We start from the raw sequence: 57,671 nt of genomic DNA, 5'->3' as shown, positions 1-57,671 counted from the left end.
AGCGGGTTCACCCGCGAATGCGTCGGTACAGCCAACATCGCATTCGCGGGTAAACCCGCTCCCACAGGGTTGAGCGTGAGCTGCCATGGTTATTGGGTAACCTTGCCGTGCTGCAGTGCCTGCCCGTCATGCCACCAGGCCGCCAGGCTGAACACATCCGGCATTTTCAAGATGCTGAAGTGGTCCCCCGGCCCCTGCCACAGCGCCAGTTGCGGCATCAACTGCTGCCAGCCCTCCTGCATCGCCGCGTGTTCGCGGGCATTGCCCAGCGCATCCAGGCCCGGGTCATCCACCAGCACCAGGCCCACCGGCCCGGTATAGGTCAGCTGCGGCTGATACACCGTGCGCAGTGCGCTGGCAAAGGTGCGTACCGTGCCATCGAGCACCCGTGGGGTGGAGCGCGCAGGCAACAGCCCGTTGCGCACCATGCCGGCATGCAACTGCTGCAACTGCGCGTCATCGGTAGCCAAGGCGAAAGCAGCGGTGTCGATACCCAAGGCCTTGCCAGTAGACAGCTGCAGGGCATCGATCAACCGCTGCAAGGCCTCGCCGAAGGTGTACGGCTGGCCACACGTCCCGCCTGTACCCGGCGCCTCGCTGTCCACCAGGGTCAACGAGCGCACCGGCCGACCCTTGGCCTCGAACCTGGCGGCGATGGCATGCGCCACCCAGCCGCCAAACGAGTGCCCGACAAGGTTCAACGGGCCATGCGGGTACAGCGCTTCGATGGCTTGCACATGGCAGTCGGCTGCAGCTTCCACCGAGCTGTGCGGCACGGCGCTGCCGTCCAGGCCGCGGGCCTGCAAGCCGTACAAGGGCCACTCCGGCCCCAGGGCTTCGGCCAGGCCAATGAAGCTGGTCACGCTGTCACCGGCCCCCGGCACGCAGAACAGCGGCGCATGGCCTGCCTGCCCGGTCTGGATGGCAACGTGCGCGGTATAGCTCGGCACTGCCGGAACCGGGCAACGGGCAAGCGCCTGGGTCAACGCCTGCGCCACCGTCGTTACGTGAGGCGCCTGCATCAGGCTACGGTGGTCCCCTGGTACGCCCACGATCAACAGCGGTTGGGTCGGCAGCGCCTCACGCCAGCCCAGCGTGGGCAAGCTGTCGCTGCCCTGCTCGGCGCGGAACAGGTGCACCGGCATGTTCAGGGGGGCCAGGTGGTAATGCGCCAGGGCATGGCCGTGGGCCAGCTCGCGGCTGAAGTAATGCAGCAGCTGCGCATCACTCATGCTCGCCCATAAGCCGTACAGAAGGCCGTGCTCGCGACAGCTGGCCAGCAAACCGGCGAAGTCCGCCTGCACGGCTTCCAGGCGCTGCAAGTGCGCAAGTTTCTCGGCAGCCGCCGCGCCCTGCGTGTGCCAGAACGTGGTGCAGTTGAGCAACAACTGCCGCTCCAGCGCATGCGGCCCTGACCAGCGCGCTTTACCCTGGTCAGCCAGGCGCGGGACATAACTGTCGATCAGCCCGAGGAACTCGACCGTTTCATCTGCCCCCAGCAACTGGTTGGCCATTTCGAACGCCACTATGCCGCCAAACGACCAGCCTGCCAGGCGGTATGGCCCCTGCGGCTGTACCTTGCGCATCTGCCCGATCTGGTAGCGCGCCAGGCATTCCAGGGTGCGCGGCTGTGGCTGGCCGGCAGGCACGCCTGGCAAGCCGTAGAGGGCGAACTCGCCGCCCAGTTGCTGGCCCAGTACCGGGAAGTAGAAATCCAGCCCGGTGAACTCGTGCACCAGAAACAGTGGTGTCTGTGCCGCGCCCGGGCGTACGGTGATCACCCCATCGCCCCGGTTTACGTTGTCACCTAGCCGGGCCGCCAGCAACGCCACGCTGGGCTGCTGGAACACATCATTGATGGCCGCGCGCAATCCAGCCTTGTTGAGCCTGTCGACCAGGCGAATGGCTGCCAGGGAATGGCCGCCGAGCTCGAAGAAGTTGTCGTGGCGGCCCACCTGCTGCACATTCAGTAACTCGGCCCAGATAGCGGCCAATACGCGTTCGATTTCGCCTTCCGGGGCCTGGTACACGCGGCCCTGAGTGGCATCAGGCTGCGGCAGGGCCTTGCGGTCGAGTTTGCCGTTGGGGCTTAGCGGCAGCGCCTGCAGGTGCATGAACTGCGTCGGCACCATGAACGCCGGCAAGCGGCTGAGCAGCGCAGCCCGCAGTACCTCTGGTGTTTGCTGTTGGCCGGTGTAGTAAGCGAGCAATTGTTGCTCGCGTGCGATCACCACCGCTTCCTTGACGCCTTCGATGCCAGTCAGGCAGGCCTGGATTTCGCCCAGCTCAATGCGCAGGCCATGGAGCTTGACCTGGTCGTCGTTGCGGCCGAGGTATTCGATGTTGCCGTCGGCCAGGTGGCGGGCCAGGTCGCCGGTGCGGTACAGCCTTGCGCCGGGTGTGAACGGGTCGTCGAGGAAGCGCTCGGCGGTGAGTTCGGCGCGGTTGAGGTAGCCGCGGGCGACCTGGACGCCGCCAATGTAGAGCTCGCCGGCGACGCCTTGCGGGACGGGTTGGCGTTGCTCGTCGAGGATGTACAGGGTGGTGTTGGCGATGGGTTTGCCGATCGGGGTGTTGTCCGGGGCGGTGATGCAGTGCCAGGCGCTGACATCGACGGCGGCTTCGGTGGGGCCGTAGAGGTTGTGCAGTTCGACTGCCGGAAGCTGCTGGTGGAAACGCCGCACCAGATTCCCCGGCAAAGCCTCACCCGAACAGATCACACGGACCAGTTGTAGGAGCGGCCTTGCGTCGCGATCGGCCTGCGCAGCAGGCCCGGCGATGTCAGCGTTAACTTCGAGATCCTGGGGCCGCTGCGCAGCCCTTTCGCGACACAAGGCCGCTCCTACAGGGGGCGCGTCTGCTGCGAATGACAGGAACACATCCAGCATCGAAGGGACGAAATGCAGGGTGGTTACGTTTTCCTGCGCGATCACTTCGCGCAGGTATTCCGGGTCGCGGTGCCCGCCAGGGCGGGCCATGACCAGCCGTGCGCCAGTCTGCAACGGCCAGAGGAATTCCCATACCGACACGTCAAAGCTGAACGGGGTTTTCTGCAGCACTACGTCGTCGGCATTCAGCCCATAAGCGTCCTGCATCCACAACAGCCGGTTGACCACCCCGGCATGCTCGTTCATCACGCCTTTCGGCAAACCGGTCGAGCCCGAGGTGTAGATCACGTATGCCAGGTGACGCGGGGTCAACGCGCCAATGACCGGATTGCTGACAGGCAAATCACCCCAGACCGACTGGTCTAGATCAATGATATGGCCGGCTTCCGGGATATGCCGGGTCGCCCCGTGCACCAGCACCGCCACCGGCGCGCTGTCACTCAACATGTGCCGCACACGCTCTGCCGGGTAATCCGGGTCGACCGGCACATAGGCGCCACCTGCCTTGAGAATGGCCAGCAAGCCCACCACCATCGACAAGCCACGTTCGACGCAGATCGCGACCCGATCATCCGGCTTCACGCCAAGCCCGATCAAATGATGCGCCAGGCGGTTGGCCTGTTCATTGAGTTGCCGATAAGTCAACTCGCCCTCTTCGGCCCGCACCGCAACGGCATCCGGCGTGCGCACAACCTGCGCCTCGATCATGCCGTGCAGGGTCTGCCCAAGGTCGTACTCAACCGCCGTGTCGTTGAATTCCAGCAGCAAGCGCTTGCGCTCATCCGCATCCGGCAGCCCGGTATGCGCCGGAATGGCCCGGTCACCGGCGGCGAAGGCCCACAGCACTTGCTCGAAGTAACCGGCAAAGCGCTCGATGGTCGCCCGCTCGAACAGGGCTGTAGCGTAGACGATGCCGCCGGCAAAACTGTCACCGCGCTCGCCCAGGCTCAGGCTCAGGTCGAACTTGGCGACGTCGGCCGCGCCACCCAGTGCCGTCACTGCCAGGTCCGCCAGCTGCAGCGCCTGGCGCCCAGGGTTGGCATCCCAGTCCAGCGACACCTGGTACAGCGGGGTATGCGCCAGGCTGCGCCGTGGGCGCAACAGCTCGACCACGTGCTCGAACGGCAGCTCCTGGTGCGCCTGGCCCGCCAGCACCACCGCCTTGACCCGAGCCAGCAACGTGGCGACATCCGGCGCGCCGGATACATCCACACGCAGAGCCAGCGAGTTGACGAACATGCCGATCAGCCCATCCACCTCGGCCTGCTGGCGGTTGGCGACCGGCGAGCCGATCACCACTTCATCCTGGCCGGCCAGGCGGGCCAGCAATACGGCCCAGGCGGCCATGAACAGCATGTACGGGGTAACGCCATGCTGGCGGCACAGCGCTTTCAGTTCAACGCCAAGGCGCGGGTCCAGGCACAGCTCGACACTGTCGCCGGCGTACTGCTGGCGCTCGGGCCGTGGCCAGTCCCAGGGCAGGCTGACCAGCGCCGGCGCACCGTCAAGTTGCGCGACCCAGTAATCCGCCTGCTGTTGCAAGGCTGCACCGCTCAACCAGCGGCGTTGCCACAGGGCATAGTCAAGGTACTGCACCGGCAAGGCGGGCAGCGGGTCGGCCTGGCCAGTGCTGAAGGCCTGGTAGAGTTCACCCAGCTCGCTGACCAGCACGCCCAGCGACCAGCCATCGGCAACCAGATGGTGCAAGGTCAGCATCAGCACGTGGTGGTCCTGGGCCAGGCGCAGCACCCGCCCACGTATCGGCAGGTCGTGGGACAGTGCAAAGGCCTGGCCGGCTTCTTCACGCAGCAACGCTTCAAGGGCCGGTTGATCAAGCCCCGGGCAGTCCCGCCAAGCCAGGCGCAGGCCGCTGCTGTCGCTTGCCAGGCGCACATGCGCTTCGCCATCCAACTCGGCAAAGTGGCTGCGCAGGCTTTCGTGCCGTTCGATCAACCGGCGCAGCGCCTGTTCCAGCGCCGCCGGTTGCAGCGGGCCTTGCAGGCGCAGGGCGATGGGGATGTGGTAGGCCGCGCTGGCTTCCTGTAGCTGCGCCAGGAACCACAGGCGTTGCTGGGCGAACGACAGCGGCAGCAGGCCTTCGCGCGGCATCGGCGTGATGGCTGGCAGCGCCTGGCCCTCACGCGCCAGGCACGCGGCCACGGCGGCCAGCGAGTCGTCGGCGAACAGGTCGGCCAGGGCCAGCTCATGGCCCAGGCGTTGCCGTACCTGGGCGAGCATGCGCATGGCCAGCAACGAATGGCCGCCCAGCTCGAAGAAGCGGTCGTTACGGCCGATCGGCTGCACGTCCAGCAACTCGGCCCACAGCGCCGCCAGGGCCTGTTCGCGCTCGCCTTCGGGGGCCTCGAACGCCGCTACCGCAAAGTCCTGCGGGCCCGGCGCAGGCAAGGCTTGGCGATCGACCTTGCCGTTATTGTTCAGCGGCATGCGCGCAACCGCGACGAACGCCGAGGGCACCATGTACTCCGGCAAGCGGCCGCGCAGGTAGCCACGCAACGCCAGTGCATCCAACGTTGCGACCTGGCGGGTGTACCAGGCCACCAGACGCAGTGGCCCTTGTTCATCGGCCACCGCCATCACTAGCACTTCACCGATACCCGGCGCCTGGGCCAGTTGCTGCTCGACCTCGCCCAGTTCAATGCGGAAGCCGCGGATCTTCACCTGGTCGTCATTGCGCCCCAGGCATTCCAGCTGGCCATCAGCACGCCAGCGCACCAGGTCGCCGGTGCGGTACAGGCGCGCGCCGGGCTGTGGGTTGAAGGGGTCGTCGATGAAACGCTGGGCAGTCAGCTCCGGGCGGTTCAGGTAGCCCAACGCGACGCCGTCGCCACCAATGTACAGCTCACCAATCACACCCTGCGGCACCAACTGCTGCCAGGCATCCAGCACATACACCTGGGTATTGCCGATGGGTCGGCCGATTGGCACCTGGGCTGCGTCTTCTGGCAGCTCGCGCACCTCACAGGTCACGGCGAAGGTGGTGGTTTCGGTCGGCCCGTAGCCGTTCAGCAAGCGCAAGCCCGGCGCCTGTTGCAGCAAGGCCCGGAACGCTGCGGGCTCGGCACGCTCGCCACCGCTGATCAGCACGCGCAGCCCGGCCAGTGCGCCGGGGATCAGTTGCACGTACTGGTTGAACAGCGCAGTGGTCAGGAACACTACGCTGACCCCCTGCTCCACCAGCGCCGCAGCAAAACGGGGTGGATCAATCAACGTGGCGTGGTCGATGACCCGCACCTGGCCACCGTTGAGCAGTGCGCCCCAGGTTTCCAGGGTACTGGCATCGAATGCCGGGTTGGCGACAAAGCCGACCCGGTCGCTGTCCAGCAGTTCCGCATAGCCGTTGTTCAATACCAGGCGCGCGATCCCCCGGTGGGGCACGCAAACGCCCTTGGGCTGGCCGGTGGTGCCGGAGGTATACATTACATAAGCGGCGTTGGCGGCATCCTGCTGCAATGCGGGGTTGTGCCCGGGTTGCTGGTCGAGGGCCAGGCCATCGAGGTCGATGCGCTTTACTTGCAGGTCGGCTGCAATGTCGGCAAACGTCAGCAGCAAGGCCGCCTGGCAGTCCTCGACCATGAACGCCTGGCGCTCGGCCGGGGCGTGAATGTCCAGCGGCACGTAGACGGCAGCGCATTTCAGCACGGCCAGTTGCGCCACTAGCAGCGACAGCGAGCGCGGCAGCAGAATGGCCACGCAGGCCCCCGGCCCTACGCCACTGGCGATCAGGTAGTGGGCCAGGCGGTTGGCGCGCTCGTTCAGCTCGCCATAGCACAGCGCCTGCTCGCCATGCACCGCGGCCAGGGCCAGCGGGTGGCGCGCGACGCGCTGTTCAAACAGGCGGTGCACGGCCACGTCTCGCGGATACGGGTACTGGGTGGCGTTGCAGCTGTGCAGCAAGGCCTGGCGTTCCGCTGCATCGACCAGCGCCACCTGCGCCAGCACCTGCTGGTCGTCATCAGCCATGGCCCACAACAGGCGTTCGAAATAACCCAGGTAACGTTGCACCGTGGCTTGGTCGAACAGCGCCGTGGCGTAGTCGAGGCTGCCGACCAAGGTTTCGCCACGCTCGCCCAGGTTCAGCGTGAGGTCGAACTTAGCCACGGTCGCGGCCTGGGCCACGGCCTCCAGTTGCAGGCCTTGCAAGTGCAACGCCGCCCCTTCGGTGGCCTGCCAGTTCAGGGTGGTCTGGAACAGCGGTGTATGCCCAAGGCTGCGTGTCGGGCGGAGCATTTCCACCACTTGCTCGAACGGCAGGTCCTGGTGGGCCTGGGCTTCCAGCACGCGGCTGCGCACCTGCTGCAGCAGGGCTTGGGCGGTCGGCGCCGCGCTGCTGTCGATGCGCATGGCCAGGGTGTTGACGAATAGCCCGGCCAGCGGCTCCAGTTCGGCGCGGCCGCGCCCCGCCACCGGGCAACCGACCACCACCTCAGGCTGGCCTGCAAGGCGGCCGAGCAAGGCCGCCCAGGCACCGAGCACGGTCATGTACAGGGTTACGCCGTGGCGCTGGGCCAAGGTCCGCAGTGCAGCCGTCAGGCGCGGTTCAAGCTGCAGCGCCAGGCTGGCACCGGCAAAGTCCTGGCGCTCCGGGCGTGGCCGGTCAGCAGGCAATTTGAGCAGTTCCGGCGCCCCCTCCAGCACCTGCTGCCAGTAAGCAGCCTGGCGTTGCAGCTGGTCACCGGCCAGCCAGCGGCGCTGCCAGACGGCGTAGTCGCCGTACTGGATGGCCAGGGCTGGCAGCGGGTCCTCGCTGCCGTTGCACAAGGCGGCGTATTGGGCACTCAGCTCGTGGGTAAGCACACCCAGCGACCAGCCGTCGGCGACGATATGGTGAACGGTCAGGGCCAGCACATGCTGTTGCGCGCCCAGGCGCAACAGGTGGGCCCGCAGCAGCGGCCCGTGGGCCAGGTCGAACGGTGCCGCAGCCACTTCGCGCAGGCGCCCCGGTACAGCCTCTGCGGCAAGGTCTTCACAGTGGAACCAGCCTGGGCCCGGGGTGGCAGCAATGACCACTTCGGCGCTGTCATCACGCGGGATGAAGCGGCTGCGCAAGGTCTGGTGGCGCTCGATGATGCGCAACAGCGCGCCTTCCAGCGCATCGGCATCCAGCGGCCCGCGCAGGCCCAGGGCCAATGGCACATTGTAGGCCTGGTTACCGCCTTCCATCTGCGCCAGGAACCACAGCCGCTGCTGAGCGAACGACATTGGCAAAGCCTGCTGGTGCGTTACCGGCAGGATCTCAGGCAGCGTGCTGCGCCCGGCAGTGGCCAGCACCTCGGCAACGGCAGCGAGCTGCGGGTTGGCGAACAGTTCCGCCAGGCTCAGCTCCACGCCCAGGCGCAGGCGCACCTGCGAGACCATGCGCATAGCCAGCAGGGAATGGCCACCCAGGCTGAAGAAGTGGTCATTGCGCCCTACTCGCTCGACCTGCAGTAATTCCGCCCATAGCTGCGCAAGGGCGTGCTCCAACTCGCCCTCGGGTGCCGCGTAGGCCTGTTCGAACAGCGCCGCACGCCCAGGCCGCGGCAGCGCCCGGCGGTCGAGCTTGCCATTGGCGGTCAGCGGCAGCGCTGGCAGCTCGACGAAGGCTACCGGCACCATGTATTCCGGCAAATGCGCCTGCAACTGCGCGCGCAAGCCTTCGGGGGTGAGCGGCTGCACCTCGGCCCTGGCCGTGAAGTAGGCCACCAGCTGCGGCTGGCCGGGCTGGTCCTCACGGGCGATCACCACGGCTTCGTCGATACCGGCCAAGCTCGCCAGGCGGCTCTCGATTTCGCCCAGTTCGATACGCACGCCACGGATCTTCACCTGGTCGTCGTTACGGCCGAGGTAGTCGAGCGTACCGTCTGCCAGCCAGCGCACCAGGTCGCCGGTACGGTACATGCGCCCGGCCGCCACGAATGGGTCGTCGAGAAAGCGTTCGGCCGTCAGCTGTGGGCGGTTCAGGTAGCCACGTGCAACCCCGGCACCGCCGATGTACAGCTCACCGGGCACGCCCAGTGGCAGCGGCTGCAACTGCGCGTCGAGTACGTACAACCGTGCATTGTCCACTGGCTTGCCGATATGCAGCACGTCACCCGCCTGCACCACGCCGGAGCTGGCCACCACGGTGGTTTCGGTCGGCCCGTAGTTGTTCACCACGGCAAAGCGCTGGGTGCGGTTGAACTGGCGCAGGCGGTCGCCGCCAATCAGCAGGGTGCGCAGGGTCGGGTGTTCCAGTTGGTGATTGAAGGCATATTCAGCCACCGGCGTGGGCAGGAAGCTGACATCCAGCGGCTGTGCCTGCCACCAGGCGAGCATGGCGTCGAGGTCGTCGTGGCCCTCGGCCGAAGGCGCCAGGTGCAGCGTGGCCCCGGCGCACAACGCCGGCCACAGCTCCCAGGCCATGGCGTCGAAGCCAAAGCCGGCCAAGCTGGAGGTATGCCGGCCGGGGCACAGGTCGAAGGCGCGGCAATGCCAGTCCACCAGATTGTTGACGGTAAGGTGCTCGACCATTACGCCCTTGGGCTGGCCGGTCGAGCCGGAGGTATAGATCACATAGGCCAGGTGGTTGGCGGCAAGCCCCGGCACAACCGGGTTGCCTTCTGCCGCCGGCCAGACTGGCTGGTCGAGCAACAGCACGGGCACGCTTGAATGACCCAGGCGGTCGCGCAGCGCCTGTTGCGTCAGTATTACCCGCGGGCTGCTGTCTTCCAGCAGGTAGCGCACACGCTCGTCGGGGTGCGCCGGGTCCACCGGCACATAACCGGCGCCGGCCTTGAGTACGGCCAGCAGGCTCACCAGTGTTTCCAGCCCGCGCCGGGCCACCACGGCCACCCGGTCGTCAGGCCGCACGCCCAGGCTTATCAGGTGGTGGGCCAAGGCGTTGGCTAGGCGGTTAAGGTCGGCATAGCTCAATTGCACGCCGGCACTGGTGGCGGCAATGGCGTCCGGGCAAGTGGCGGCCCGCTGCTCGATGCGTTGGTGCAGGGTAAGGTGCTGTTCGTAGGGAGCGACGCAGTGGTTGAAGCCTTCCAGCAGTTCTTCGCGTTCTGCCGCCGGAAGCATGGACAGTTGATTTACGCCAAACTCAGGCGTTTGCAACAGGCTTTCCAGCGTTTGCTGCAGGTAGGCGCAGACGCGCTGGGCCGGCACTAGCGCACTGGCCAGCAGGGTCAGGCGAAACGCCTCGCCCAGGTCGTCCACGCTCAATGTCAGCGGGTAGTTGGTCGCTTCGGCGGATTCGACGATATCAATACCGGCCAAGGCGGCGCGACGTGGTTCTGCACTGCCCGGCGCGCTGTGGCGGTAGTTGAGCAAGGCATTGAACAGCGGCGCCGGCGCGGCCACACCGCTGCAGCGCTGGGCCAGTGCCAGCGGCGCATGCTCATGGCGCATCAGCGCGCTCAGGCGCTGGTGGGTGGCGCGGATGGCGCTGCCCAGGTCGGCGCCTTCCAGGTCCACGCGCAGCGGCAAGGTGTTGATGAAGATGCCCAGCGCCCGGTCAGTCGCTTCGGCGCCCAGCAGCCGGCCCATCAGCACGGTGCCGAACACCACCTGCTCGCGCCCGGTCAGGCCGCCCAGCACCCGGCCCCAGGCCAGGTGGAACAGGCTGGCGACGCTCACCCCCAGGGCGCGGGCCTGGGCGCGCAACCCCTGGCACAGCGCCAATGGCAGGTCGAGCTGGTACTCGTTGTGCACCTCGCCAGCGCCCTGCACGTCCTGCAGCCCGTAGGCCAAGGTCGCTTCGTCGATGTCGCCGAGCATGTCGCGGAAGAACGCTTCGTGCCCGGCTTCGCTGATCCCCAGCACTGCTTGCGCCACGTAGTTGCGAAACGGCACCGGGGCGCCCAGCTGCGCCTGCTCACCGCTGAGGAAGGCAATCAGCTCGTGGCGCACCACGTCCAGCGCGCTGTGGTCCATGGCGATGTGGTGGAACTGCAAGGTGGCGGTGAGCGTGCCATCGGCCTGGGGTGTTTCACGCAGCAGGCGCATCAGCGGCGCCTGGGTCAGGTCGAGCCAGTCGCGCCCGGGGGCATCGGCGGGCAGCGCCAGCACCGCCAGCTCGGCTTCGCGCCATACCACCTGCACCGGCGCTTCCAGCCCTTGCCAGTGCACCGAGGTGCGCAGGATGTCGTGGCGGGCGATCACCCCGCGCAACGCATCGGCGAACGCCTGCAGGCGCGCCTCGCTGGCAAACACGAAGCGTGCCTGCATCACGTACGGGTCAGCGCCGGTGGCACTGGCGTGGTGGAACAGCATGCCTTGTTGCAGCGGCGCCAGTGGGTAGATGTCCTGCACGTTGGCCGCGCCGCCGGGGATTTCGTCGACGATGCGCTCAAGGCTGGCCTGCTCAAGCGTCACCAGGTTGAGCATCTGCGGGGTGATTTGCGTGCAACCCGCAGGGATCAGGTTGCCCGGCACCTCTACTGCACCCTGTCTGGTCGCCACGTACTCGCCGCGTTCGATCATGCCCACCAGCGCGGGTTTGTGTGCGCGCAGTTGGGCCACCAGGGCGGCGTCGGTCAGTGCCTGGCGGTTGCCCTGGACCACCAGCTGGCCATCCTTGAGGGCCAGTTGCACATTGTGCGCGGTCAGTGTTGCCAGTAATTGGTTGATGCTCACAGGACGATCTCCATTCTGTCTGTGATGGCTGCATAGCCGGCCAGGGTCGGTTGGTCGAAAAGGGCACGCACGTCGGCTTCCAGGCCTTGCTCGCGCAGCCGTGAGGTCAGGGTTACGGCCAGCAATGAATGGCCGCCCAGTTCGAAGAAGTTGTCGTGGCGCCCTACCCGCTCCACGCCCAGCAGTTCGCACCACAAGGCGGCCAGCAGGGTTTCGGTGTCGCCTTCGGGGGCTTCGTAGGGGCGATCCTCGATTGCGCCGGGTGCTGGCAGTGCCTTGCGATCGAGCTTGCCGTTGGGGCTCAGAGGCAGCGCATCGAGGTGCATGAACTGCGCCGGCACCATGAATTCCGGCAGGTGGGCAAGCAGCGCTGCTCGCAGGGTGTCCACGGTTTGAAGTTCGCCGGTGTAATAGGCGATCAGGCGTTGGTCCTTGGCCAGCACCACCGCTTCCTTGATGCCGGCAATGGCGGTGAGGCCAGCCTGGATTTCACCCAGTTCGACGCGCAGGCCGCGCAGCTTGACCTGGTCGTCGTTGCGGCCGAGGTATTCGATGTTGCCGTCGGCCAGATGGCGGGCCAGGTCGCCGGTGCGGTACAGGCGTGCGCCGGTGGCGAACGGGTCGTCGATAAAGCGCTCGGCGGTGAGCTCGGCGCGGTTGAGGTAGCCACGGGCGACCTGGACGCCGCCGATGTACAGCTCGCCGGCGACGCCTTGCGGGACGGGCTGGCGTTGCTCGTCGAGGATGTACAGGGTGGTGTTGGCGATGGGTTTGCCGATGGGGGTGTTGTCGGGGGCGGTGGTGCAGTGCCAGGCGCTGACGTCGACGGCGGCTTCGGTGGGGCCGTAGAGGTTGTGCAACTCGACTGTTGGCAGTTGAGCGTGGAAGCGCCGCACCAAACTACCCGGCAGCGCCTCGCCCGAGCAGATTACGCGCACCAGTTGTAGGAGCGGCCTTGCGTCGCGATCGGCCTGCGCAGCAGGCCCGGCGATTTCAGCGTTAAGGTCTAGATCCTGGGGCCGCTGTGCGGCCCTTTCGCGACACAAGGCCGCTCCTACAGGGGGCGCGTCTGCTGCGGATGACAGAAACACATCCAGCATCGAAGGGACGAAATGCAGGGTGGTTACGTTTTCCTGCGCGATCACTTCGCGCAGGTATTCCGGGTCGCGGTGCCCGCCAGGGCGGGCCATGACCAGCCGTGCGCCAGTCTGCAACGGCCAGAGGAATTCCCATACCGACACGTCAAAGCTGAACGGGGTTTTCTGCAGCACTACGTCGTCGGCATTCAGCCCATAAGCGTCCTGCATCCACAACAGCCGGTTGACCACCCCGGCATGCTCGTTCATCACGCCTTTCGGCAAACCGGTCGAGCCCGAGGTGTAGATCACGTATGCCAGGTGACGCGGGGTCAACGCGCCAATGACCGGATTGCTGACAGGCAAATCACCCCAGACCGACTGGTCTAGATCAATGATATGGCCGGCTTCCGGGATATGCCGGGTCGCCCCGTGCACCAGCACCGCCACCGGCGCGCTGTCACTCAACATGTGCCGCACACGCTCTGCCGGGTAATCCGGGTCGACCGGCACATAGGCGCCACCTGCCTTGAGAATGGCCAGCAGGCTCACCACCATCGACAGGCTACGTTCGACGCAGATCGCGACCCGATCATCCGGTTTAACGCCCAGCCCGATCAAGTGATGCGCCAGGCGGTTGGCCTGCTCGTTGAGCTGCCGATAAGTCAGCTCGCCCTCTTCAGCCCGCACTGCCACGGCATCCGGCGTGCGCACTACTTGCGCCTCGATCATGCCGTGCAGGGTCTGTTCAAGGTTGTATTCAACCGCTGTGTCGTTGAAGCCCACCAGCACACGCTGGCGTTCCTCGGCCTGCAACACCGGCAACTGTTGTACTGCCAGCTCGGGTTCGTGCTCAAGCGCTTCGGCCATGGCCTGCAGCACCTGGTGCATCTGCCCGCAGATGCGCGCCGCGCCCACCTCGGCCAGTGTCATCGCCACCAGCCGGAAGCCCTGGCCGGTGTCGTCCACGTTCAGGCCGAGTGGATAGTTGCTGCGCTCCTGGCTTTCCTGCGTGTCGATACCCGCCGTCGCCTGCTTCTGGCTGGCCGTGGCCTGGCTGCTGTGGCGGTAGTTGAGCATTGCGCTGAACAATGGCTGCGGTGCGGCCACGCCGCTGCAGCGCTGGGCCAGGGCCAGTGAGGCGTGCTCGTGGGCGAGCAACGCGCTGAGGCGTTGATGGGTGGCATGGGCACCGTCGCGCAGGCTGACACCGGCAAGGTCGATGCGCAGTGGCAAAGTGTTGATGAACATGCCCAGCGCCCGTTCGGCGCCTTCGCCACCTTGTAGGCGGCCCAGCAGTACTGTGCCGAACACCACCTGCGGTTGGCCGCTGGCGGCACCCAGCAAGCGTGCCCAGGCCAGGTGGAACAGGCTGGCGACGCTGATGCCCAGTTGGCGGGCCTGCAGGCGCAGGCGGTGTGCCAGGGCTTCATCCAGCCACAACTGCGCTTCTTCGATGTCGCGGCCATCGCCTTGCACATCGCTGAGGCGGAACGGCAAGGTCGGCTCGTCGATATCCGCCAACTGCTCACGGAAGAACGCCTCGTGCTCGGCCTGGCTGATGCCCAGGCGCGCCTGGGCCACGTAGTTGCGGTAGGGCACCGGGGCGTGGGTGGGCTCGGTGTTGCCCTGCAGGTAGCCGATCAGTTCCTCGGCGACCACTTCCATGGCGGTGTGGTCGAGGACGATGTGGTGGAACTGCAGGGTGGCCTCAATCAGGCCGTCGGCATCCGTGTAGAGCAGGCGGAGCAGCGGGGCCTGGTTCAGGTTGAGGGCGGTGGTGGGTTCTTCGCGGGTGCGCCCGCTCCCACAGGTTACCGTGGCAAGCGGGGGGACTTTGCGCAGGACGACCTGGACGGGTTGCGGCAGGCCTTCCCAGAGGATGGCGGTGCGCAGCACGTCGTGGCGGGCGATGACTTTGTCCAGTGCGGCAGCAAAGTTTGCCAGGTGCTCGCGGCTGGCGAAGGCGAAGCGCGATTGCAGCACGTAAGGGTCGTGCCCGACCGCACTCAGGTGGTGATAGAGAATGCCCTCCTGCAACGGCGCCAGCGGGTAGATGTCCTGCACGTTGGCAGCGCCGCCCGGCACCTGGGCGACGATGCGCTCGATGGCGGCCTGCTCCAGCGCCACCAATGGCAGCATGGCCGGGGTGACCTGGCTGCAGCTGGCGGGGATCAGGTTGTCGGGCACCTGCACCTCGCGCACCTGGCCCAGGGTGGCGGCCAGGGCGGCGATGCTCGGTTGGCCGAACAGGGTTCGCACATCCACTTGCAACCCTTGCCGGCGCAAGCGTGCAGTCAGGTTGACCGCCAGCAGGGAATGCCCGCCCAGTTCGAAGAAGTTGTCGTGACGGCCCACGCGTTCAACCTGCAGCATTTCGGCCCAAACCGCCGCCAGCGCGGTTTCGACTGCACCTTGCGGTGCCACGTAAGCCTGCCTGGCGCGCAATGCCGGGTCCGGGTCTGGCAAGGCCTTGCGGTCGAGCTTGCCATGCCGGGTCAGCGGCACTGCATCCAGCCGGGTAAAGGCCAGCGGCACCAGATGCCCCGGCAGGCTTGCTTGCAGGGCCTGGCGCAATGCCTCCGGCGCCACCGGCGCGGTGGCGGTAAACCACGCCAACAGGCGCTCACCTCGTACCAGCACCACGGCATCGGCAATGCCCGGTTGGGCGGCAAGCACGTTTTCGATCTCGCCCAGTTCCACCCGCACGCCGCGGATCTTCACCTGGTCATCGTTGCGGCCCAGGTAATCCAGGGTGCCATCGGCATTCCAGCGCACCAGGTCGCCACTGCGGTACATCCGCGCGTGGCGCTCGGTGCTGAACGGGTCGGCCAGGAAGCGCTCTGCGCTCAGGGCGTCGCGGTTCAGGTAACCGCGGGCAACCCCGGCGCCGCCGATGTACAACTCACCTGTCACGCCCACCGGCACCGGTTGGTGCTGCTCGTCGAGCACATAGACGCGGGTGTTGGCGATCGGTTTGCCGATGTGCAACCGGCCGCCAGGGTTCAGCCGCCCGGCGCTGGCCACCACCGTGGTTTCGGTCGGGCCATAATTGTTGACCACGTTGAAGCCTGGGTCGTGTTCGAACTGGCGCAGGCGGTCGCCGCCGACCAGCAGCGTGCGCAGGGTCGGGTGCTGGCGTTCGCGGCGCAAGGCCTGCTCGGCGACCGGGGTTGGCAGGAAGCTGACCGCCAGCGGTTGCTCCAGCCACCAGTCCAGCAACTCGTCGACGTGTTCACCGGCAACCTGCAGCGGCGGCAAGTGCAGTACCGCCCCTGCGCACAGCGCCGGCCAGACTTCCCAGGCCACCGCGTCGAAGCCGAACCCGGCCACGCTGCTGGTGTGGCTGCCGGCGCCCAGGGCGAAAGCCTCGCAGTGCCAGTGCACCAGGTTGGCCAGGGTCGCATGCTCGACCATCACCCCCTTGGGCTGGCCGGTCGAGCCGGAGGTGTAGATCACGTAGGCCAGTTGCTGGTGATCCAGCCCCACCACCTGCGGGTTGCCCTCGGCCGCGCCTTGCCAGGCATCGCGGTCCAGCGTCACACAGTCTGCATCGCCAACCAGCGCCTGCGTGGCCGACTCGACCAGTACCAGCGTCGGCGCGCTGTCGGCCAACAGGAAGGCGATACGTTCAGCGGGGTAAGCGGGGTCGACGGGGACATAGGCGGCACCGGCCTTGAGCACTGCCAACAGGCCGATCTGGCGCTCGAGGCTGCGCGGCAGGCACAGGGCAACGCGGTCGCCAACCCGTACGCCACGCTCGATCAGGTAGTGTGCCAGGCGATTGGCACTGCGGTTCAGTTCGCCATAGCTCAGCACCCGGCCATCCTGCACCAGGGCTGCGGCCTGCGGTGTGCGGGCGGCCTGGGCTTCGACCAGGGCATGCACGGTGTGCCCGGTCAGGTAGTCGCGGCGGGTAGCATTGAAGCCTTCCAGCAATTGCTGGCGTGCGGCTGGGTCGAGGATCGGAAGCGTGTTCACCGCCACCTCTGGCGCTTGCGCCAGTGCCTGTACCAGTTCCTGGAGCGCCTGGTTCATCCAGTGCGCCACCCGCTCGGCACCCACGCCTTGCTGGGCCAGTACGCTCAAGGCAAAACCTTCGCCCAGGTCGTCGACGCTGAGGGTCAGTGGATAGTTGCTGCGCTCCTCCCCACCCAGCAGGCGCACGCCTTGCGCCCCGCTATCGGTACCTGTGGCGCTGCTGTGGCGGTAGTTGAACAAGGCGCTGAACAGTGGCGACGATGCCGCCACGCCGCTGCAGCGCTGGGCCAGGGCCAGCGACGCATGCTCGTGTGCCAGCAGCGCCGACAGCCGTTGGTGGGTCAGGCGTACCGCCTGCTGCACGGGCGTGGCCAGGTCGATGCGCAGTGGCAAGGTGTTGATGAACACGCCCAGCGCCCGGTCAGCCCCCTCACCGCCTTGCAGGCGGCCCATCAGCACCGTGCCGAACACCACGTCAGTGCGGTTGGCCAGCACGCCCAGTACCCGCGCCCAGGCCAGGTGCGCCAGGCTCGCGGCGCTGACGCCCAATTGCCGGGCCTGCTCGCGCAGGCTGCGGGCCAGCGTGGCGTCTAGGTTCAGGCGGGCTTCCTCGATGGCATGCCCTTCGCCTTGCACGTCGGCCAGGCCGAACGGCAGGGTCGGTTCGTCCAGGTCGCCGAGCATCTCGCGGAAGAACGCTTCATGGCCGGCATCGTCAGCCGCCAGGCGCGCCTGGGCCACGTAGGTGCGGTAGGGCACCGGGGCTGGCAGTTGCTCGCCCTGCCCCGCCATCAGCGCCTGCATTTCAGCGGCAATCACCTCCATGGCGGTATGGTCCAGGGCCAGGTGGTGGAACTGCAGGATCGCCACCACCCGCTGGTTGGCCGGGTCGGCGGCATGCAGCAGGCGCAGCAACGGCGCGCAGGCCAGGTCCAGGCGCTGGTGGCGGGCGTCGTAGCGCGCCTGCAACGCATCGATCACGGCCTGGTCGCCGAGCCCTTCGACCGATGTGACAACCATTTGCGCCTTGCGCCAGACCACTTGCACCGCTTGCTCCAGGCCCTCGCTGACCACGGCGGTGCGCAAGATGTCGTGGCGGTCGATGACCTGCTGCAGGGCACCGGCCCAGCGCTGCAAGTCGGCCAGGCTGTCGAATGCCAGGCGCGATTGCAGCAGGTACGGGTCGCCCTGCTCGGCGCTCAAATGGTGATAGAGGATGCCCTCCTGCAATGGCGCCAGGGGGTAGATTTCCTGCACGTTGGCCGCGCCGCCCGGCACGCTGGCAACGATGTGATCGATGCTGCTCTGGTCCAGTTCGATCAGGCTGAGCATGGCCGGGGTGATGACCTTGGCATCTGCCGGCACCCGGTTGGCCGGCACCTGCACCTCGCGGCCAGTGCCGACTGCCGCGGCCAGCGCAGCCAGGGTTGGCTGGGCGAACAGCACGCGCACGTCGGCACTGAGGCCGGCCTTGCGCATGCGCTCGACCAGGGTCACCGCCAGCAGCGAATGGCCGCCCAGCTCGAAGAAGTGATCGTGGCGGCCGACCTGATCGACCTTGAGCACATCCGCCCAGATCGCAGCCAGGGCGGTCTCCACGTCACCTTGCGGCGCCGCGAAGGCGCGGCTGACCACGGCGTCGCTGCCCGGTTGCGGCAGCGCACGGCGGTCGAGCTTGCCGTTGGCGGTCAATGGCAGTTCGGCCAGGCACACGTAGGCGGCCGGCAGCATGTAGTCCGGCAACTGGCCTTGTAGCTGGGTGTGCAACTCGGCTGGAGTCGGTGCCGCCGTGTGTACGGTGAAATAGGCCACCAGACGCTTGTCACCCGGGCTGTCTTCACGCAATACGACTGCAGTGTCACGAACGCCCGCACACTGCCCCAGGCATACCTCGATTTCCCCCAGTTCGATGCGGAAGCCGCGCAGCTTGACCTGCTGGTCGGCACGCCCCAGGTAGCGCAGCGTGCCGTCGGCCTGCCAGCTGGCCAGGTCGCCGCTGCGGTACATGCGGGCACCCGGTTGGCGGCTGAACGGGTCGTCGATGAAGCGCTCGGCGGTGAGTACCGGCTGGCCAAGGTAACCCAGGGCCACGCCATCGCCGCCGATGTACAACTCACCCACGGCGCCTACTGGCAGCGGCTGCCGGCGGGCATCGAGCACATAGCAACGGCCGTTGCCGATGGGCTTGCCAATCGGGATGCTGCCCTCGCCGGCAGTGGTAATTGCATGGGTGGTGCTGAAGGTGGTGGCTTCGGTCGGGCCGTAGCCATTGAGCAAGTGCTGCGGCGCGCCATCGCGCAGTACCCGGGCGATCACCGCCGGGTCCAGCACGTCGCCGCCCACCATCAGGTAGCGCAGTTTGGCGAAGGCTGGCAGCAAGGTTTGAGCAAACTGGTGGAACAGCCCTGCTGTCAGCCACAGCACGCTGACGTCCTGCGCCAGCAGCACATCGCGCAATGCCTCGCGAGACAGCACCTGTTGCTGGTCGATAACCACCACGCAAGCGCCGTTGAGCAAAGGCGCCCAGACCTCCAGGGTACTGGCGTCGAACGCCGGGTTCGAGGCGAAGGCGAAGCGGTCCTCGCGGCTGAAATTGGCAAAACCGTTGTTGATCACCAGGCGCACGATCGCCCGGTGCGGCACTTGCACGCCTTTCGGGGCGCCGGTGGAGCCCGAGGTGTACATGATGTAGGCCGCGCTTTCGGCGTTTACCGACAGGTCCGGCGCGTGTGTTGGGTAAGCGGCCAGGTCGCAGCCGTCCAGCTCGACCCGCAGGGCCTGACCAGGCTGCGCTTCGCTGGCGAGCGTCAGCAGCACCTGGGCCTGGCTGTCGTTGACCATGAACGCCTGGCGTTCGACAGGCGCATTGCTGTCCAGCGGCACGAACACCGCGGCGCATTTGCTGACGGCCAATTGCGCAGCCAGCAGTTCGAAGCTGCGCGGCAGCAGCAAGGCAACGCGATCACCGGGCTTGACGCCCAGGCCCAGCAGGTGGTGGGCCAGGCGGTTGGCGTGCTGCTCCAGTTGCAGGAAGGTCCACTCACGCGCCCCGTGTACCACGGCGACAGCCTGCGGGGTGAGCGCGGCATGGGCACCGAACAGCCGGTGCAGCGCCTGGTCCCGCGGGTAATCGCGGCGGCTGGCGTTGAAGCCTTGCAGCACCAGTTCGCGCTCGCTCGGCGCCAGTTGGCTAAGGGCATGCAACGGCGTGGACGGCGCACGTTGCAGGGCATCGGCCAGTTGATCCAGGGCTGTAGCAAGCAGGCGGCACACCTGCCCACCGTCGACTTGTGCCAACGCCTGAACGGTCAGGACAAAGCCATCACCCAGGTCGTCGACATTGACTACCAGTGGGTAGTTGCTGCGTTCGTGGGCCGCCACCTGCTCGATGCCCTGCCAGGCCTGGTGCAGTTCGGCCTTGGCCGGTGCGCTGTGGCGGTAGTTGAGCAGGCTGGTGAACAGCGCCTGGGTCGCCGGCACGCCACTGCAACGCTGGGCCAGGGCCAGCGAGGCTTGTTCGTGGGCCAGCAGGCGCGCCAGGCGCTGGTGGGTCAGGCGCACGCCATCGGCGGCCGCCGCCGCGCTGACGCTGACGCGCAATGGCAAGGTATTGATGAACATCCCCAGCGCCCGTTCGGCACCCTCGCCGCCCTGCAGGCGACCGAGCAGCACGGTACCGAACACCACCTCCTCGCGCCCGGACAGCTGGGCCAGCACCTGCGCCCAGGCCTGGTGCACCAGGCTGGCGACACTCACGCCCAGTTGCCGCGCCTGCTCGCGCAGGCGGCCAGACAGCTCGGCATCCAGGACCTGGCGGCTGTCGTAGACCTCGCTGGCATCGCCTTGTGCATCGTGCAGCCCGAACACGACAGTCGGTTCGTCGATGTCTCCCAGCAGCTCGCGGAACAGGGCTTCGTCGGCCTGGGTATCGGCGCCCAAACGGGCCTGGGCCACGTAATTGCGGTAAGGCACGCTGGCCTCGTGTAGCGGTTGGCCTTGCAGCACGGCAGTGATTTCGGCCACCAGCTGCTCGACAGCGGCGTGGTCGAGGATGATGTGGTGGATCAGCAACGTGGCTTGCAGGCCATGGTCGGTTTGCGCAGGAAGCAGGCGGATCAGCGGGGCCTGGTTCAGGTTGATTGCGCCGTGGGGCTGTTCGCCATGCAAGGCGGCGCCAATAGATGGCGTGGTGCGCCAGACCACTTGCACCGGCTCGTCGAGGGTTTGCCAATGGATGCTGGAGCGCAGGATGTCGTGGCGCGCTATGACCTGGTCGAGCGCGGCGGCAAAGGCGTCGAGCTCGGCCTGGCCGGGGAAGGCAAAGCGCGCCTGCAACACGTACGGGTCGGCGCCCTCGCTGGCCAGGTGGTGGTAGAGGATGCCCTGTTGCAGCGGCGCCAGGCCGTAGATGTCCTGGATATTCGCCGTACCACCCGGGACCTGCGCTACCACGGTGTCGATGGCGGCCTGTGAAAGGTCGGCCAGCGGCAGCATGGCCGGGGTGATGTGTGTAGTACCTGGCGCTATGACGTTGGCCGGTACCACGACCCGGGTTTCACCGCCCAGCGCAGCGGCCAGCGCGGCCAGGGTCGGCTGGCCGAACAGCACCCGGATATCGGCATGCAGGCCGTGTTCACGCAGGCGTGCGGTGAGGGTGACCGCCAGCAGCGAGTGGCCACCGAGTTCGAAGAAGTTGTCGTGGCGCCCTACTCGCTCCACGCCCAGCAGGTCGGCCCAGAGGGTGGCGAGCAGGTGTTCGGTTTCGCCTTGCGGGGCCTCGAATGGGCGGTCCTGCAGTACGCCGGGTTCTGGCAGCGCCTTGCGGTCGAGCTTGCCGTTGGGGCTCAGTGGCAGCGCATCGAGGTGCATGAACTGCGCCGGCACCATGAATGCCGGCAGGTGGGCAAGCAATGCTGTGCGCAAGGCTTCCACCGCTTGTGGCTCGCCGGTGTAGTAGGCGATCAGGCGTTGGTCCTTCGCCAGCACCACCGCTTCCTTGATGCCGGCAATGGCGGTGAGGCCAGCCTGGATCTCGCCGAGTTCGACGCGCAGACCGCGCAGCTTGACCTGGTCGTCGTTGCGGCCGAGGTATTCGATGTTGCCGTCGGCCAGGTGGCGGGCCAGGTCGCCGGTGCGGTACAGCCTTGCGCCGGGTACGAACGGGTCGTCGATAAAGCGCTCGGCGGTGAGTTCGGCGCGGTTGAGGTAGCCGCGGGCGACCTGGACGCCGCCGATGTACAGCTCGCCGGCGACGCCTTGCGGGACGGGTTGGCGTTGCTCGTCGAGGATGTACAGGGTGGTGTTGGCGATGGGTTTGCCGATCGGGGTGTTGTCGGGGGCGGTGTTGCAGTGCCAGGCGCTGACATCGACGGCGGCTTCGGTGGGGCCGTAGAGGTTGTGCAACTCGACTGCCGGAAGCTGCTGGTGGAAACGTCGTACCAGATTCCCCGGCAAAGCCTCACCCGAGCAGATCACGCGGACCAGTTGTAGGAGCGGCCTTGCGTCGCGATCGGCCTGCGCAGCAGGCCCGGCGATTTCAGCGTTAACTTCTAGATCCTGGGGCCGCTGCGCGGCCCTTTTGCGACACAAGGCCGCTCCTACAGGGGGCGCGTCTGCTGCGAATGACAGGAACACATCCAGCATCGAGGGGACGAAATGCAGGGTGGTGACGTTTTCTCGCAGGATCACTTCGCGCAGGTATTCGGGGTCGCGGTGCCCGCCAGGGCGGGCCATGACCAACCTTGCGCCAGTCTGTAACGGCCAGAGGAATTCCCACACCGACACGTCAAAGCTGAACGGGGTCTTCTGCAGCACCACGTCGTCAGCATTCAGCCCGTAGGCGTCCTGCATCCATAGCAGCCGGTTGACCACCCCGGCATGCTCGTTCATCACGCCTTTCGGCAGGCCGGTAGAGCCCGAGGTATAGATCACGTAGGCCAAGTGACGCGGGGTCAACGCCCCAATGACCGGATTACCTGAAGGCAAGTCACCCCACACCGGCAAATCCAGATCAATCAGCAGTCCGGCCTCCGGCACATGCCGGGTCGCCCCGTGCACCAGCACCGCCACCGGCGCGCTGTCACTCAACATGTGCCGCACACGCTCGGCCGGGTAATCCGGATCGACCGGCACATAGGCGCCACCTGCCTTGAGAATGGCCAGCAAGCCCACCACCATCGACAGCCCACGTTCCACGCAGATTGCCACTCGATCATCCGGTTTAACCCCAAGCCCGATCAAGTGATGCGCCAAACGGTTGGCCTGTTCGTTGAGCTGGCAGTAAGTCAGCTCACCTTCCTCGGCTCGCACCGCCACAGCATCCGGCGTGCGCACTACTTGCGCCTCGATCATGCCGTGCAGGGTCTGCTCAAGGTTGTAGTCAGCGGCTGTGTCGTTGAAGTCGACCAGCACTCGCTGGCGCTCCTCAGCCTGCAGCACCGGCAACTGTTGTACCGGCAGCTGCGGTTGATGCTGCAGGGCCTCGACCATGGCCTGCAGCACCTGGTGCATCTGCCCGCAAATACGTGCGGCACCGATTTCGGCCGAGGTCATGGCGACCAGGCGGAAGCCTTCTCCCAGGTCATCCACGTTCAGGCTTAACGGGTAGTTGGTACGTTCCTGCCCTTCCAGTACTTCGATGCCCTCCCAGCCCTGGCGCTGTGCGGCAGCCGGCTCGGCGCCATGGCGGTAGTTGAGCATGGCGCTGAACAGCGGCAACGGCGCGGCAACGCCGCTGCAACGCTGGGCGAGGGCCAGTGAGGCGTGCTCGTGGGCCAGCAGTGCGCTCAGCCGCTGGTGCACGGCCTGGGCCGCGCTGTGCAGGTCGGCATCGGCCAGATCGACGCGCAGGGGCAGGGTATTGATGAACATGCCCAGCGCCCGCTCGGCACCCTCGCCGCCCTGCAGGCGGCCCAGCAACACGGTACCGAACACCACGCTTTGCCGGCCGCTGGCCGCCGCCAGCACGCGCGCCCAGGCCAGGTGGAACAGGCTGGCGACACTGATGCCCAGCTGGCGGGCCTGTTGACGCAGGCCGGCGGCGAGTTCAGGCGAGACGGCTAATTTGGCTTCCTGCATGTCGCGGCCGTCGCCTTGCACGTCACTGAGGCCGAACGGCAGGGTGGGTTCGTCGATATCGGCCAGTTGCGCGCGGAAGAACGCCTCGTGTGCGGCCTGGCTGATGCCCAGGCGGGCCTGGGCCACGTAGTTGCGGTATGGCACGGGGGCATGGGTTGGGGCCGGGGCGCCTTGCAGGTAAGCGCTCAGCTCTTCGCCGACCACTTCCAGGGCGGTGTGGTCGAGGACGATGTGGTGGAACTGTAAGGTGGCTTCGATCGGGCCGTCGGTGTCGGTGTAGAGCAGGCGGATCAAGGGTGCCTGGCACAGGTTGAGGGCGGTGGTGGGTTCTTCGCGGGTGAACCCGCTCCTACAAGGGTCCGTGGCAAGCGCAGGGACTACGCGCAGGACGACCTGGACGGGTTGCGGCAGGCCTTCCCAGAGGATGGCAGTGCGCAGCACGTCGTGGCGGGCGATGACCTTGTCCAGCGCAGCGGCGAAGGCTTGCAGGCGCTCGCGGCTGGCGAAGCGCAGCCTGGAGAACAACACGTAAGGGTCGTGCTCGGCGCTCAGGTGGTGATAGAGGATGCCCTCCTGCAGCGGCGCCAGCGGGTAGATGTCCTGAACGTTGGCGGCACCGCCCGGTACCTGAGCGACGATGCGTTCGATGGCAGGCGGGTCCAGCTCGATCAGGCTGAGCAGCGCTGGGGTGATATGCGTGCAACCTGGCGCAATGCGGTTCTCGGGTACCTCCACCTGCTGGTCAGCGCCGAGGGTGGCGGCCAGCGCGGCAATGGTCGGCTGGCCGAACAGGGTGCGTACATCGACCTGCAGGCCCTCCAGGCGCAGGCGCGCGGTGAGGCTGACGGCCAGCAAGGAATGGCCACCGAGTTCGAAGAAGTTGTCGTGTCGACCGATCTGCTCGACACTCAGCAACTCGCTCCACAGCCGGGCCAACAAGGTTTCGATGGCGCCTGCCGGTGCTTCGTAGGGCCGCCCGTGTAGGGCCGCGTCGGCTGCTGGCAAGGCTTTGCGGTCGAGTTTGCCGTTCGGGGTGAGTGGCAACTGGTCCAGGTGGATGTACAGGGCTGGCACCATGTATTCCGGCAGCTGGGCCAGCAATGCCTGGCGCAGGCTCTCTGCAGGCTGCGAGGTGCCGGTGTAATAGGCAACCAGGCGTGCGTCATCGACCGCGAGCACGACGGCGTCGCGCACACCCGCGACATGGCCCAGGCAGGCTTCGATTTCGCCCGGTTCGATACGCAGGCCACGCAGCTTGATCTGCTGGTCGGTACGGCCAAGGAACATCAGGTTGCCGTGCGGGTCCAGGCGCACCAGGTCACCGCTGCGGTACAGGCGGTCACCGCTCACAAAGGGGCTGGCAATGAAGCGTTCGGCCTGCTGCTCAGGCAGACCCAGGTAGCCACGCGTCACGCCCGCGCCGCCGATGTGCAACTGCCCGGCTACGCCCCACGGTACCAACTGGTCGTCACCGTCCAGCACGTAGAGCCGGGTGTTGTCGATGGCCTGGCCGATGGGCAATGCGCCTTGCGGCAGTGCGGCACCCGGCTGCAACGTCCATACGCTGCAATCCACCGTGGTCTCGGTGGGGCCGTAGACGTTGTGCAGGCGTACCTGCGGCAAGCGCTGGCGCACCTGGGCCGCCAGGGCTGAGCTCAGCTCGCCACCGCCGCAGACAATATCGGTGAGGCTGTTGCAGTGGCTGCTCTCGGGTTGTTCGATGAACTGCTGGAGCAAGGCTGGAACGAACTGCACCACCTCCACCTGCTGTGCCTGGATCAGCTGCGCCAGGTAGGCCGGGTCACGCTGGCCGTCTGGCCGTGCCAGCACCAGGCGCAAACCGCTGCACAGGGGCCAGAACAGCTCCCAGACCGAGGCATCGAAACTGACCGGGGTCTTGTGCAGCACACCACCTGCGCCCGCTGCCTGGCACAGGCGCTGGCTCCAGTGCACCAGGTTGACCACGTTGCGGTGCTCGACCATCACGCCCTTGGGCACGCCGGTAGAACCTGAGGTGTAGATCACATAGGCCAGGTGCTGTGCGCCGAGCCCGGCGATACGCGGGTTGCTGATCGGTTGCTGCTGCCAGCATGGCTGGTCCAGGTCAATCACTGGCAGTTGCGTGGCCCCCACTACCTCACGGGTGGCACCGTGCACCAGCACGGCCAGCGGTGCGCTGTCGGCCAGCATGTGGCGGATGCGCTCGGCCGGGTAGCCCGGGTCGACCGGCACATAGGCCGCGCCGGCCTTGAGGATGGCCAGCAGGCCGAGCACCATGTTCAACCCACGTTCGACGCAGATCGCTACCCGGTCATCGGGTTTGACGCCAAGGGTAATCAAGTGGTGCGCCAGGCGGTTGGCCTGTTCGTCAAGCTGGCGATAGCTCAGCTCACCGTTTTCGGCCACCAGCGCGATGGCATCGGGCGACCGGCGTACCTGCGCCTCGAACAGGCTGTGAAGTGGCTGCTCAAGGTCATGGGGCTGCGGCGCTTGCTGGGTCAGCAGCTGTTGGCGCTCCAGCGGGGTCAGTACCGAGAGTTGCTGCAATGGCAAACCGGGCTGATGCTCCAGCGCGTCCAGCAGGCCGATCAGCACCTGCTGCAATTGCTCGCAGATGCGCTGGGCACCCACTTGCGCGGTGACCTGCGCGCTAATGCACAGCCCGTCGCCCAGGTCATCGACGTTGACGCTGATCGGGTAATTGCCATGCCCGCGTGCCGGCAACACTTCGATCCCTTCCAGGGCTTGCTCACGCGCCTGCTGCTCGCTGGCGGTGGCGCCGTGGCGATAGTTGAGCATGGCGCTGAACAGCGGCGCCGGCGCGGCCACGCCACTGCAACGCTGGGCCAATGCCAGCGACGCGTGCTCATGCACCAGCAGCGCAGCCAGCCGCTGATGGGCTTGGCGCACCCCTTCGCGTACGTCCAGCCCGTGCAGGTCCAGGCGCAGGGGCAAGGTGTTGATGAACATGCCCAGGCCACGGTCGGCGCCAGCCCCGCCTTGCAGGCGACCCAGCAGGACCGTGCCGAAGACCACACTGGACTTGCCGCTGGTGGCGGCGACCAATCGCGCCCAGGCCAGGTGCAGCAGGCTTGCGGCGCTCACGCCCAGTTGCTGGGCCTGGCCACGCAGGCGCTGGTATTGGCGGGTGTGCAGGGTCACGCTGGCCAGCTCGAACTGGCTGGCATCCAGTTGCAGGTCGGCGAGGCCATAGGGCAAGGTCGCTTCGTCGATATCGGCGAGCTGTGCACGGAAGAACGCTTCGTGTTCGACTTCGCTGATGGCCAGGCGGGCCTGGGCCACGTAGTTGCGGTAAGGAACTGGCGCTTGTGGCGGTTGCAGGCCTTGCAGGTGGTCGCGGATTTCGCCCAGCACCGCTTTCATGGCGGTGTGGTCGAGGATGATGTGGTGGAATTGCAGGGTGGCTTGGATGGGGCCGTCGGCGTCGGTGTAGTGCAGGCGGATTAGCGGGGCACTGCTCAGGTCGAGATCGGTGGTGGATTCTGCGCGGGCGCGCCCGCTCCCACAGGGGACTTGGCGCAGGACTACCTGGACGGGTTGCGGCAGGCCGTCCCAGAGGATGGCGGTACGCAGCACGTCGTGGCGGGCGATGACCTTGTCCAGGGCGCCGGCAAAGGCGTGCAGGCGTGCCTGGCTGTCGAAGACGATGGGCCATTGCAGCAAGTAAGGGTCTTCCCCGGCCGCGCTCAGGTGGTGGTAGAGAATGCCTTCCTGCAGCGGTGCCAGCGGGTAGATATCCTGCACGTTGGCAGCGCCGCCGGGCACCGTTGCGACAATGCGCTCGATTACCGCCTGGTTCAGTGCCAGCAGCGGCAGCATGTCGGCGGTGATGTGTGTGCAACCGGCCGGAATACGGTTTTCCGGCACGCTCAGTTGCCGGCCTTGGCCCATGGCGGCAGCCAGCGAGGCTACCGTCGGCTGGCCGAACAGTACGCGCACATCTGTCGGCAAGCCTTGTTGACGCAGGCGCTCGATCAGGCTCACTGCCAGCAGCGAGTGGCCGCCCAGCTCAAAGAAGTTGTCGTGGCGCCCTACCCGGTCCACGCCCAGTACGTCGGCCCACACCACTGCCATGGCGGCTTCGGTCTCGCCTTCAGGCGCCTCATAGCCGTGACCGACCAGGTCGGTGGTGTCCGGCTCCGGCAGCGCGCGGCGGTCCAGCTTGCCGTGGCTGGTGAGCGGCAGTGCATCCAGGCGAATAAAGGCTTGCGGCAACATGTGCGCCGGCAGGCAGGCCTGCAACGCCTGGCGCAGGCTTTCGACGGCTACCGGCGCGGTTTCGCTGAACCAGGCCAGCAGGCGCTCGCCGCGCACCAGCACCACGGCATCGCGGATGCCCGCCTGGGCAGCCAGGGCTGCCTCGATCTCACCCAGCTCCACACGCACACCGCGGACCTTCACCTGGTCGTCGTTGCGGCCCAGGTAGTCCAGTGTCCCGTCAGCGTTCCAGCGCACCAGGTCGCCACTGCGGTACATGCGTGCGCCTGGCAGGCGGCTGAACGGGTCGGCAAGGAAGCGTTGTTCGGTCAGTTCAGGGCGGTTGAAGTAGCCGCGCGCCACCTGCGCGCCGCCAATGTACAGCTCGCCGGTAACAGCGACCGGCACCGGTTGCTGGCGCTCATCCAGCACATAGACGCGGGTGTTGGCGATCGGTTTGCCGATGTGTAACGCCGCGCCCGGGTGCAGTACGCCCGAGGTGGCGACCACGGTGGTTTCGGTCGGGCCGTAGTTGTTGACCAGGGCAAAGCCCGGATCGCGGTCGAACTGGCGCAGACGGTCGCCACCCACCAGCAAGGTGCGCAGGGTCGGGTGCTGTGTTGGGCGGCGCAATGCCTGTTCGGCCACCGGCGTGGGCAGGAAGCTGACCGCCAATGGCTGTTCCAGCCACCAGTCCAGCAGTTCCTCGACATGCTCGTTACCGATGTGCGCAGGCGGCAGGTGCAGCGTGGCCCCGGCACACAAGGCCGGCCAGACCTCCCACGCCATGGCGTCGAAACCGAAGCCGGCCACGCTTGACGTGCGAGTACCCGCCTTCAAAGCAAAGGCCTGGCAATGCCAGTGCACCAGGTTGGCCAGGGTGTGGTGTTCGACCATCACCCCTTTGGGTTGGCCGGTGGAGCCGGAGGTGTACACCAGATAGGCCAGCTGGTGCGCATCCAGGCCTGGCACTTGGGGGTTATCGGCCAGGCTGTGGAAGGCGCCTGGCGAATCAAGGTCGAGCCGCGGGACATCAGCGGGCAGCCCGACGATCTGCGAATCGGCCAACACCAACCGCGGGGCGCTGTCGGCCAGCAGGTAGGCGATGCGCTCGGCCGGGTACACCGGGTCTACCGGTACATAGGCGGCGCCGGCCTTGAGCACGGCCAGCAGGCCGATGATGCGTTCGCAGCGGCGTCCGACGCACAGGGCCACGCGATCGCCGCACTGCACGCCATCGGCGATCAGGCGGTGCGCCAGCTGGTTGGCGCGGCGGTTGAGTTCGGCATAGCTGAGCGCCTGGTCGCCCTGGCTGACCGCGCTGGCGTCCGGCGTGCGGGCCGCCTGGGCTTCGAACAGGGCGTGCACGGTGTGACCTTGCGGGTAAGCCTGGGCGGTGGCGTTGAAGCTGCCGATCAGTTGCTGGTGGGCCTGTTCACCGAGGATGGGCAGGCTGTCCAGCGTAGTGGCCGGGCTATGCTCCAGTGCTTGGACCAGTTGCGCGACGGCGTTGGCCATCCATTCGGCCACCCGCGCGGCGCCAATGCCGGGCACGGTCAGCACGCTGAAGGTAAAGCCGCTGCCCAGGTCGTTGACGCTGAGGGTCAAGGGGTAGTTGCTGCGCTCTTCGCCGCCCAGCAGGCGCACACCCTCCCAGATGCCCTCGCCTTCGCGCGGCGCATCGTCGGCGCTGTGGCGGTAATTGAGCAAGGCGCTGAACAACGGTGCCGATGCAGGCACACCGCTGCAGCGCTGGGCCAGGGCCAGCGGCGCGTGCTCGTGGGCCAGCAGTGCAGACAGGCTGCGGTGTGTAGCGCGCACGGCGGCGTGCAGGTGCGCGGTGGTGTCGACCCGCAAGGGCAAGGTATTGATGAACATGCCCAGGGCGCGGTCGGCACCCTCGCCGCCTTGCAAGCGGCCCAGCAGCACGGTGCCGAACACCACGTCGCTGCGGTTGGCCAACACGCCGAGCACGCGGGCCCAGGCCAGGTGCATCAGGCTGGCGGCACTGACGCCCAGTTGCCGGGCCTGGCTGCGCAGCCGCTGTGCCAGCGGCTCGTCCAGCGCTTGCGTTGCGCTCTGGATATCACGGCCATCGCCTTGCACGTCGGCATGGCCCAGCGGCAAGGTCGGCTCATCGACATCGGCCAGCATTTCGCGGAAGAACGCCTCATGCCCGCCTTGGTCACCCAGGCAGGCCTGGGCCACATAATTGCGGTACGGCACGGCGGCCGGCAGGGTGTGACCCTGGCCGAACAACAGCGCGCGCATTTCACGGGCGACCACGTCCATGGCGGTATGGTCGAGGGTGAGGTGATGGAATAGCAGGATCGCCACCACCTGGTGGTTGGCCGGGTCGAGGCTGTAGTACAGCCGGGTCAGCGGTGCCTGGCCCAGGTCCATGCGGTGATGGCGGGCGTCGAAGCGCGCATGCAGTTGCTCGATGCGGGCAACGCCGGCCTGCTCGGGCAAATCATCGATTTCGCCCACGTACAGTTCAGCCTTGCGCCACACCACTTGCAGCGGCTGCGGCAGGCCTTGCCAAAGCACGGCAGTACGCAGGATGTCGTGGCGGTCGATCACCTGTTGCAGGGCACCGGCCCAGGCCAACAGGCGTTCGACGCTGTCGAAGGCCAGGCGGGTCTGCAGCAGGTAGGGGTCGCCGTGTTCGGCACTCAGGTGGTGGTAGAGCACCCCTTGTTGCAGCGGTGCCAGCGGGTAGATCTCCTGCACGTTGGCGGCGCCGCCTGGCACGTTGGCAACAACCTGGTCGATTACCGACCGGTCCAGCTGGACCAGGCTGAGCATGTCCGGGCTGATGTGCTCGGCACCCAGCGGCACCCGGTTGGCCGGCACTTCGACTTCCTGCCCGGCCCCCACCACGGCGGCCAGCGCTGCCAGCGTCGGCTGGGCGAACAAAACCCGCACATCGATGACCAGTTCCGCCTTGCGCAGGCGTTCGACCAGGGTCACAGCCAGCAGTGAATGGCCTCCCAGTTCGAAGAAGTTGTCGTGTCGCCCTACCCGCTCCACGCCCAACACATTGGCCCAGACCTGCGCCATGGCCGTTTCGGTGGTGCCTTGCGGTGCCTCGTACTGCTGGCCGAACAGTTCGCCAGCGCCTGGGTCCGGCAGCGCACGACGGTCCAGCTTACCGTGGCTGGTCAGTGGCAATTCGTCCAGGCGCGTGAACGCCAGTGGCAGCATGTGCGCCGGCAGGCTGGCCTGCAGCGCCTCGCGCAGGGCATACGGGTCGAGCGGCGTGGTTTCGGTGTACCAGGCCAGCAGCCGGTCGCCACGTACCAGCACCACGGCATCGTCAATGCCCGGTTGGGCAGTGAGGGCGGCTTCGATTTCACCCAGTTCTACACGTACGCCACGGATCTTCACCTGGTCATCGTTGCGGCCCAGGTAATCGAGGGTGCCGTCGCTGTTCCAGCGCACCCGGTCACCGCTGCGGTACATGCGGGCGTTGGCCTGCGCGCTGTACGGGTCGCGCAGGAAGCGCTCTTCGGTCAGCGCCGGGCGGTTGAAATAGCCGCGTGCCACTTGTGCCCCACCGATGTACAGCTCGCCGGTAACCCCGACCGGCACCGGCTGCAGGCCTTCGTCCAGCACGTAGACCCGGGTATTGGCGATCGGCCGGCCGATGTGCAGGGCGCCACCGGGGGTGATCTGCCCGGAGGTGGCCACAACCGTGGTTTCGGTCGGGCCGTAGTTGTTGACTACGGCAAAGCCTGGGTCGCGGTCGAACTGGCGCAGGCGGTCGCCGCCGACCAGCAGGGTGCGCAAGGTCGGGTGCTGGTATTCGCGACGCAGTGCCTGCTCGGCCACCGGGGTGGGCAGGAAGCTGACCGTCAGCGGCTGTTGCAGCCACCAGTCGAGCAGCTCGTCGACATGCTCGTTGCCAATGTGCGCCGGTGGCAGGTGCAAGGTGGCCCCGGCGCTCAGGCCTGGCCACACCTCCCAGGCCATGGCGTCAAAGCCGAAGCCGGCGACGCTGGAAACCTGCGCTGCGCTGTCCACGGCAAAGGCCTGGCAATGCCAGTGCACCAGGTTGGCCAAGGTGTGATGCTCGACCATCACGCCCTTGGGTTGCCCGGTGGACCCGGAGGTGTACACCAGGTAGGCCAGGTGCTGTGCACCCAGCCCGGGTAGCTGCGGGTTGCTGTCGGCGGCGGCATAGGCGTCGGGCTGGTCCAGGTCCAGCCGCGGCAACTCCGCTGGCAAACCTTCGATGCCCGTTTCGGCCAGTACCAGCGCAGGGGCGCTGTCGCTCAGCAGGTAGGCAATGCGTTCGGCCGGGTAGCCTGGGTCTATCGGTACGTAGGCGGCACCGGCCTTGAGCACGCCCAGCAAGCCGACCAGCCGCTGGCCGTTGCGCGGCAGGCACAGGGCCACCCGGTCACCCAATTGCACGCCACGCGCGAGCAACTGGTGGGCTAGCTGGTTGGCCTGGCGATTCAGCTCGCCATAGCTCAGCGCCTGGCCGCCCTGCAGCACGGCCAGCACTTCAGGTGCACGTGCGGCCTGGGCCTCGACCAGCGCATGCACCGTCTGCCCTTGCGGGTAATGGCGGGCGCTGTCGTTGAACTGCTGCAGGACTTGTTCACGCTCGGCCGGCGGCAGTACTGCCAGTGCCTGCAACGGCGTGTCGGGGGCTTGTTCCAGGGCATCGACCAGGCTGGCCAGTACCTGCTCGAACTGCCCGCACAGGCGCGGTGCATGCCATTCGGGCAGGCTCTGCACGGTCAGGCGCAGGTCGTCACCGAGGTCGTCGACGCTGACGGTAAGCGGGTAATCGGTCCGTTCCTCGGCGCCGACGATATCGATGCCGGGGGCCACGGGGATGATTTCAGCAGCGTCACCGGCATCGCTGTGGCGGTAGTTGAGCATGCTGTTGAACAGCGGCGCCGGCGCTGCCACACCGCTGCAACGCTGGGCCAGGGCCAGCGATGCCTGTTCGTGGCCGAGCAAGGCACTGAGCCGGCGATGGGTGGCCAGCAACCCGTCGCGCACACTGTGCTGGCCCAGGTCGATGCGCAGCGGCAAGGTGTTGATGAACATGCCCAGCGCCTGCTCGCCACCGTCCCCTGTGGTCATGCGCCCCAGCAGGACGCTGCCGAACACCACGGCCTGGCGCGCCGAGAGTTGCCCGATCAGCCGGGCGAAACCGAGGTGCAGCACGCTGGCGGGGCTGACCCCGAGCTGCCGGGCCTGGTGGCGCAGGCGTTGGCTGAGCGCCGGTGGGAGGGTCAGGCGGGCCTGTTGCAGGGGCTGGTCGACCTTGTCCTGTTGGCCGAAGGCCAGCGTAGGCTCATCGATATCGGCCAGCATCTCGCCGAAGAAGCGTTCGTGGGCCTGTTCGTCCAGGGCCTGGCGGGCGGCCGCCAGCACATTGCGAAACGGCATGGGTGCGGGCAGCTGTGCGCAGGTGCCGGCAAGGTGTGCGTGGATTTCGCGGCGCACGATGTCAAGCGCGGTGTGGTCCATGATCACGTGGTGGAACATCAACAGCGCAACCCACTCATCACCCTCGCCCTGCGCATGCATCAGCTGCATCAGCGGTGCCTGGCGCAGGTCGAGGCGGTAATGGCGCGGGTCGAAGCGCTGGCACAGGCCGGCCAGGGCGCTGCCGCCGGACAACGGCAAGGCTTCGCGCACCAGTGCTGCTTCGCGCCACACCACTTGTACCGGGGCATCCAGGTATTCCCAGTGCAAGGCGGTGCGCAGGATGTCGTGGCGCTGGATGACCCATTGCAGCGCTTGGGCAAAGGCCTCCAGGTGGGCCTTGCTGGCAAAGCGCAGCTGCACCTGCGACAGGTAGGGGTCGCCGTCGCTGGCGGACAGGTGGTGGTAAAGCATGCCCTGCTGCAAGGGTGCCAGCGGGTAAATGTCCTGCACGTTGGCAGCACCGCCCGGCACGCTGTCGACGATGCGGTCGATGGCTGCCTGGTCCAGCGCTACCAGGGGCAGCATGTCGGGGGTGATGCGAAAGGCCGGGCTGAGCCAGTCGTCATCCTGCGCAGCGAGCATCTCCAGCAAGGCCGGCTTGTGCCGTGACAGCGCCTCCCACAAAGGGTCGTCCAGGGTTTCTTCGTCACCGAGGACGATCAGGTCCTGGTCTTCACGCTGGAGTCGGATTGCACGGGTGGAAAGAGCAGCCATCAGTTCGCTGAAGTGCATCGGTAAGCATCCTGCTTTGCCTGGAAATAGGGATGGTGGACACGCTAATGGATCGTGACCGACCGGTCTGACATGGGAAGCGGGGACAGGGGAGGATTTGTTGGGGCTGATGGGTTTGTCTCGGGTCTTGTGGTGGGGCAGATATCGAGCGCCGCGCGGGCGGCGCTCGATATCTGCCTCTCTCAAACAAGCAAGGCGAACCCTTCAGATACGCCGACGCTTGCCCAGGCCGGGAATGGTGGTTTGCGGGATCACCACGGCAACCTGTTCGCGGCTGGTGCTGGCCGCCAGGCCAGCCAGGGTCGGCTGGCTGAACAGTGTTCTGGCATCCACATGCAAGCCGGCCTGGCGCATGCGCGCCACCAGGCTGACGGCGAGCAACGAATGCCCACCCAACTCGAAGAAGTTGTCGTCACGGCCGACCTGCTCGATCTTCAATACCTCGGTCCAGATCCCGGCAAGGGCTGTTTCCAGCTCGCCTTGGGGGGCCTGGTACTCACGGCTGATCACCGCCTCGGCACCGGGTGCCGGCAGCGCCTTGCGCTCGACCTTGCCGTTCGGGCTCAACGGCAGTTCGGCCAGGGCCACGAACGCCTGTGGCACCATGTACTCGGGCATGCGCGCCAGCAGGTGGCTGCGTAACGCCTCCAGCGCTGGCGCCGGTTGGCCATCGCTGCTGGTGAAATACGCCACCAGGCGCTCTTCATGCATCAGCACCACCGCCTGGCCCACCGCTGGGTGGGCGGCCAGCAAGGCTTCGATTTCACCCAGCTCAACCCGCAAACCGCGCAATTTGACCTGGAAATCGTTGCGGCCAACGAAGTCCAGCTCGCCGTCAGCACGGTAGCGCACCAGGTCGCCGGTGCGGTACAGGCGGTCGCCTTCAACAAACGGGCTGGCAATGAAACGCTCAGCCTGCAACTGCGGCAACCCCAGGTAGCCACGGGCCACGCCGACACCGCCGATGTGCAACTGCCCTACCGCCCCCAACGGCACCGGACGGTCATGGGCATCGAGCACGTACAGGCGGGTATTGGCAATCGGCCGGCCAATCGGCGGGGCCTGCGTCGGCAGCGGCGCATGCGCCTGCAAGGTCCAGGCGGTGCTGTCCACCGTGGCCTCGGTGGGGCCATAGACATTGTGCAGGCGCACCTTGGGCAGACGCTGTCGCACACTGCGCACCAGTGCCAGGGTCAGCTCACCGCCGCCGCAGAAGATATCGGTCAGGCTGGTGCACTGCTCCACGCCCGGTTGCTCGAGAAACTGATGCAGCAGCGCCGGCACGAACTTGACGATGCTGACCTGCTGCGCCTGAACCAGCTGCACCATGTAGGCCGGGTCTCGGTGGCCATTGGGCCGCGCCAGTACCAGGCGCAAACCGGCGGTCAACGGCCAGAACAACTCCCACACCGAGCCATCGAAGGTAAACGGTGCGCGTTGCAGCAAGGCATCACCCGGGCGCGGCGGGCAGATGCGCGAACCCCAATGCATCAGGTTGCACAGGCCGCGGTGTTCCACCATCACCCCCTTGGGCGTACCGGTGGAGCCCGAGGTGTACATCACGTAGGCCAGTTGCGCAGGCCCCAGCCCCGCCACTTGCGGGTCATCGGCCGGATTGGCCAGCCAGTCGTTATGGTCAAGGTCGAGCCAGCGGCATTGCAGGGTGGCGAACAGGCCCTGCGTAGCACCGTGCACCAGCACCAGGGCCGGGGTGCAGTCCTGCAGCATGAAGCGCAGGCGCTCTTGCGGGTAGCCCGGGTCGAGCGGTACATAGGCGCCGCCGGCCTTCAGCACGCCCAGCAAGGCGACCATCAGCGACACGCCGCGCTCGATGCACACCGCCACCCGGCTATCCGGGCCAACCCCTTGGGCAATCAGGTGATGAGCCAGGCGGTTGGCCTGGGCGTTGAGTGTTTGATAGTCAAGGCTGAGGTCGTCGGCCTGCACGGCAATGGCTTTGGGCGTGCGTCTGACCTGTGCCTCGAACAGTGCCGGCAAGGTGTGCCCCAGCGGGCTGTCAGGGTCTTCACTGCTGTTGAAGCCCGACAGCAGACGCTGCAACTCGCTTTCCGGCACCGTACACAAGGCCTGCAAACCCACGCTGCTGCCACTGGCCAGCGCATCGCCCAACTGCTGCAGGGCACGCAGCAGATATTCCATGACCCGTTGCGCACCGATCGCTTGCGGCGCGCGAACGGCCAGTTGCAACGCATCAGCGCGCTCATCCACAGTCAGCACCAGGCCGTAGCTCTGCACCTCGCTGGCCTCGGCCAGTTCCACGCCAGGCAGCACCTGGCCGAACGGCAAGCTGCCCTGGCGGTAGTTGAGCAGGCTGTCGAACAATGCGCTGCCGGCCGGCAAGCCGCTGCAACGCTGGGCCAGGATCAGCGGCGCATCTTCATGCGCGAGCAGTGCCGCCAACCCTGCGTGGGTTTCCTTCAGGGCCTGGCCCGGCGAGCGCTGTGCCAGCGTGATGCGCAGCGGCAAGCTGTTGATGAACATGCCCATGGCGCGACCGGCGCCCGGGCCGGCCAGGCTGCGCCCCAGCAGCACAGTGCCGAGCACGACCTCATCGCGCCCGCCCAGGCTACCCAGTACCTGCGCCCAGGCCAGGTGCAGCAGGCTGGCCAGGCTGGCGCCCTGTTGCCGCGCCTGCTGACGAAGCATGGCGACACGTTCGGCGGCCAGACAATGGTCGTAATTCTCCAGGCATTGCTCGTCGACCGTTGCGCCCCCATACCCGGCGATCGGCGCCTGTGGCTCGATACCGGCAAGCTGCTTGCTGAAGAAGGCCGCATGGCCCGCCTGGCGCTCGGCATCGGTGCTGGCGGCGACGTAGTCGCGGTAAGCCACTGGCCTGGGCAACTGCTCACCGCGCCCTGCCATGAAAGCTTCCAGTTCGCTCAACAGCACCTGCAGCGACACGGCATCGTTGACCAGATGGTGGAAGCGCAACAGGCCCAACCAGCACCCTCGCCCGGTGTCTTCGGTACACACCAGCGCCATCATCGGTGCCTGGCGCAGGTCGAGCGGCCGTTGCTGCGGGTCGAAATGGCTGCGCAATTGCCCGGCAGGCCCGTGCCAGTGTTCAACCGGCAGGCGCGCCTGGCGCCAGACCACCTGCTGGGGATGCTCCAGCCCCTCCCAGCACAGGCTGGTGCGCAGGATGTCGTGGCGATCGATTACCTGCTGCAAGGCATCGGTAAAGGCCTGCAACTGCTCGCGGCTGGCAAAGGTGAACAGCGCCTGCTGCTGGTACGGGTCGCGGGTGTCGGTGACATGGTGATACAGCAGCCCCTGCTGCAGGGGCGCCAGCGGGTAGATTTCCTGCACGTTGCCGGCACCGCCAGGCACCGAGGCAACGATGTGGTCGATTGCGGCCTGGTCCAGTGCGGTGAGCGTCAGCATGCCTGGGGTAATCTGCCGGCAGCCCTGCGCCACCCGGTTTTCCGGCACCGCCATGCCAGCGACCGGCGTCACGCTGGCCGCCAGGCTGGCCAGGGTCGACTGGCCGAACAGCACCTGCACGTCAGCCTGTAAGCCCTGCTGGCGCAGGCGCTCGATCAGTTGCACGGCCAGCAGTGAATGGCCACCCAGCTCGAAGAAATGGTCCTGGCGCCCCACCCGCTCGACCTGCAACAGTTCGCCCCACAGCTGCGCCAGTTGCTGTTCAATCGGCCCCTCAGGCGCTTCATGCTCCCGGCGTACCTTGGCGCTTTCGTCGGCGTGCGGCAAGGCGCGGCGGTCCAGCTTGCCATTGGCGGTCAGCGGCCAGTTGCCCAGGCGCACATAGGCGCCCGGCAGCAAGGCCAGCGGCAGGCGTTCGCGCAGGTGCTCGTGCAGCGCACGCGGGGTCACCGGCTGGTCTGCGATGAACCAGGCCTGCAACTGGCCGTCGCGCAGCATCACCACGCATTCGCGCACGGCGGCATGGCTGGCCAGGGCTGCTTCGATCTCGGCCAGCTCGACCCGCACGCCGCGGATCTTCACCTGGTCGTCGTTGCGCCCGAGGTATTCCAGGGTGCCGTCGGGCAGCCAGCGCACCAGGTCGCCGGTGCGGTACATGCGCGCACCCGGTACCTGGCAGAACGGGTCCTGCACAAAGCGCTCGGCGGTCATCTGAGGCCGGTTCAGGTAGCCGCGGGCAACCCCCTTGCCGCCGATATAAAGCTCACCCGCTGCACCCGGCGGCAGCAACCGGCGCTGCTCATCGAGCACGTACAGCCGGGTATTGGCCACCGGGCCACCGATATGCAGCGGCCCACCGGCCGTTACCTGGCCCGAGGTGGCCACCACCGTGGCTTCGGTGGGGCCGTAGTTGTTGATTACCTTATAGCGCCGCTCGCGTGCCAGCCGGCGCAGGCGGTCACCGCCGACCAGCAAGGTTTGCAGGGTCGGGTGCAGCTCGCCCTGGGCAAAGGCGTGCTCGGCGACCGGGGTTGGCAGGAAGCTGACATCCAGCGGCTGGCCCCGCCACCAGTCAAGCAAGGCGTCGATGTCTTCGGCACCATCGCGCACCGGCGCCAGGTGCAAGGTCGCACCGCTGCACAACGCCGGCCAGACCTCCCAGGCCATGGCGTCGAAACCGAAACCGGCCAGGCTCGACTGATGGCGCCCAGGCTTCAGATCAAAAGCGCTGCAGTGCCAGTCGACCAGATTGGCCAGCATGTGCTGTTCTACCATCACGCCTTTGGGCAAACCGGTGGAGCCAGAGGTATAGATGACATACGCCAGGTCGCTTGGCGATTGCGCTGCAAAATCGAAGGCTGTGGCCGGCGTGGCAGCCCAGTCGAAGCGATCGAGGTCGATCTGCCTCAGGCCATGGGCTGGCAGGCGCTCGGCCAGCCGTGAAAGGGTCAGCAGCACGTCGGGGGCGCTGTCTTCCAGCAGGTAGGCCAGACGCTCGCGGGGGTGGGCCGGGTCAATCGGCACATAGGCCGCGCCCGCCTTGAGCACGGCCAACAGCCCCACCAGGGTGTCCAGCCCGCGCTGGGCGACCACCGCCACCCGGCGTTCAGGCCGCACGCCCAGGCCTGCCAGGTGTTGTGCCAGCAGGTCGGCACGCCGCTCAAGCTCGCCATAACTCAGCGCCTGGCCGTCGTGCAGCGCCGCCACTGCTGCCGGCCGTGCCTTGGCCTGGGCCTGGATGCGGTGTTGGATCAGGGTCGCATCAACCGTTGGTGATTGCGTGGCGTTCCACTGCTCTAGTGCGGCGTGTTCCTGGCCGGTCAGCAGGTCGAATGCACCAACCGATGTACGTGGCTGCTGCAAGCCTTGCTCCAGCACATGCAGCAGGCGCGCGGCCAACGCCTGCACCTGGTCATCGGCAAACCAGGCCCGGTTGTGCACCAGGTGCAGCGTCGCCGCATCGCTGTGGCTGTTGCAACGCAGGTGGATACTCAGTGGCGTCGGTTCGTGGCCGTTGCAGATCATCACCGTGTGGCCAGGCGCATCGGCAATCTGCAGCGCGTTGCTGTCTTCTTCGAACGACACCATCAGCTCGAACAATTGCGGCCGTTCTTCACGCAACACGCCGAGGCTGCGGTTGAGTTCGCTAAGGGCAAAGCGCTGGTGGCGATAATCCTGCTTCAGCGCATCGCGAATGTTCTGCACCAGCGCCGCGAACGAGCATTCGCGGCCAAAGCCCATGCGCAGCGCACTGACCTGGGTGAACAGCCCCAAGGTCGCCTTGAAACGGGCGTTGCCGCGGTTGCGCACTGGCAGCCCGACCACCCACTCATCACGTTGCAAGGTGCGCACCACGCAGACGTGCAAGGCGGCCAGCAGCACATGCAGTGGCGATGCCTGCAGCCCATTTGCAAAGCGGCGCATGCGGGCCAGCAATTGGCTGTCGAACGCTTGCTCCTGCGCGCCGCTGGGTGAGCCGCCTGCCGCCGCGGCGCGCTCGCGCGGGGCCATCAGGGCGGCGGGCAACTGCTGGTACCTGGCCAGCCAGTATTCACGGTCGCGGGCATGGCGCGTGGATGCCTGATACTGGGCATCGTCTTCGATGAAGGCATGGTAGGACGCTGCCCCGTGCGGCAAAGGCAGGCCTTGTTGCAACAGCTGGTAGTAATCGGCGAGTTGCTTGAACCACTGGTCCACCCCCCAACCATCGAGCACCAGATGGTGAGCCTGAACGGCCAGCAGGTAACGGTGGTCGGCAATGCGCAGCAACGTTGCGCTCCACAACGGGCTGGCATCCAGGCGATAGGGTGTGCGCATCTGTACCTGCAGCAAGCCCAGTGCGGCTGCCAACGGCTCTGGCGCCTGGCGCAGGTCGTGCACGGCCAGGGGCACGGCCATTTGCGCGGCGAAGTATTGGCGCGCAAGGCCGCCTTCGGTGACCAGCACCGTGCGCAGGCCATCATGCTCGGCCACCAGGTGCTGCAGCGCCTGCTGCAACTGCGCGGCGTCCACCCTGCCCTGCAGCTCGACATACGCGCCGATGTTGTACAGCGGCGAGTCGCCATGGCTGATCTGGTCCAGCCAGATATCACGCTGGGCAACGGTCAGGGCAAAGGTTTCGACGACAGGCATGATTCGGCAGGTCCTTCTGGTTGATCATCCGCGGATTCAAGCATCGCCGCCTGCAGCTGTATGGCCCGTTAAACCCGGACAACCGCAGCCCCGGGGCGGGCTGCTGAAAAACGTGTAGGAGATCTGCCACACCACATGACCTGCAATGGCCTACGGCACACGGTATACGCCGCGATCTGCCTGGATCAGCCATGCTTCTGACGTCAATTAGCTGGCTAAGCACTGCATTGCTCAAGCGTCACCTCGTTTTGCCGCAACACTGCGGCTGCGAATCGGTGTCATTTTCTGTCCCGGTTTTCCATTACAGACGCCCGCCCGGCAGCGGGCTTGAATACGCCCACCACCCCACCCGGAGCACTCGACCGCGAGACCACCCGCCGCAACACCCTGAACCAAGGGAGACTAGGAAATGATGCTGACCGACAGCCGCGAATACCGCCCCGACCCACAGCTGTACCTGCGATTGGGGGAACTGATCGCCAGCACCGGCGCTGCAGGCTTTGCCGAACAGATGTTACATCTGGTCGACGTTCAGGTACCCATCTACCGTATTGAGCTCAGTGAGTGGACGCTCGACCTGCACAAGGCGCACGCCAGCCGTATCAAGGTGTTGGGCAACGCTGGGCCACAGCACAGCCAGCACGAGGCTGACAACCTGCGCCAACCCTTGCTGCAACGCATCATGCAGATGAAAGACCCGCTGCTGATCGCGCTCAAGGCACCGCTTGGCCCCCACCCGTCACGCCAGAATGCGCATCAATGCCACCTGGTTTCCTGCAGCGGCAGCACACGCTGGGTGATCAGCTTCCATCGTGCGCCTAGCCAGCGCGCGTTCTCCTTGAGCGAACTGTCACAACTGAAGAGTTTGTCCGACACCCTGCTGCCCTTGGTCGAGCACCACGGGCAACTGCTTGAGCAAGGGGCTGTGCGGCGCGCCGGTTCGCCACTGGCTGACCTTGAGGCCGGCACGTTGCGCCAGTCGTTTGGTGAGCGGCTGCTGCAGGAAGCTGTGCGCCTGTCGACCCGCGAGCAGGAAGTGTGCCTGGGCCTGTTGACCGGCGGCACCGTGCCAGAAATGGCGCAGCGCCTGAATGTGAAGAACAGTTCGGTCGAAACCTACCTCAAACGCGCCACTGCCAAGCTGGGGGTCAGTGGCCGCCATGGTCTGGCGAAATGGATGGCCGGTGCCTGAAAGCGAGAACCCGCAATGCCCCGACATGCGCTTACCTTGATCGCCGTGCTGTTGTGCGGCTGTACGCTGGCACCCGACTACCAGCGCCCTGCACCACCGGTGAATGAGCAGTTCCCCCACGGCGCGGCCTATGCCGGCGATGCCCGGCAATACCAGGCCGCCGAAGATTGGCAGCAGGTGTTCCACGACCCGGTACTGCGCCAGTTGATTGGCAGTGCCCTGGGCAACAACCGCGACCTGCGCGTTGCCGCACTCAACGTCGAGGCCTACCAGGCACAGTACCGTATTCAGCGCGCCGACCTGCTACCCAAGGTTTCCGCCAATGCCCAGGGGCAGCGGCAGTACCTGCCCCGCGGCATGACCGGCACCGACCAGGGCGTGATCAGCTCGACCTATGCCGCGACGCTGGGCGTGAGCGCCTACGAACTTGACCTGTTCGGCCGGGTGCGCAGCCTCAGCGACCAGGCCCTGCTTACCTACCTGGCCAGTGAAGAGGCGCAGCGCAGTACCCGCCTGAGCCTGGTGGCGAGTGTCGCCAGCGTGTACCTGACCTGGCGGGCCGACCAGGAACTGCTGACACTGGCCAATGAGACCCTGGTGGCCGATGAGCGCAGCCTGCGCCTGACCAGCAACCAGCGCCGCGCCGGTACGGTGTCGGCCCTGGACCAGATTCAGGCGCGCACCAGTGTCGACAGTACCCGTGCGGCAGTGGCCCGCTACAAGCGCCTGGTGGCGCAGGACCTCAACCAGCTCACCTTGCTGGTGGGCGCGCCGGTGGCCGCTGACCTGGCCGCCCTGCCCCTGGCGGCCGAACAGATTGCCGGGCTGCCGGCCGGGTTGCCGTCTGGCCTGCTGCAGCGTCGGCCGGACATTCTGCAGGCTGAATACCAGCTGCGCGCGGCCAATGCCAACATCGGTGCGGCGCGGGCGGCGTTTTTCCCCAGCATCAGCCTTACCGCCAATGCCGGCAGCACCAGCCCCGAACTCAGTGGCCTGTTCGAGGGCGGCTCTGGTACCTGGCTGTTCCAGCCGCAGATCAGCCTGCCGATTTTTACTGCCGGCAGCCTGCGCGCGAGCCTGGACTATGCGCAGCTGCAAAAGGACATGCAGGTGGCGCAGTACGAAAAGGTCATTCAGGGTGCATTCCAGGAGGTGGCCGACGGCTTGGCGGCGCGTAGCACTTACCAGCGGCAACTGCAGGCACAACGTGACCTGGTGGCCTCGAACCAGCGTTACTACGACCTGGCCGAGCACCGCTACCGGATTGGCGTGGACAGCAGCCTCACGTTTCTGGATGCCCAGCGCTCGTTGTTCAGTGCCCAGCAGGGGTTGATCAATGACCGCTTGGCGCAGCTGGTGGCGGAGGTGAAGCTGTATGCGGCGTTGGGTGGGGGGTGGAAGGAGGATTCGGGAGGCTGATACTTTTAGCAGAACCTGTTTGATGGGTGGCCTGTTCCGGCCCTTTCGCGGGTGAACCCGCTCCTACAGGTGCATCACACGACTTGGACCTGTGATTTACCTGTGGGAGCGGGTTCACCCGCGAAGAATCCAGCACAAATGGGCCTGCTTGGTATCTGGTACACCAGTGCCACTCAAAAAGAATGCATTTGATAATGATTCGTAGTAGTTTCACGGCGCTTTCCCACCCTACCCCTCAGCGCCTTACTCCAGGATCGTACCGTCGATGCGTCGAACGTTCGTTTCGCTTTGTGTGCTTCATGCTGTCTCCCCGCAGGCCTTCGCCCAGCCTGAACCGATCGGCGACCCTGCCCAGATCGAACTCCAGGCCCTGAGCATCACCAGTACCGCCGACAGCGAACGCGCGGACGGCCCGGTCGATGGCTACAAGGCCAGCCGTTCGGCCAGCGCTACCCGCACCGACACTGCACTGCACGAAACGCCGCAGTCGATCAGCGTGGTCCCCAAGGATGTGCTGCAAGACACGGGCGCCACGCGCCTGCAAGACGGCTTGGACTACGCCGGCGGGGTCGGCCGCGCCAACAACTTTGGTGGCCAGGGCCTGACCACCTTCACCGTGCGTGGCTTTACCACCGGCGAGTTCTACCGCAACGGCTTCCCGATCAACCGCGGCTACCCCAACGCCCCGGACGCCAACACCGTCGAGCGCCTGGAAGTGATCCGTGGCCCGGCCAGCAGCCTGTACGGTCGGGGTGACCCGGGTGGCACCTTCAACGTGGTCAGCAAGCAACCGCTGGCAGAGCCCAAGGTCACCCTCGGCAGCCAGTTCGATGACCAGGGCATGCACCGCGCCACCCTCGATGCTACCGGCCCGCTGAACCAGGACGGCTCGCTGGCCTACCGCCTGAATGTGCTCGGCGAAGGCGGTGACAGCTTCCGTGATGACGTGGAAAGCGAGCGTTACGATGTTGCACCCGTGCTCAGCTGGCAGGTCAACGACAGCACGAAAATCGTCTTTGAAGGCGACTTCATGCGCAACAACCACCCGCTGGACCGTGGCCTGACCCGCTACGCCACCCAGACCGGCAGCGCCTCGCGCGACACGTATATCTGGGAAAAAGGCAGCGACAACCTGCTGCACAACGACAACAACATGGCCCAGCTGCGTTTCGAGCACCTGCTCAACGACAACTGGACGCTGGCGGGTGGGTTCCAGTTCCTGGAGGGCTCGCTAAAGGGCAATGCCGTCGAAGCCGACGGCGCGCCGGCAGATGGCCGCACGCTGCAGCGTAACTTCAACTACCGCAAGCTGGAATGGACGGACCGTGACTGGCAACTGAACCTGACCGGGCATTTTGATACCGGCAATTTCAGCCATACCTTGCTGACTGGCGTCGAGTACGAGAACTACGACTACAACTCGATCATCCAGCGCTCCTCGGCCCCCTACCCGATCGACATCTATAACCCGGTACTGGGCCAGCCGCGCCCGGCCCTGACCCGCACCACTACCTGGGACAAGGAAAACCTGCAGACCTGGGCGTTCTTCATCCAGGACCAGGTGGCCCTGACCGAGCGTTTGAAGGCATTGGCAGGTGTGCGCTTTGAGCGTTTCGAGCATGACTATGACAACAAGCTGAACGATGCCGGTGATTTCAGCAAAGGCGAGAACGGCGTCACCCCGCGCTTTGGCCTGATCTACGACCTGACCGACACGGTTGCGGTCTACGCCAACACGGCGCGTTCGTTCAAGCCCAACACGGGTACGCCTGCCAATGGCGGTGGCTTCGACCCGGAAAAGGGCAAGTCCTACGAACTGGGGGTGAAATGGGAAGCGCTCGACCGCCAGCTGAGCGTGGACGCGGCGATCTACCATATCGTCAAGGAGAACGTGCTGACACGCGACCCGGCAAACACCAACTACAGCCTGGCCGCCGGCGAGGTACGCAGCCGCGGCCTGGACATCAACATCGCGGGCAACATCACGCCTGAGTGGCGGGTAATCGGTGGCTACGCCTATGTCGACGCCGAGGTGACCCAGGACAACCGCCTGCCGAGCGGTACGCGCCTGGCCAACATCCCGCGCAACAGTTTCAGCCTGCTCAACACGTATGAGTTCCAGGACGGGTTTGCCAAGGGGCTAGGGCTAGGGCTTGGGGTGAAATACGTGGATGACCGTAATGGCCAGACCGAGGCAGTCACCTACAATATGGACCCGTACACCGTGGTTGACCTGCTGACGTTCTACCAGGTCAATGAGCATGTGCGCCTGAATCTGGATGTGAAGAACCTGTTCAATAAAGAGTATGACGAAGGGGCGTTCAACTTCTACGCCTATCCGGGGGCACCGCGGACAGTGCAGGCAGGGGTTTCCTATACCTTCTGAATGGTTGGGGCCGCTGCGCGGCCCATCGCGACACGAGGCCGCTCCTACAGGGGTATGCGATTCCCTGTAGGAGCGGCCTTGCGTCGCGATGGGCTGCAAAGCAGCCCCAGATTTCAGAAGCCTTTGCTGTAGAACAGCGAGTAAGACTCGATGCCGTCGTTAGGCTCCTTGAGCCCGGCATTGGAATAGTGCATCGCACGGATCCCCACCTTCTGCTCCCCCGGCAACTTCAGGCCAAAACCGATACGGTCCTCGAAGTTGACCGACGAGCCCAGGCGCTGGTCGCCCACCTCGGTCTTGGAAAACGCCGCCAGGCCAATACCCGCTTCGATGTACGGCGTGTAGGTGAAACCGCTGAACTCATAGGTAAACACCGGGCTGAACGACAGCGAGTGCGCACCACTGGCGTCGCCACCTTCCCAGTAGGTGTAACCGGCCTCCCAGTAACCGGTTACAAAGCCGGTGTTGCTCTGCAGCCATTTCTTGTCCCAGTCGAACGACATGCCAAGACGGTAGGTCATGTCGCCCTGACTGGTGGCGCCCACGGCGCCGGACACCTGCGCAGCCTGGGCCAGGTTGGCTCCGGTAAGGGCCAGCACTGCAGCGGCCAGCGTTGCTGCTAGACGGGTTTTCATCAACGACTCTCCTGATGGTCTACACGGCAAGCGGGGGCTTTGGCCCCTTGACGTTATAAGGTGACCGGTGCATCCCGACCGGTCACACGAAGTAATAGTTTTTTGATTATTGTCCAAATAATCAGAAAGTTGAAACTGAATTGCCACTATTGGCTAATTCACTGGGTAAAGATGTGCCTTGCCGTGCTCAAGCTTTCAGTCGTATTCCTGCCCCTCTGCCCATCAACGCCAGTTCAGGTTCACTGTTGCGGGAGATTTGCCGTTCACGGTCACCGCTTGCTGCACGGTCTGACCCTGGGCGTTGCCGGTGACCTTATACTTGCCGGGGGGCAACTGCACATACAGCAGCGGCCCGGCATCGGTGACACTCAGCACGGGTTGGCCCTGGGCACTGTGGATGTCGACCGTGACCCCGCTCTGGAACTTGCCGTCCGGGCCGGTCGAAAGTTCTATGTGCAGGTCATAACCCGTGGTCTTGCGCAGCGCATTGGCTTCGTCCTGGCCAATGCCGCCCTGCAGGTAGCGCACGCCGTTCTGCTCCTGGGGTTGCAACTGCACGGCCTGCATGTCGATGGGTGCATTGAGATCGGCGGCAGCCGCCAAGGTCCATGGCAGCGCCAAGGTGATCAACAATGCAGCGCCGAGGGCATAGTGATGGTTACGCATGGTACGACCCTCCTTTAGAGGATGGCTTACCTATTATCTGATCCTCCCGGCGAAGGGGTGTTCGTGCAGAAGCATGATCAGCTCGATGAAATTCGTTTCAGAAAAAACCTTTCTTATCTAAAACATTAGGTTGCGAGCTCTTCCTCAAGCAATTTCACGAACATGCTCAAGCTTCGCGATACCGTACCGCGGCGCCAGACCAGCCAGGTTTTCAGATAGCGGAAGTCCTCCGACATCGGCCAGGCGCTGACCGTGCTGCACCCCGGCATGTTGTCGAGCATGCTGCGCGGCATCATTGCCAACCCGGCACCGGCACTGACGCAGGCCAGCATGCCGTGGTACGACTCCATTTCGTGGATCTTGCCCGGCACCGCCTGGTCCTGCACGAACCAGCTTTCAAAGTGATGGCGGTAGGAACAGTTGGCGCGGAAGGCATAGATACTTTCGCCGTTGACGTCCTGGGCGCGGGTTACGGGCGCGTGGTTGAGCGGCGCGATCACCATCATTTCTTCTTCGAACACCGGCATGCCTTCCAGCGTCGGGTGCAGCACCGGGCCATCGACGAACGCGGCCACCAGGCGGCCAGACAGCACCCCTTCGAGCATGGTCCCGGAAGGCCCGGTGGACAGGTCCAGGTCAACCTTGGGGTAGCGCTGGTTGTACGCTGCCAGCAAGGCCGGAATACGCACTGCCGCCGTGCTTTCCAGCGAGCCGAGGGCGAAGGTGCCCTGCGGGTCTTCGCCGGCAACGGTCAGCCGCGCCTCGTGCACCAGGTCGAGGATGCGCCGGGTGTACTCAAGGAAGTTCCAGCCCGCCGGCGACAGGCGCAGGCGGCTCTTCTCGCGAATGAACAGCTCCACGCCCAGGTCTTCTTCCAGTTGTTTGATGCGCGTGGTCAGGTTCGACGGCACCCGGTGGATGTGCTGTGCAGCGGCGCTGATGCTGCCCTGCTCTGCCACGGCCTTGAAGATCTCCAGTTGCACCAGGTCCACAGCCTTTCTCCAAACGTGAATGTTTCGCTCATTATTATTCAGTTTTCATTAAAGCCATAGCCCACTAGTCTGGCGTCACTGAGTAACAACAACGAGAGTGCCCCGCCATGAGTGCGATCAACAGCCTGACCCACGCCATCTCCCTCGACCCGTTCAGCGGCGAGCAGATTGGCGCCTACCCGTTCGACACCGACGCCGCACTGGAAGCGGCGCTGCAACGTGCCAAGGTTGGCTACCGCCAGTGGCGCCAGGTGTCGCTGGGTCAGCGCAGCGAGTACCTGCTCGCCCTGGCCAGCACCCTCGAAGCCAAGGCCGAAGCCTTTGCGCAAATGATCAGCCGCGAAATCGGCAAGCCGGTCGTTCAGGCCCGTGGTGAAGTGGCCAAGTGCGTGGGCCTGTGCCGCTGGTACGCCGAACACGGCCCGGCGATGCTCGCTGCCGAGCCGACCCAGGTCGAAAAAGCCCGTATCGAATACCGCCCGCTGGGCCCGATCCTGGCGGTGATGCCGTGGAACTTCCCGGTCTGGCAGGTACTGCGCGGCGCCGTGCCAGCGATCCTGGCGGGTAACACCTACGTGCTCAAGCACGCACCGAACGTGATGGGCAGCGCCTACCTGATGGGCGAGCTGTTCAAGGATGCCGGCCTGCCGGAGGGCGTATTCGAAGTGCTGAACGTGACCCCGGATGGCGTCACCCGCGCCATCAACGACCCGCGCATTGCCGCCGTGACCCTGACCGGCAGCGTGCGTGCCGGCATGGCGATTGGTGCCCAGGCCGGTGCCGCGCTTAAGAAGTGCGTGCTGGAGCTGGGTGGTTCCGACCCGTTCATCGTGCTGGCTGACGCCGACCTGGATGCTGCCGTGAAGGCTGCGGTCATCGGCCGTTACCAGAACACCGGCCAGGTCTGCGCCGCGGCCAAGCGCCTGATCGTGGAAGAAAGCATTGCCGAGGAATTTACCCGTAAGTTCGTCGAGGCTACGCGCCAGCTGAAAGTCGGCAACCCACTGGAAGACGACACGTACATCGGCCCGATGGCCCGTTACGACCTGCGCGACGAGCTGGATGGCCAGGTTCAGGCAACCCTCGCCGAAGGTGCCACCCTGCTGCTGGGCGGCAACAAGGTCGAAGGCGTGGCCAATTTCTACGCACCGACCGTGTTCGCCAACGTCTCCCCGGACATGACCGCATTCAAGCAAGAGCTGTTCGGCCCGGTAGCCGCGATCATCACGGCACGTGACGCCGACCATGCGGTAGAGCTGGCCAACGACAGCGAATTCGGCCTGGCCTCGACCATCTACACCGCCGACTACGCGCTGGCTGAACGCATGACTGCGGCGCTGGATACCGGTGGTGTGTTCATCAACGGCTATTGCGCCTCCGACCCCCGTGTGGCGTTTGGTGGCGTAAAGAAGAGCGGTTTCGGGCGTGAGCTGTCCCACTTTGGTGTGCGCGAGTTCACCAATGCCCAGACGGTGTGGCTGGACCGTAACTGATTCAGTGAATTAGGGGCTGCTTTGCAGCCCATCGCCGGCAAGCCAGCTCCCACATCGACCGCATAGATCTCAAGTCATGTGCAGTCCTTGTGAGAGCAACTGCTTTGGGTTGTCTGTTCAGGCCTCATCGCTGGCAAGCCAGGCTCCCACCGGGGCGGCGTTAACTCGAAGCTAGCGCAGTCCTTGTGGGAGCTGGCTTGCCGGCGATGGGCCGCACAGAGGCCCCAAAAACATCAATCGCGAACTTGGTCCTTGACCCAGTCCAACATCCCCCCCGGCACGATCAATTCATGCCGCGCTCGCGAACAGGCGGTATACAGCCCCGCCAGCATCCGCGCCCGTTCATTGCGGTTACCCGCCACCTGCGGCGCCACCATCAGCTCCGGCGACACCATCACCCGGGCAAACTCCATGTTCTTCACATCCCGCACCCGCCCCAGGAACAGCTTGGGCGCCTTGTCCCAGCGGTAACGGCTCTTGGCCTTGGCAAAGTGCTCCGGCGTGTAGCCCTTGCGCAGCATGCTGGCCACGGCAATAAACGCCTTGTCATCACCCTTGTCCTGCTCCAGCGCCTGCCAGCTGGGGTAACGGAACAACATCGGATGGCGTGCCCGGGTGCCATAGCGGTACAGCTCGATGCAGTCCTCGACAAACAGTTCGAAGTCCTTGCGGGCGCTTTTCAGCAAGATGAACGGCACGCCTTGGTGGGTCAGGCGCTGGAACCAGCCAAACAGGCCCCATTCATCATCGACGATCAGCGCCGTTGGCTGCTCCGGCACTGTCACCGCATCGAAGAAGCTGACCCGGGTGTAATGTTCGGCGCTGCCACTGAAGGCTGCCTGGATCGCCGCCGGGTGTGCCTGGATCAGCGGGTTGAGCACGTTGTCCATTGCCGGCCCGGCGCGCAACGAGTGATCGATGCAGCGCTGGCGGATGAAGCTGCCATGGTGCGGGCTAAGGCCGTTGAGGTTCTGCAGTTCGTCCCCCAGGGCAATGATCGACTGCGGGCTGCGGTCGAGCACGGCAAGCATCGGCGCCGACAGCTCGTGGGCCTCGTCGACGATGACGTGGGTGTAACGGTTGTCGATCACGTAGTCGGTCAGCGACAGCAGCTTGACCCGGTGGTAGTCGCGAACCGGCAGCTGGATTTCCCGCGCTGACGGGCGAATCAGCTCTTGCCAGTACAGCCGCGCTTTTTCCAGCAGCACTTCCTGGTCCAGCGGCGACGTGCCGGGCCCGGCCCATGGCAGGTGATGCAGCTGCAGCTGGGCGTCGGCACTGTAGCAAAACGTACGTACGGCACGGATGCACAAGGCAACCACGTCGCGGGCAGCGAGCGGGCCGATGTCGGGGATGGCCAGCCAGCGCACCACCTGCGCCTCTTGTGGGCGCCATGACAGCTTGGTGCGGTAAGGGTCGCGCAGGCGCCAGCCGTGGCTGGTGAGGTCGCGGTTGAGCATCTCGTCCGCCAACTGGCCGAAGGTCAGCGCGGTGTAGTCAGCGGCGTCCTTGACCCGCGCCTGCAGTGCGCGCAACTGGCCCTCGGTCAGGGCCAGTAGCAAGGTGCGCTGTGGTTCAAGCAGGCGGGCGAACTGGTGAATCAGGAAGGTCTTGCCGGTGCCGGCGAAGCCCTGCACGGCCACCGACTCGTCGATGCCACTGAGGAATTCGCGCAGCAGGCGGTTTTGTTGGTCGCTGAGCATCAGGTCGCTGGCCAGCGATGGCAGATACACCGGGTGCAGTGGTGTGGCGCGCTGGCGATAGCCTTCGGCGAACTGGAAATTCCACTGGCCTTCGGCATCCAGCAGTTCGTCAGCCTGGTATTCCACCTCAGCGGTCAGCAAGGCGATGCCGTTCTCGCCGAGCATGCCCAGGCCCATGGCGAAGGCTTCATGGTCGAAGTGCTGCGCCACCTGGCCCTGGAAGCGCCCAGGGGCAGCGCTTTCGACTTCATTGGCGATGCGCACGATCTCGGCAAAACGGCGCTCCTGCGCATCGGCCGAAGCGGTGGCGGGCTGGCGGGGCAGGTTTTGCACGAACAGCACGGCAGCAGCTTCGAGCAGGCTGGCGGTGCTGAAGAAGTCGGTGGTGGGCGCGCTGGCGAGGCGGTCGGCCTGGTCGGTGGGCAAAGGCAGGTAGAACATCGGCACCTCGGGTGGAAACAGGGGGGCACGATAGCAATTTTCGGCGTTGGGTGCTGGGTTTCAGGGGTGCCTGGGGTGGCCTCTTCGCGGCGGTTCGACGCCTCGATGAACCCGCTCCCACAAGGACCCACAATGGCTGAATCTGTGGTGATCCTGTGGGAGCGGGTTCATCGAGGCGTCGAACCGCCGCGAAGAGGCCTGCAGCCCATCCCCACCTCAACCCCTACCCCGTTTCAAGGTCTCACTGGGAAACTCCTTGAACAACTGCCGGTAACTCTCTGAAAACCTTCCCAAATGCCAGAACGACCAACGCATCGCCACCTCGGCCACGGTCACCCCGCCACCGCGCAACAAATCACGCCGCGCACCGTTCAGCCGGCGCAAGCGCAACCAGTGCGCCGGGGGCATGCCGGTGAACGCCTTGAACGCTTGCTGCAACTGGCGCAAAGAAACCCCGGCCACTGCTGCCAATTCCACCAGGTTCAACGTTTCCTCCGGACAATCGGCCGCCCATTCGCTGACCCGGCGCATGATCGCCCGTTCCTCGTCGCGCCGCCCCAACGCAATGCCTTGCAAGCGCTGGCAGGCGTTGTCGAGGATGAACAGGCAGTCCTCCAGCAACTGCTCCGCCAGCGCCTGCCCCTGCAAGGGGCAATCGGCTTCGCCCAGACGGGTCAGGGTGGCGCTCAGCCAGCTGCCGAACAACGCATTCTGCCCGCTGCCCAGCGGCACCATGAACAAACCGTCGAGCCGTTGCGGGTCCAGGCCATGGCTGGCAAGAAAGGCCTGGTCGAACACCACGGCCACTTCCTGGTAGTTCTCAGGGGTGATCCAGATGTTGCGGCTTTGTTCATTGAGCAGATACAGGCTGTTTTCGCTCTGGTCGAAGCAGAACGCCAGCGAACCGCTTGGCGCACGGAAGAACTGCTCGACGCGGGTATTGAGCCGTTCCTCGTAAACCTGCACGCCATCCAGCCCCAGGCAGCGCAGCTGGCCGCTGAAGTGCCCTGGCGACATTTGCCGGTATTGCTGCTGCCAGCCTGGGGTGGCGCGGACTTGCTCGGTCACATCCGAGGTGTGGAAAGCTTGAACCTGCAAGGCATTGGGCGTTGTCACGCTTGGTCCTAGTTGCACTCTTTTGGTGCATTCATTGCCGAAGAAAGTGGATAGATGGCTTTACGGGCCTGAGGCCAAGATAGTCGCCAGCGCGTCACCTGGGAAGTCACCGGCACCTGCCGCGCACATAAAAACCCAACCAAGAGGTCTGTATGAACGCCCCCTTCGATCAGCTGTCCACCTGGCTGAAAGAACACCGGATCACCGAAGTCGAATGCGTGATCAGCGACCTGACCGGCATTGCCCGCGGCAAGATCGCACCGACCGCCAAGTTTCTACACGAGCGTGGCATGCGCCTGCCCGAGAGCGTGCTGCTGCAGACGGTCACCGGCGACTACGTTGACGACGACATCTATTACCACCTGCTCGATGCCGCCGACATCGACATGGTCTGCCGCCCCGACCCGACCGCTGTGTACCAGATCCCGTGGGCGATCGAGCCGACCGCGATCGTGATCCACGACACCTTCGACAAGCAAGGCAACCCGATCGAGCTGTCGCCGCGCAACGTGCTGAAGAAAGTGCTCAAGCTCTATGCCGACAAAGGCTGGCAGCCGATTGTCGCGCCTGAGATGGAATTCTACCTGACCAAGCGCTGCGAAGACCCGGACTTGCCCCTGCAAGTGCCGCTGGGGCGTTCCGGCCGTGCCGAAAGCGGTCGCCAATCGTTCTCGATCGATGCCGCCAACGAATTCGACCCGCTGTTCGAAGACGTCTACGACTGGTGCGAAATCCAGGGCCTGGACCTGGATACGCTGATCCACGAAGACGGCCCCGCGCAGATGGAAATCAACTTCCGCCACGGCGACGCGCTGGACCTGGCCGACCAGATCACCGTGTTCAAGCGCACCATGCGTGAGGCGGCGCTCAAGCACAACGTGGCGGCCACGTTCATGGCCAAGCCGATCACCGACGAGCCGGGCAGTGCCATGCACCTGCACCAGAGCGTGGTCGACATCGCCACCGGCAAACCGATCTTCGCCAACGCAGACGGCAGCATGAGCCAGCTGTTCCTGCATCATATCGGCGGTTTGCAGAAGTACATCCCCAAGCTGCTGCCGATGTTTGCGCCCAACGTGAACTCGTTCCGCCGCTTCCTGCCGGACACCTCGGCACCGGTAAACGTCGAGTGGGGTGAGGAAAACCGCACTGCCGGCCTGCGCGTGCCCACCTCCGGCCCCGAAGCGATGCGCGTGGAAAACCGCCTGCCGGGCGCCGATGCCAACCCGTACCTGGCCATCGCCGCCAGCTTGCTGTGCGGCTACCTGGGCATGGTCGAACAGATCGACCCCAGCGCCCCGGTGCAGGGCCGTGCCTACGAACGGCGCAACCTGCGCCTGCCGATCACCATCGAAGATGCGCTGCAGCACATGGAAGACTGCGAGACCGTGCAGCAATACCTGGGCAAGCAGTTCGTTCAGGGCTACGTGGCGGTCAAGCGCGCCGAGCACGAGAACTACAAGCGGGTGATCAGCTCGTGGGAGCGTGAGTTCCTGATGATGAGTGTCTGACCGTCCGGGGGGTGCTTTGCACCCCAATCGCCGGCAAGCCAGCTCCCACAGGGACCCCACAGTGTTCAAGGCCTATGGTGAACCTGTGGGCTGGCTTGCCGGCGATGGGCTGCGAAGCAGCCCCCTTTAACACCGAACTCGAAGAACAAGACCAACGAGGTGTCCCCATGCGTCATCTGCAAGCCCTGATCCCCGCTGCACTCACCCTGCTGTTCGCCACCACAAGCCACGCCAGCCCCACGGTCAGCGTGTACAACTGGACCGACTACATCGGTGACACCACCCTGGCTGACTTCCAGGCCAGCAGCGGCATCAAGGTGGTGTATGACGTGTTCGATTCCAACGAAACCCTCGAAGGCAAGCTGCTGGCCGGGCGCACCGGCTATGACGTGGTGGTGCCGTCCAACCACTTCCTCGCCCGCCAGGCCCAGGCCGGTGCCTTCCTGCCGCTGGACCGCAGCAAGCTGCCGAACTGGCAGCACCTGGACCCCAAACTGCTCAAGCAGCTTGAACAGAACGACCCCGGCAACCAGTACGCCGTGCCCTACCTGTGGGGCACCAATGGCATCGGCTACAACGTCGACAAGGTCAAGGCAGCACTGGGCGTGGACCATATCGATTCCTGGGCCGTGCTGTTCGAGCCCGAAAACCTGAAAAAACTCAAGCAGTGCGGCGTAGCGTTCATGGATTCGCCCGACGAACTGTTCCCCGCCATGCTCAATTACCTGGGCATGGACCCGCGCAGCGAGAAACCGGCCGACTACGCCAAGGCCGAGGCCCGCTTGCTTGAACTGCGCCCCTACATCACCTACTTCCACTCATCCAAGTATGTCTCCGACCTGGCCAACGGTGATGTCTGCGTAGCGTTCGGCTACTCCGGTGACGTATTCCAGGCGGCCAACCGAGCCGTGGAGGCGAAAAACGGCGTGAAGGTTGCGTACAGCATTCCCAAGGAAGGCAGCAACCTGTGGTTCGACCTGCTGGCCATCCCCAAGGACGCCAGCAACCCCGAGCAAGCCCTGGCCTTCATCAACTACCTGCTCGACCCCAAGGTGATCGCAAAAGTCAGCGCCACGGTCGGTTATGCCAATGCCAACCCGGACGCCAAGGCCTACATGGATGCATCGCTGGTGAGCAACCCCGAGATCTACCCACCCCAGGCCGTGCTGGACAAGCTGTACATCTCCAGCACCCCGAGCCCGAAGATCATGCGCGTCATGACCCGCTCCTGGAGCAAGATCAAGTCCAACCGCTGAGTCGAGAACGCCCATGTCTTTCAATACCCAACACGCCGCCTCGTACTACGCCGCCACAGCGCGCGATGCGGCACCTTACCCCAGCCTGGACGCTGACCTCAGCGCAGACGTCTGCGTGGTCGGCGGCGGGCTGACCGGGGTCAACACCGCCCTGGAACTGGCCGAGCGCGGCCTGTCGGTAGTGCTGCTGGAAGGCCGTCGCATCGGCTGGGGTGCCAGCGGGCGCAATGGCGGCCAGCTGATTCGCGGCATCGGCCATGATGTCAGCGGCTTTGCCCGGCATGTCGGCCAGGATGGCGTGCGCTACCTGAAGCAGGCCGGTATCGACTCGGTAGAGTTGGTGGCCGAGCGCATCGCCCGCTACGGCATTGCCTGCGACCTGCGTTGGGGCTTCTGCGAACTGGCCAACACCCCGGCCCAGTTCGCCGCCTTCAAGGATGAGCAGGATGACCTGGCAACGCTCGGCTATCGCCCTGAAACGCGCGTGGTCGACGCTGCGCGGCTGCACGAGATTGTCGCCAGCGACCAGTATGCTGGCGGGCTGGTCGACATGGGCTCGGGCCACCTGCACCCCCTTGACCTTGTCCAGGACGAAGCGCGTGCCGCCCACAGCCTGGGCGTTCGCATCTTCGAGCAAAGCCCGGTACTGCGCATCGAACACGGCCCCAGCGTGACCCTGCACACGGCACGCGGCACAGTCCGCGCAAACAGCCTGGTACTGGGGTGCAACGCTCACCTCGACGAACTGGAGCCGCGCCTGAGTGGCAAGGTGCTACCCGCCGGCAGCTACGTGGTGGCCACCGAGCCTTTGCCCGAAGCGCTGGCCAGCCGCCTGATCCCGCAGAACATGGCGTTGTGCGACCAGAAAGTCGGCCTGGACTACTACCGCCTCACTGCCGACCGCCGCCTGCTGTTTGGCGGCGCCTGCCACTATTCCGGGCGCGACCCCAAAGACATCGCCGCCTACATGCAGCCCAAGGTGCTGAAGGTGTTCCCGCAACTGGCCAATGTACGCATCGACTACCAGTGGGGTGGCATGATTGGCATCACGGCCAACCGCTTCCCCCAGGTCGGTCGCCTGAGCCAGCACCCCAATGTGTATTACGCCCAGGGTTATTCCGGGCATGGCCTGAACGTGACGCACTGGACGGCGAAGCTGCTGGCGGAAAGCATCGCCCTCGGCCACAGCCACGGCCTGGATGTGTTCAGTGCCGTACCGCACCTTACCTTCCCCGGCGGCAAGGCATTGCGCTCGCCGCTGCTGGCGCTGGGGATGCTGTGGTATAGGTTGCGTGAAGCGTTGGGTTGAGCTTGCCGTGTACTATGCGGCGCCTGGCAGATCCAAGGCGAGCACCTTCCAGCCCCCCACTGTCCTAATTTACTCAGAGGATTGAACTCACATACTGGCCAACTGTCGCGCACCTGCTAGCGTTGTTGAAGCCGACCCATCATGGATGCCTCTTGATCATGAAATCATTGCCTCGCATTACCTTGTTGTGCGCCGCGCTGCTTGCCGTGGCCGCCTGCTCCAGCAATCGGGTGGACCCCAAGGATTACTCCGGCTTCCTCAAAGACTACAGCCGCCTGCAGGAAGCCAAGAGCCCGTCGGGTGCCCCGGTAATGCGCTGGATCGACCCCAAGGTCAACATCAACCAGTACAACCAGGTGTTCATCGAACCCAGCCAGTTCTACCCCAAGCCGCAGCCGACAGCGGTGATCTCGCAGCAGACGCTGGGGGAAATCACCCGCTACTTCAATGAAGCCCTGCGACGTGAAATGGGCAGCGTAGTACCCCTGGCACAAGGCCCTGGCCCAGGCGTGATCGTGGTACGCCCGGCCATTACGGCGGTGTCGACAAGCAACGAGGGCCTCAAGCCTTATGAAGTGATCCCGATTGCCCTGATTTCGGCCGGCGTGAACACTGCCATGGGTGGCCGTGACCAGGAAGTGGATGTCGGCGTGGAAGCTGCGTTCCTGGATGGCGCCAATCAGAAGGTGCTGGCCCAGGTGGTGCGTAAAGGCACCGGTCAGGAACTGGAGAACGATACCCAGAAGCTGACCTTGAACGACGTCAAGCCGGTGCTCGATGGCTGGGCCAAGGACATGCGCGCGAGCTTCCTGGCGGCGAAGCAGAAAGGCCACTGACTGGCTGGCCTGCATCACTTTCAAGGCAGGCACAGAACCTGTAGGAGCGGCCTTGCGTCGCGATGGGCTGCGAAGCAGCCCCGGCAATTTGTGCATCTGTGCGCAAACCCTGGGGCTGCTTTGCAGCCCAT

Annotated in this window: 16 protein-coding genes; 8 read left to right on the top strand and 8 right to left on the bottom strand. The window is 65.6% G+C overall.

Features of this window, described 5'->3' with window-relative positions; translation table 11 throughout:
- Window positions 1-89: 89 nt before the first annotated feature.
- The 3 genes from ACI2KG_RS04595 to ACI2KG_RS04585 form a co-directional block, all read right to left on the bottom strand.
- Window positions 90-11,507, bottom strand: a complete 11,418-nt coding sequence (locus tag ACI2KG_RS04595) for an amino acid adenylation domain-containing protein (RefSeq protein WP_404660975.1) — start codon at window positions 11,505-11,507, stop codon at window positions 90-92.
- Window positions 11,504-34,045, bottom strand: coding sequence for a non-ribosomal peptide synthase/polyketide synthase (locus tag ACI2KG_RS04590; RefSeq protein ID WP_404660974.1), 22,542 nt, complete (start codon window positions 34,043-34,045; stop codon window positions 11,504-11,506). The genes ACI2KG_RS04595 and ACI2KG_RS04590 overlap by 4 nt, the downstream gene beginning before the upstream one ends.
- Window positions 34,046-34,249: 204 nt before the next feature.
- Window positions 34,250-40,585 carry an amino acid adenylation domain-containing protein gene (locus ACI2KG_RS04585; RefSeq protein WP_404660973.1) on the bottom strand — a complete coding sequence of 2,112 codons (6,336 nt, stop codon included), beginning with the start codon at window positions 40,583-40,585 and terminating at the stop codon, window positions 34,250-34,252.
- A gap of 409 nt (window positions 40,586-40,994) precedes the next feature.
- On the opposite strand from ACI2KG_RS04585, the gene ACI2KG_RS04580 reads away from it, so the two are divergent.
- From ACI2KG_RS04580 to ACI2KG_RS04570, 3 genes are all read left to right on the top strand, one after another.
- Window positions 40,995-41,777 carry a helix-turn-helix transcriptional regulator gene (locus ACI2KG_RS04580; RefSeq protein WP_404660972.1) on the top strand — a complete coding sequence of 261 codons (783 nt, stop codon included), beginning with the start codon at window positions 40,995-40,997 and terminating at the stop codon, window positions 41,775-41,777.
- Between the two features lie 15 nt (window positions 41,778-41,792).
- Complete coding sequence (locus tag ACI2KG_RS04575; protein ID WP_404660971.1) at window positions 41,793-43,196, top strand: efflux transporter outer membrane subunit; 1,404 nt, start codon at window positions 41,793-41,795, stop codon at window positions 43,194-43,196.
- Between the two features lie 265 nt (window positions 43,197-43,461).
- Window positions 43,462-45,582: a TonB-dependent siderophore receptor gene (locus ACI2KG_RS04570; protein ID WP_404660970.1), complete on the top strand. Its 2,121-nt coding sequence runs from the start codon at window positions 43,462-43,464 to the stop codon at window positions 45,580-45,582.
- A 113-nt stretch (window positions 45,583-45,695) separates the two neighbouring features.
- Here the strand turns inward: ACI2KG_RS04570 and ACI2KG_RS04565 are convergent, their stop codons facing one another.
- The 3 genes from ACI2KG_RS04565 to ACI2KG_RS04555 form a co-directional block, all read right to left on the bottom strand.
- The gene (locus tag ACI2KG_RS04565) at window positions 45,696-46,217 is read right to left on the bottom strand and encodes an acyloxyacyl hydrolase (protein WP_404660969.1); all 522 of its coding nucleotides are present in this window, start codon (window positions 46,215-46,217) and stop codon (window positions 45,696-45,698) included.
- Between the two features lie 222 nt (window positions 46,218-46,439).
- Window positions 46,440-46,883 carry a carboxypeptidase regulatory-like domain-containing protein gene (locus ACI2KG_RS04560; protein WP_404660968.1) on the bottom strand — a complete coding sequence of 148 codons (444 nt, stop codon included), beginning with the start codon at window positions 46,881-46,883 and terminating at the stop codon, window positions 46,440-46,442.
- Between the two features lie 125 nt (window positions 46,884-47,008).
- Window positions 47,009-47,875, bottom strand: a complete 867-nt coding sequence (locus tag ACI2KG_RS04555) for a LysR substrate-binding domain-containing protein (RefSeq protein WP_404660967.1) — start codon at window positions 47,873-47,875, stop codon at window positions 47,009-47,011.
- A gap of 107 nt (window positions 47,876-47,982) precedes the next feature.
- Here ACI2KG_RS04555 and ACI2KG_RS04550 point away from each other — a divergent pair, with 107 nt between their 5' ends.
- Window positions 47,983-49,368, top strand: coding sequence for an aldehyde dehydrogenase family protein (locus ACI2KG_RS04550; protein ID WP_404660966.1), 1,386 nt, complete (start codon window positions 47,983-47,985; stop codon window positions 49,366-49,368).
- A gap of 233 nt (window positions 49,369-49,601) precedes the next feature.
- On the opposite strand, the gene ACI2KG_RS04545 is transcribed toward ACI2KG_RS04550, so the two are convergent.
- Window positions 49,602-51,512, bottom strand: a complete 1,911-nt coding sequence (locus tag ACI2KG_RS04545) for a hypothetical protein (RefSeq protein ID WP_404660965.1) — start codon at window positions 51,510-51,512, stop codon at window positions 49,602-49,604.
- Between the two features lie 216 nt (window positions 51,513-51,728).
- On the bottom strand, window positions 51,729-52,628 hold the full coding sequence (locus tag ACI2KG_RS04540; RefSeq protein WP_404660964.1) for a helix-turn-helix domain-containing protein: 900 nt from the start codon (window positions 52,626-52,628) through the stop codon (window positions 51,729-51,731).
- A 152-nt stretch (window positions 52,629-52,780) separates the two neighbouring features.
- On the opposite strand from ACI2KG_RS04540, the gene ACI2KG_RS04535 reads away from it, so the two are divergent.
- The 4 genes from ACI2KG_RS04535 to ACI2KG_RS04520 all read left to right on the top strand — a co-directional run bounded on the left by ACI2KG_RS04535 (window position 52,781) and on the right by ACI2KG_RS04520 (window position 57,540).
- Entirely contained in the window at window positions 52,781-54,139 is a 1,359-nt protein-coding gene (locus ACI2KG_RS04535) for a glutamine synthetase family protein (RefSeq protein WP_404660963.1), read from the top strand.
- Between the two features lie 167 nt (window positions 54,140-54,306).
- Window positions 54,307-55,395: a polyamine ABC transporter substrate-binding protein gene (locus ACI2KG_RS04530; protein WP_404660962.1), complete on the top strand. Its 1,089-nt coding sequence runs from the start codon at window positions 54,307-54,309 to the stop codon at window positions 55,393-55,395.
- A gap of 13 nt (window positions 55,396-55,408) precedes the next feature.
- The gene (locus ACI2KG_RS04525; RefSeq protein ID WP_404660961.1) at window positions 55,409-56,704 is read left to right on the top strand and encodes an NAD(P)/FAD-dependent oxidoreductase; all 1,296 of its coding nucleotides are present in this window, start codon (window positions 55,409-55,411) and stop codon (window positions 56,702-56,704) included.
- Between the two features lie 158 nt (window positions 56,705-56,862).
- Window positions 56,863-57,540 (top strand): DUF3313 domain-containing protein, encoded by a 678-nt coding sequence (locus ACI2KG_RS04520; protein ID WP_404660960.1) that lies wholly within the window; start codon window positions 56,863-56,865, stop codon window positions 57,538-57,540.
- Window positions 57,541-57,671: the final 131 nt, after the last annotated feature.

The sequence above is a fragment of the Pseudomonas sp. NPDC089407 genome (assembly GCF_044900445.1).
Taxonomy (GTDB): Bacteria; Pseudomonadota; Gammaproteobacteria; order Pseudomonadales; family Pseudomonadaceae; genus Aquipseudomonas.
The sequence above is the reverse complement of the archived record's forward strand: the minus strand, read 5'-3'. Positions and strand labels throughout refer to the sequence as shown.

What these genes read in the sequence shown, in the direction of transcription:
- ACI2KG_RS04590 (WP_404660974.1), bottom strand. Translation starts at nt 34,045, where the DNA reads ATGCACTTCAGCGAACTGATGGCTGCTCTTTCCACCCGTGCAATCCGA.
- ACI2KG_RS04570 (WP_404660970.1), top strand. Translation starts at nt 43,462, where the DNA reads ATGCGTCGAACGTTCGTTTCGCTTTGTGTGCTTCATGCTGTCTCCCCG.
- ACI2KG_RS04525 (WP_404660961.1), top strand. Translation starts at nt 55,409, where the DNA reads ATGTCTTTCAATACCCAACACGCCGCCTCGTACTACGCCGCCACAGCG.
- ACI2KG_RS04560 (WP_404660968.1), bottom strand. Translation starts at nt 46,883, where the DNA reads ATGCGTAACCATCACTATGCCCTCGGCGCTGCATTGTTGATCACCTTG.
- ACI2KG_RS04545 (WP_404660965.1), bottom strand. Translation starts at nt 51,512, where the DNA reads ATGTTCTACCTGCCTTTGCCCACCGACCAGGCCGACCGCCTCGCCAGC.
- ACI2KG_RS04585 (WP_404660973.1), bottom strand. Translation starts at nt 40,585, where the DNA reads ATGCCTGTCGTCGAAACCTTTGCCCTGACCGTTGCCCAGCGTGATATC.
- ACI2KG_RS04565 (WP_404660969.1), bottom strand. Translation starts at nt 46,217, where the DNA reads ATGAAAACCCGTCTAGCAGCAACGCTGGCCGCTGCAGTGCTGGCCCTT.
- ACI2KG_RS04575 (WP_404660971.1), top strand. Translation starts at nt 41,793, where the DNA reads ATGCCCCGACATGCGCTTACCTTGATCGCCGTGCTGTTGTGCGGCTGT.
- ACI2KG_RS04550 (WP_404660966.1), top strand. Translation starts at nt 47,983, where the DNA reads ATGAGTGCGATCAACAGCCTGACCCACGCCATCTCCCTCGACCCGTTC.
- ACI2KG_RS04520 (WP_404660960.1), top strand. Translation starts at nt 56,863, where the DNA reads ATGAAATCATTGCCTCGCATTACCTTGTTGTGCGCCGCGCTGCTTGCC.
- ACI2KG_RS04580 (WP_404660972.1), top strand. Translation starts at nt 40,995, where the DNA reads ATGATGCTGACCGACAGCCGCGAATACCGCCCCGACCCACAGCTGTAC.
- ACI2KG_RS04530 (WP_404660962.1), top strand. Translation starts at nt 54,307, where the DNA reads ATGCGTCATCTGCAAGCCCTGATCCCCGCTGCACTCACCCTGCTGTTC.
- ACI2KG_RS04535 (WP_404660963.1), top strand. Translation starts at nt 52,781, where the DNA reads ATGAACGCCCCCTTCGATCAGCTGTCCACCTGGCTGAAAGAACACCGG.